Source organism: Sulfurimonas sp. (assembly GCF_041563495.1).
GTDB lineage: Bacteria > Campylobacterota > Campylobacteria > Campylobacterales > Sulfurimonadaceae > Sulfurimonas.
On sequence record NZ_JBFFMZ010000004.1, the window covers coordinates 1 to 57,671 of the forward strand.

54 protein-coding genes and 4 tRNA genes (1 of these 58 running past the window's edge) are annotated in these 57,671 nt (G+C 32.5%); 21 read left to right on the forward strand and 37 right to left on the reverse strand.

The window, feature by feature from the left end:
* Nucleotides 1-120: 120 nt before the first annotated feature.
* From ABYK18_RS04920 to ABYK18_RS04965, 10 genes are all read right to left on the reverse strand, one after another.
* Entirely contained in the window at nt 121-324 is a 204-nt protein-coding gene (locus ABYK18_RS04920; RefSeq protein WP_373035540.1) for a cytochrome c oxidase, cbb3-type, CcoQ subunit, read from the reverse strand.
* Between the two features lie 12 nt (nt 325-336).
* Nucleotides 337-1,029, reverse strand: coding sequence for a cytochrome-c oxidase, cbb3-type subunit II (gene ccoO, locus ABYK18_RS04925; protein WP_373035541.1), 693 nt, complete (start codon nt 1,027-1,029; stop codon nt 337-339).
* Nucleotides 1,030-1,044: 15 nt separating this feature from the next.
* Nucleotides 1,045-2,538 carry a cytochrome-c oxidase, cbb3-type subunit I gene (ccoN, locus tag ABYK18_RS04930; RefSeq protein WP_373035542.1) on the reverse strand — a complete coding sequence of 498 codons (1,494 nt, stop codon included), beginning with the start codon at nt 2,536-2,538 and terminating at the stop codon, nt 1,045-1,047.
* A 275-nt stretch (nt 2,539-2,813) separates the two neighbouring features.
* On the reverse strand, nt 2,814-3,941 hold the full coding sequence (gene carA / locus ABYK18_RS04935; RefSeq protein WP_373035543.1) for a glutamine-hydrolyzing carbamoyl-phosphate synthase small subunit: 1,128 nt from the start codon (nt 3,939-3,941) through the stop codon (nt 2,814-2,816).
* 5 nt (nt 3,942-3,946) lie between these two features.
* A complete protein-coding gene (locus tag ABYK18_RS04940; protein WP_373035544.1) occupies nt 3,947-4,498 on the reverse strand; it encodes a DUF507 family protein in 552 nt (183 codons plus the stop codon).
* Nucleotides 4,499-4,571: 73 nt separating this feature from the next.
* On the reverse strand, nt 4,572-5,081 hold the full coding sequence (locus ABYK18_RS04945; protein ID WP_373035545.1) for a MotE family protein: 510 nt from the start codon (nt 5,079-5,081) through the stop codon (nt 4,572-4,574).
* The gene (locus ABYK18_RS04950; RefSeq protein WP_373035546.1) at nt 5,078-5,500 is read right to left on the reverse strand and encodes a flagellar export protein FliJ; all 423 of its coding nucleotides are present in this window, start codon (nt 5,498-5,500) and stop codon (nt 5,078-5,080) included. Before ABYK18_RS04950 ends, ABYK18_RS04945 begins: the two co-directional genes overlap by 4 nt.
* Nucleotides 5,501-5,643: 143 nt before the next feature.
* A complete protein-coding gene (locus ABYK18_RS04955) occupies nt 5,644-6,891 on the reverse strand; it encodes an adenylosuccinate synthase (RefSeq protein ID WP_373035547.1) in 1,248 nt (415 codons plus the stop codon).
* 25 nt (nt 6,892-6,916) lie between these two features.
* Nucleotides 6,917-7,765, reverse strand: coding sequence for an ATP phosphoribosyltransferase regulatory subunit (locus tag ABYK18_RS04960; protein WP_373035548.1), 849 nt, complete (start codon nt 7,763-7,765; stop codon nt 6,917-6,919).
* Nucleotides 7,766-7,774: 9 nt separating this feature from the next.
* Nucleotides 7,775-8,881, reverse strand: a complete 1,107-nt coding sequence (locus ABYK18_RS04965) for an alanine--glyoxylate aminotransferase family protein (protein ID WP_373035549.1) — start codon at nt 8,879-8,881, stop codon at nt 7,775-7,777.
* A gap of 178 nt (nt 8,882-9,059) precedes the next feature.
* Between ABYK18_RS04965 and ABYK18_RS04970 the strand changes: the two genes are divergently transcribed.
* Nucleotides 9,060-9,830: an undecaprenyl-diphosphate phosphatase gene (locus ABYK18_RS04970; protein ID WP_373035550.1), complete on the forward strand. Its 771-nt coding sequence runs from the start codon at nt 9,060-9,062 to the stop codon at nt 9,828-9,830.
* Between the two features lie 227 nt (nt 9,831-10,057).
* Here ABYK18_RS04970 and rdgB read toward each other — a convergent pair whose 3' ends face one another.
* Nucleotides 10,058-10,645 (reverse strand): RdgB/HAM1 family non-canonical purine NTP pyrophosphatase, encoded by a 588-nt coding sequence (gene rdgB / locus ABYK18_RS04975; RefSeq protein WP_373035551.1) that lies wholly within the window; start codon nt 10,643-10,645, stop codon nt 10,058-10,060.
* A gap of 74 nt (nt 10,646-10,719) precedes the next feature.
* On the opposite strand from rdgB, the gene ABYK18_RS04980 reads away from it, so the two are divergent.
* Both ABYK18_RS04980 and ABYK18_RS04985 read left to right on the forward strand, forming a co-directional pair.
* The gene (locus ABYK18_RS04980) at nt 10,720-12,033 is read left to right on the forward strand and encodes an MFS transporter (protein ID WP_373035552.1); all 1,314 of its coding nucleotides are present in this window, start codon (nt 10,720-10,722) and stop codon (nt 12,031-12,033) included.
* Between the two features lie 77 nt (nt 12,034-12,110).
* Nucleotides 12,111-12,287, forward strand: a complete 177-nt coding sequence (locus tag ABYK18_RS04985) for a hypothetical protein (RefSeq protein ID WP_373035553.1) — start codon at nt 12,111-12,113, stop codon at nt 12,285-12,287.
* Nucleotides 12,288-12,289: 2 nt separating this feature from the next.
* Here ABYK18_RS04985 and infC read toward each other — a convergent pair whose 3' ends face one another.
* The 3 genes from infC to ilvD are packed head-to-tail and all read right to left on the reverse strand — an operon-like array spanning nt 12,290 to nt 16,312.
* On the reverse strand, nt 12,290-12,781 hold the full coding sequence (gene infC / locus ABYK18_RS04990; RefSeq protein WP_373035794.1) for a translation initiation factor IF-3: 492 nt from the start codon (nt 12,779-12,781) through the stop codon (nt 12,290-12,292).
* A gap of 20 nt (nt 12,782-12,801) precedes the next feature.
* Entirely contained in the window at nt 12,802-14,610 is a 1,809-nt protein-coding gene (thrS, locus tag ABYK18_RS04995; protein ID WP_373035554.1) for a threonine--tRNA ligase, read from the reverse strand.
* A 16-nt stretch (nt 14,611-14,626) separates the two neighbouring features.
* On the reverse strand, nt 14,627-16,312 hold the full coding sequence (ilvD, locus tag ABYK18_RS05000) for a dihydroxy-acid dehydratase (protein WP_373035555.1): 1,686 nt from the start codon (nt 16,310-16,312) through the stop codon (nt 14,627-14,629).
* A gap of 154 nt (nt 16,313-16,466) precedes the next feature.
* On the opposite strand from ilvD, the gene ABYK18_RS05005 reads away from it, so the two are divergent.
* The 5 genes from ABYK18_RS05005 (at nt 16,467) to ABYK18_RS05025 (ending at nt 19,020) form a co-directional block, all read left to right on the forward strand.
* Nucleotides 16,467-16,541, forward strand: a tRNA-Gly gene (locus ABYK18_RS05005).
* Between the two features lie 31 nt (nt 16,542-16,572).
* Nucleotides 16,573-16,659 (forward strand) — tRNA-Leu (locus tag ABYK18_RS05010).
* A 19-nt stretch (nt 16,660-16,678) separates the two neighbouring features.
* Nucleotides 16,679-16,752, forward strand: a tRNA-Cys gene (locus tag ABYK18_RS05015).
* 34 nt (nt 16,753-16,786) lie between these two features.
* A tRNA-Ser gene (locus ABYK18_RS05020) sits at nt 16,787-16,875 on the forward strand.
* A 159-nt stretch (nt 16,876-17,034) separates the two neighbouring features.
* Nucleotides 17,035-19,020: a hypothetical protein gene (locus ABYK18_RS05025; protein ID WP_373035556.1), complete on the forward strand. Its 1,986-nt coding sequence runs from the start codon at nt 17,035-17,037 to the stop codon at nt 19,018-19,020.
* 24 nt (nt 19,021-19,044) lie between these two features.
* Here ABYK18_RS05025 and ABYK18_RS05030 read toward each other — a convergent pair whose 3' ends face one another.
* Entirely contained in the window at nt 19,045-19,818 is a 774-nt protein-coding gene (locus ABYK18_RS05030; protein ID WP_373035557.1) for a hypothetical protein, read from the reverse strand.
* 202 nt (nt 19,819-20,020) lie between these two features.
* Here ABYK18_RS05030 and ABYK18_RS05035 point away from each other — a divergent pair, with 202 nt between their 5' ends.
* Genes ABYK18_RS05035 through ABYK18_RS05050 form a run of 4 tightly spaced genes read left to right on the forward strand, consistent with a single transcriptional unit; the run spans nt 20,021 to nt 22,565 of the window.
* Entirely contained in the window at nt 20,021-20,254 is a 234-nt protein-coding gene (locus ABYK18_RS05035) for a helix-turn-helix domain-containing protein (protein WP_373035558.1), read from the forward strand.
* 4 nt (nt 20,255-20,258) lie between these two features.
* The gene (locus tag ABYK18_RS05040; protein ID WP_373035559.1) at nt 20,259-20,681 is read left to right on the forward strand and encodes a hypothetical protein; all 423 of its coding nucleotides are present in this window, start codon (nt 20,259-20,261) and stop codon (nt 20,679-20,681) included.
* An 11-nt stretch (nt 20,682-20,692) separates the two neighbouring features.
* Nucleotides 20,693-21,451, forward strand: a complete 759-nt coding sequence (locus ABYK18_RS05045) for a hypothetical protein (protein ID WP_373035560.1) — start codon at nt 20,693-20,695, stop codon at nt 21,449-21,451.
* On the forward strand, nt 21,444-22,565 hold the full coding sequence (locus tag ABYK18_RS05050) for a primase-helicase family protein (protein WP_373035561.1): 1,122 nt from the start codon (nt 21,444-21,446) through the stop codon (nt 22,563-22,565). The genes ABYK18_RS05045 and ABYK18_RS05050 overlap by 8 nt, the downstream gene beginning before the upstream one ends.
* A gap of 123 nt (nt 22,566-22,688) precedes the next feature.
* Here ABYK18_RS05050 and ABYK18_RS05055 read toward each other — a convergent pair whose 3' ends face one another.
* Nucleotides 22,689-23,573, reverse strand: coding sequence for a hypothetical protein (locus ABYK18_RS05055; RefSeq protein ID WP_373035562.1), 885 nt, complete (start codon nt 23,571-23,573; stop codon nt 22,689-22,691).
* 362 nt (nt 23,574-23,935) lie between these two features.
* Between ABYK18_RS05055 and ABYK18_RS05060 the strand changes: the two genes are divergently transcribed.
* A complete protein-coding gene (locus ABYK18_RS05060; protein ID WP_373035563.1) occupies nt 23,936-25,819 on the forward strand; it encodes a hypothetical protein in 1,884 nt (627 codons plus the stop codon).
* Nucleotides 25,820-26,037: 218 nt separating this feature from the next.
* On the opposite strand, the gene ABYK18_RS05065 is transcribed toward ABYK18_RS05060, so the two are convergent.
* Nucleotides 26,038-26,184: a hypothetical protein gene (locus tag ABYK18_RS05065; RefSeq protein ID WP_373035564.1), complete on the reverse strand. Its 147-nt coding sequence runs from the start codon at nt 26,182-26,184 to the stop codon at nt 26,038-26,040.
* 189 nt (nt 26,185-26,373) lie between these two features.
* Between ABYK18_RS05065 and ABYK18_RS05070 the strand changes: the two genes are divergently transcribed.
* On the forward strand, nt 26,374-26,727 hold the full coding sequence (locus ABYK18_RS05070) for a hypothetical protein (protein ID WP_373035565.1): 354 nt from the start codon (nt 26,374-26,376) through the stop codon (nt 26,725-26,727).
* Between the two features lie 211 nt (nt 26,728-26,938).
* Here the strand turns inward: ABYK18_RS05070 and ABYK18_RS05075 are convergent, their stop codons facing one another.
* The 5 genes from ABYK18_RS05075 to ABYK18_RS05095 form a co-directional block, all read right to left on the reverse strand.
* Nucleotides 26,939-27,157, reverse strand: coding sequence for a hypothetical protein (locus tag ABYK18_RS05075; protein WP_373035566.1), 219 nt, complete (start codon nt 27,155-27,157; stop codon nt 26,939-26,941).
* A 1-nt stretch (nt 27,158) separates the two neighbouring features.
* Nucleotides 27,159-27,863, reverse strand: a complete 705-nt coding sequence (locus tag ABYK18_RS05080; protein WP_373035567.1) for a Rad52/Rad22 family DNA repair protein — start codon at nt 27,861-27,863, stop codon at nt 27,159-27,161.
* 10 nt (nt 27,864-27,873) lie between these two features.
* The gene (locus ABYK18_RS05085) at nt 27,874-28,461 is read right to left on the reverse strand and encodes a hypothetical protein (RefSeq protein ID WP_373035568.1); all 588 of its coding nucleotides are present in this window, start codon (nt 28,459-28,461) and stop codon (nt 27,874-27,876) included.
* A 10-nt stretch (nt 28,462-28,471) separates the two neighbouring features.
* Nucleotides 28,472-29,281, reverse strand: coding sequence for a DUF932 domain-containing protein (locus ABYK18_RS05090; RefSeq protein WP_373035569.1), 810 nt, complete (start codon nt 29,279-29,281; stop codon nt 28,472-28,474).
* A 144-nt stretch (nt 29,282-29,425) separates the two neighbouring features.
* Nucleotides 29,426-29,560, reverse strand: a complete 135-nt coding sequence (locus ABYK18_RS05095) for a hypothetical protein (RefSeq protein WP_373035570.1) — start codon at nt 29,558-29,560, stop codon at nt 29,426-29,428.
* Nucleotides 29,561-29,691: 131 nt separating this feature from the next.
* On the opposite strand from ABYK18_RS05095, the gene ABYK18_RS05100 reads away from it, so the two are divergent.
* The 4 genes from ABYK18_RS05100 to ABYK18_RS05115 all read left to right on the forward strand — a co-directional run bounded on the left by ABYK18_RS05100 (nt 29,692) and on the right by ABYK18_RS05115 (nt 33,581).
* The gene (locus ABYK18_RS05100) at nt 29,692-29,814 is read left to right on the forward strand and encodes a hypothetical protein (protein ID WP_373035571.1); all 123 of its coding nucleotides are present in this window, start codon (nt 29,692-29,694) and stop codon (nt 29,812-29,814) included.
* 106 nt (nt 29,815-29,920) lie between these two features.
* On the forward strand, nt 29,921-31,225 hold the full coding sequence (gene dndC, locus ABYK18_RS05105; RefSeq protein WP_373035572.1) for a DNA phosphorothioation system sulfurtransferase DndC: 1,305 nt from the start codon (nt 29,921-29,923) through the stop codon (nt 31,223-31,225).
* Nucleotides 31,215-33,179: an AAA family ATPase gene (locus ABYK18_RS05110; RefSeq protein WP_373035573.1), complete on the forward strand. Its 1,965-nt coding sequence runs from the start codon at nt 31,215-31,217 to the stop codon at nt 33,177-33,179. Before dndC ends, ABYK18_RS05110 begins: the two co-directional genes overlap by 11 nt.
* The gene (locus tag ABYK18_RS05115; RefSeq protein WP_373035574.1) at nt 33,180-33,581 is read left to right on the forward strand and encodes a DndE family protein; all 402 of its coding nucleotides are present in this window, start codon (nt 33,180-33,182) and stop codon (nt 33,579-33,581) included.
* On the opposite strand, the gene ABYK18_RS05120 is transcribed toward ABYK18_RS05115, so the two are convergent.
* The 10 genes from ABYK18_RS05120 to ABYK18_RS05165 form a co-directional block, all read right to left on the reverse strand.
* Nucleotides 33,582-35,723, reverse strand: coding sequence for a DUF4357 domain-containing protein (locus ABYK18_RS05120; RefSeq protein WP_373035575.1), 2,142 nt, complete (start codon nt 35,721-35,723; stop codon nt 33,582-33,584).
* Nucleotides 35,720-36,820 carry a hypothetical protein gene (locus ABYK18_RS05125; RefSeq protein WP_373035576.1) on the reverse strand — a complete coding sequence of 367 codons (1,101 nt, stop codon included), beginning with the start codon at nt 36,818-36,820 and terminating at the stop codon, nt 35,720-35,722. The genes ABYK18_RS05120 and ABYK18_RS05125 overlap by 4 nt, the downstream gene beginning before the upstream one ends.
* The gene (dptH, locus tag ABYK18_RS05130; RefSeq protein ID WP_373035577.1) at nt 36,810-41,813 is read right to left on the reverse strand and encodes a DNA phosphorothioation-dependent restriction protein DptH; all 5,004 of its coding nucleotides are present in this window, start codon (nt 41,811-41,813) and stop codon (nt 36,810-36,812) included. The genes ABYK18_RS05125 and dptH overlap by 11 nt, the downstream gene beginning before the upstream one ends.
* Nucleotides 41,794-43,110, reverse strand: coding sequence for a DNA phosphorothioation-dependent restriction protein DptG (dptG, locus tag ABYK18_RS05135; RefSeq protein WP_373035578.1), 1,317 nt, complete (start codon nt 43,108-43,110; stop codon nt 41,794-41,796). Before dptG ends, dptH begins: the two co-directional genes overlap by 20 nt.
* Nucleotides 43,100-44,686 (reverse strand): DNA phosphorothioation-dependent restriction protein DptF, encoded by a 1,587-nt coding sequence (gene dptF, locus ABYK18_RS05140; RefSeq protein ID WP_373035579.1) that lies wholly within the window; start codon nt 44,684-44,686, stop codon nt 43,100-43,102. The genes dptG and dptF overlap by 11 nt, the downstream gene beginning before the upstream one ends.
* A complete protein-coding gene (locus ABYK18_RS05145) occupies nt 44,679-44,945 on the reverse strand; it encodes a helix-turn-helix transcriptional regulator (protein WP_373035580.1) in 267 nt (88 codons plus the stop codon). Before ABYK18_RS05145 ends, dptF begins: the two co-directional genes overlap by 8 nt.
* An 84-nt stretch (nt 44,946-45,029) precedes the next feature.
* Nucleotides 45,030-45,932: a hypothetical protein gene (locus ABYK18_RS05150; protein WP_373035581.1), complete on the reverse strand. Its 903-nt coding sequence runs from the start codon at nt 45,930-45,932 to the stop codon at nt 45,030-45,032.
* Nucleotides 45,932-46,954, reverse strand: a complete 1,023-nt coding sequence (locus ABYK18_RS05155) for a nucleotidyl transferase AbiEii/AbiGii toxin family protein (RefSeq protein WP_373035582.1) — start codon at nt 46,952-46,954, stop codon at nt 45,932-45,934. Before ABYK18_RS05155 ends, ABYK18_RS05150 begins: the two co-directional genes overlap by 1 nt.
* Entirely contained in the window at nt 46,954-47,562 is a 609-nt protein-coding gene (locus ABYK18_RS05160; RefSeq protein ID WP_373035583.1) for a DUF6088 family protein, read from the reverse strand. Before ABYK18_RS05160 ends, ABYK18_RS05155 begins: the two co-directional genes overlap by 1 nt.
* Before the next feature lie 98 nt (nt 47,563-47,660).
* Entirely contained in the window at nt 47,661-48,782 is a 1,122-nt protein-coding gene (locus tag ABYK18_RS05165; protein ID WP_373035584.1) for a tyrosine-type recombinase/integrase, read from the reverse strand.
* A 731-nt stretch (nt 48,783-49,513) separates the two neighbouring features.
* On the opposite strand from ABYK18_RS05165, the gene trxA reads away from it, so the two are divergent.
* Nucleotides 49,514-49,873: a thioredoxin gene (gene trxA / locus ABYK18_RS05170; RefSeq protein WP_373035585.1), complete on the forward strand. Its 360-nt coding sequence runs from the start codon at nt 49,514-49,516 to the stop codon at nt 49,871-49,873.
* A gap of 434 nt (nt 49,874-50,307) precedes the next feature.
* Here the strand turns inward: trxA and ABYK18_RS05175 are convergent, their stop codons facing one another.
* Nucleotides 50,308-51,753 carry an ice-binding family protein gene (locus ABYK18_RS05175; protein ID WP_373035586.1) on the reverse strand — a complete coding sequence of 482 codons (1,446 nt, stop codon included), beginning with the start codon at nt 51,751-51,753 and terminating at the stop codon, nt 50,308-50,310.
* A gap of 546 nt (nt 51,754-52,299) precedes the next feature.
* On the opposite strand from ABYK18_RS05175, the gene ABYK18_RS05180 reads away from it, so the two are divergent.
* Nucleotides 52,300-52,494: a hypothetical protein gene (locus tag ABYK18_RS05180; RefSeq protein WP_373035587.1), complete on the forward strand. Its 195-nt coding sequence runs from the start codon at nt 52,300-52,302 to the stop codon at nt 52,492-52,494.
* A gap of 36 nt (nt 52,495-52,530) precedes the next feature.
* Here the strand turns inward: ABYK18_RS05180 and ABYK18_RS05185 are convergent, their stop codons facing one another.
* From ABYK18_RS05185 to ABYK18_RS05195, 3 genes are all read right to left on the reverse strand, one after another.
* Nucleotides 52,531-52,836 carry a cytochrome c gene (locus ABYK18_RS05185; protein ID WP_373035588.1) on the reverse strand — a complete coding sequence of 102 codons (306 nt, stop codon included), beginning with the start codon at nt 52,834-52,836 and terminating at the stop codon, nt 52,531-52,533.
* A gap of 61 nt (nt 52,837-52,897) precedes the next feature.
* Nucleotides 52,898-54,088 carry a sensor histidine kinase gene (locus tag ABYK18_RS05190; RefSeq protein ID WP_373035589.1) on the reverse strand — a complete coding sequence of 397 codons (1,191 nt, stop codon included), beginning with the start codon at nt 54,086-54,088 and terminating at the stop codon, nt 52,898-52,900.
* On the reverse strand, nt 54,045-54,716 hold the full coding sequence (locus ABYK18_RS05195; protein ID WP_373035590.1) for a response regulator transcription factor: 672 nt from the start codon (nt 54,714-54,716) through the stop codon (nt 54,045-54,047). Before ABYK18_RS05195 ends, ABYK18_RS05190 begins: the two co-directional genes overlap by 44 nt.
* Before the next feature lie 106 nt (nt 54,717-54,822).
* Here ABYK18_RS05195 and ABYK18_RS05200 point away from each other — a divergent pair, with 106 nt between their 5' ends.
* Nucleotides 54,823-57,006, forward strand: coding sequence for a CHASE domain-containing protein (locus ABYK18_RS05200; RefSeq protein WP_373035591.1), 2,184 nt, complete (start codon nt 54,823-54,825; stop codon nt 57,004-57,006).
* A 30-nt stretch (nt 57,007-57,036) separates the two neighbouring features.
* On the opposite strand, the gene ABYK18_RS05205 is transcribed toward ABYK18_RS05200, so the two are convergent.
* Nucleotides 57,037-57,671 carry the 3' portion of a TIGR00341 family protein gene (locus ABYK18_RS05205; RefSeq protein WP_373035592.1) on the reverse strand. It continues 349 nt past the right edge of the window, so the window shows 635 of its 984 coding nt (coding positions 350-984); the start codon falls outside the window, past its right edge; its stop codon occupies nt 57,037-57,039.

The following is a 57,671-nucleotide window of genomic DNA, read 5'->3' on the forward strand; positions in this document are numbered from 1 at the left end:
CATATTGACGATATCACCATTTAGACCACCCTCAGAACCAGCTATAGACAAGTAAGTCAATAGTAGCATTAGAGCAGTAAAGATAATTCCCCCAAGATAAAGCTTATTCATATATCTCTCCTATTTCTCTTTATCATCTGATTTAGATAACACCGGAGTGTCATCTACATCATCGTTTAGTGCCATATTGCTATACTGCTCATAATCGACACCATCAGCATCTTTCTTTTTCGTATATAAATGATAAATATAACCATACAATACGATTACAAGTATAAGAACTAATGTAAAATAACCATAAGCCTGTAATTGTGCAATATCCACTATAAACCTTTACTATTTAAGACTGTTTAAGTACGCGATTAAAGCGACGATTTCAGGAATCTCACCTCTAGCTACCGCATCTTTAACATCTTGATCTTTCATGTCCGCCGCAATTACTTTTGCCTCAGCTAAAGCCAGAGCATTTGCATCTGCAACACTTGAACCCATTTTAACAACAGTAGTTGACCCATCTTTCATAGGAACCGGTTTGTTATAAGGTACTGAAAAGAACTGTGCAACTGTTAATTGTTCTGCAAATGCAGTATCAATATCAGCAGCATTAGTAAACATCCAACGGTATGCAGGCATTACTGAACCAGGAACAACACCAGCTGGATCTTTCATATGGTTTTCATGCCAGTCAGTAGTACGGTAGTTACCTACACGCATTAAATCCGGACCAGTTCTTTTTGAACCCCAAAGAAAAGGACGGTCATAAGCATACTCACCACTTAAAGAGTAGTGACCGTAACGGTCAGTTTCCGATTTAAATGGACGAATAAGCTGTGAATGACAAGCATTACAACTATTTTTAATATAAACGTGACGACCCGCTAGCTCTAAAGTAGAGTATGGAGTAGTACCGATTACAGGACGAGACGCTTGCGCAAAGTTTGGAAGAATTTCTACTAATCCTGCAAACGAAATTACTAAAAACACACCTACCGCAAAAAAGAACGGATGTTTTTCTAACCAATGAAACATAATTATATCCTCTCTTTATGCGCCCATAGGCGAAGCATTTTGTAGCTCAGACTCTTCAACAGGGCGAGCAGACATAGTTTTATAAATGTTATATGCAAACATTAAGAAACCAACTAAGTATAATAAACCACCAACACCACGAATAGTGTAGTACGGATGTAAAACAGTAACCGTATCAATGAATGAGTAAGCTAAGTTACCAAATTCATCGTGAGCACGCCACATCATACCTTGTGTAATACCACCGATCCACATTGAAGTAAAGTATAAAACGATACCTAAAGTCTGAATCCAAAACTGTGTAGCCATTAAAGATTTAGAATAAATCTCACGCTTGAACACACGAGGAGCCATATGGAAAAGTGCAGCCATAATCATAAAGCCAACCCAACCGAGTGTACCATCATGTACGTGACCGACAATCCAGTCAGTAAAGTGTGCAATCGCATTAACAGATTTAATTGCTTGAATAGGACCTTCTAATGTTGAGAACATGTAGAATGTTGAACCAAGAACCATAAACTTAATCAATGGAGAAGCTGCAACTTGTTGCCACTCACCCTTCATTGTAAGAAGCATATTGATAGCTGAACCCCATGAAGGAAGAATCAGAATCACTGAGAAAATCGAACCCATTGTCTGCATCCAATCAGGAACAGTTGAGTATAATAAGTGGTGACCACCAGCCCATAAATATACGAACATTAGTCCCCAGAAAGAAAGTAATGATAATTTATATGAATAGATTGCCTGACCAGACTCTTTTGGTAGAAAGTAATAAATCATAGCAACGATAGGAACAGTGAAACCAAATGCAACTGCATTATGACCATACCACCACTCAACTAGAGCATCATTTGTACCTGCATACATAGATACCGAGTGATACCATGCACCTATTCCACTCTCACCAGCAGCACTTTCTCCTAAAATTGTAGGTATCTCCATGTTGTTGAAAAGATAAAGCATAGCTATACCTAAGAAAGTAGCAATATAATACCAAATTGAGATATATAGTGACTTTTCACGACGAATACCGATTAGACCAAAGATACTCATACCAAAGATAACCCATACGATAACAATAGCGATATCGATTGGCCACTCAAACTCAGCATACTCTTTTGAAGTTGTTACACCAGCAAATAGTGAAACAACAACCGCTGCAACACCTACTAAATATAACCAAAAGTGTAATTTACCTAAAAACATCAAAAAGCCTGACTCCGCCATTGACACTTTTAAAACACGCTGACCAACATAATACCAAGTAGAAAAAATACCACTCAATGTAAAACCAAATATTATTGCATCTGTATGCAATGGACGAAGACGACTAAAGTTAGTGTATTCCGCTAGACCTTCACCTAACATCAGGTTTAACCCTGGGTAAGCAAGTTGAAAAGCTAAGATAACACCGATGAGCATACCAACAATTCCTAATACAATTGTTGTAAACATGAACATCTTTGCAACCGTATAGTCGTACTCTAATGGACGATTCTCCATATATAGCCTCCTTAAAGATTCAAAGCAATTATGCCTAGTTAGTTATAACTAGACCAATTAACAGTATTACTATATCCATAGAAAAGTTTAAAGTATCTTAAAAAGTGACTATTTTGTGACAAATTAGACTATTTATTAGTTTTTTGTTTACTTTTGTAATTTTATTTACATTTAAGAAAAGAAATTTGTTTGTAATGTATTTGTTTTGTGATTTAATTATTATTTATTGTATGTTAGATGCAATCCGAGCTATTCAGATTGCATTAGATGTAGTACTATCTTTTTATAAGAGATAAAAATTCTGAAAATATATATCTGCTTTCTTTAGGTCCAGGGCTAGCTTCTGGGTGATGCTGAACTGAAAAAATTGGCGAATCGTTATATCGTAAACCCTCAATCGTATTGTCAAAAAGATTTGTGTGAGTCACTTCTGCGATTTCTACAATATTATCAGGTACATTATAGTTATGATTTTGTGCAGTTATTTCTACTAAACCTGTCTTAACATTTTTCACAGGATGATTTCCGCCATGATGACCGAACTTTAACTTAAACGTATCGTAACCGTGAGAAATTGAGAGAAGTTGATGACCAAGACAGATTCCAAACATAGGAACTTTTGCAGCAATCAGTTTTTTAATCTGCTCTTGTTCTTTTTTAAGAACTAAGGGGTCTCCCGGTCCATTAGACAAGAACACACCGTCTATCGATTTTGCTTTATATTTTTCTATCAGGTCATCAGCACTAAAATCATTAGGCATAACTTCAACACCAATTCCTGCACTAACTATTTCATTTAAAATATTTCTTTTTACACCAAAATCTATGACTGCGATATTTGCTTGTTCTTGCGGTGCACTTTCATAATCAAACTCTTTATTTGAATAAGTTGAGTTTTCATGCTTATATGCTTTTTTTGTACTTACTTGTTCTATATAGTTTACATCTTCAATACGAGGAGAGTTCTCTAAAATCTTTTTTAACTCATCTTTATCACTGATAGTAGTAGATGCTATCATCATCATAGCGCCCTCAGTTCTAATCATCTTAGTCAAAAATCTTGTATCAATATCACATATACCCATAACATTGTGCTTTGCTAAGAAAGCATCCAGTGATTCCTCTGCTCTGAAGTTTGAGTATCTTTTTTGATATTTTCTAACTATCATACCTTTTGCATGAGCCTTTGAGCTTTCCATATCTTGCTCATTAACACCTACATTTCCGATTTCTGGCATTGTAAACGTTACAAACTGACCTGCGTAAGAAGGATCAGACATAATCTCTTGATAGCCGCTCATTGATGTGTTAAAAACTATCTCACCTACAACAGTATCATCTGCACCAAAACTATTTGCTTCTAAAAAAGTTCCGTTTTCTAGATAAACCCAAACCTTCTTCATGTTCACTACTCCATACCTCTTTTTATCAACTCTTCTCTATAAATTTTTTCATATAAAATATCAAATTCATCAGTACCCGGTATATATCTCTTTTTATATGATCTTATTTTTTCCATTACTGCATCATCAAGCTCAGATGCATCTGCAATGAAAGATGTAATCGCATTATAGATTATATTTTTAATTCTGTTTTCTGTAACTTCAAAGTGAATCAGGTCTTCTTCGTAAAGTTCGTCTAATATCTTGTGTGAAAGATCTGAATATCTCTCTTCATAATTTAAAATTACTCCAAATTCAGGAGCAAGTTTTTTCTTTATCATAAAGAAAAGTTGTCTCTCATCAACTAGCTGAAACTCTATCTCTTCTTCATTCTCATCACAGATCTCTCCGGCTTTTTCTTCAAGAGCCATCTCTTGCTTTACGTTGGCAGTGAGTATCTTTTCTGCCTCATGAGCAACAGCTTCAAGGCCTTTTGTCATCGTAACGACACCACTTTTATTTAAATCAATAGCAACTCTGCTAGATATATGTGGTATAGCTTTTAGTGATATTTTCATAGATAGACCCTACTTGTTAAAATAATTTGTGCATCTTACAATAATAATGATTAGAATTTGATTATGCTTAATATTATTTAGCTAAAAGCAGTGTTATTGTAGAAGCTTTTTTTGCATCCATTTTAGTTAAAATCTTACCGACTATTTTTGGTTTTAACGAGCTTAAAATTAAAACAGCATCTTCTGGTTCCATGTCTGAAAGTATTCCTGCTGCAGATGCCGGTTTCATTTTTGAAAACGTTTGAGCAATCTTATCCATCTTAATGCTTTTTGTTTCTTTTAAAACTTCTTCATTTCTTTTAAGCATTTTTTTAATTGATTCTTCTTTTGTCGTGATTGCTGTTAATTTTCTATCAACCACTTCTTCTTTTTGATTCAGTCTAGTCTCTTTCTTTTTCAAAAGTTCTTCAGTTGCGACTTTTAAGGCACTAAGAGCTTGTTTTTGCTCATCTATGCGTTCTAGCTCTACTAAAAGTTCACTCTTTCTCTCTTTAAATATTTCCGTACATTCAAAAAGTTTATCACTTGTTTGAAGCCCCATAAGGGATGTTAAAGTAAAAACTGCCAGTATAATTAGTCTCAATTTTTTCCCTTTTGAGCATGAGTCATTAGAGCTACTTCATCTAAGTCTTTCATCTCTTTTAGTTTTATCTTTTTTATCTCTTTGTTTATTTCTTGGAGTTCTAAATATTTAAATTTTTCATGTTCAATCATATCAAGTTTTAGTTTTTCTTTTGCTTGTTTCACTTGATTTTGTGCAAATCCAAGCCATTCTTTATTATGGTGGATAACGGTTCTACCTGACGAAAGAAGAGTTCTATTTGCTAAAAACTCTTTCATACTTCCACTTTGAGGGGGTGTTATATTTTGAATTGATTGATATGATATTTCAAGCGCTGTTGCAGCGCTATTTAAGTCCGCGTTTGCTTTTTGTACGACTCGTTCGCTTTTTTCCATAGTACTTTTTTTCAGCTTGACTAAAGAGCTAAAACGAGTCTTCATTCATTATCCTTAATTTTATTCCATAAAATGAAGGAAACCCTCATCCATGTTATAACGTCATCGAAAATAATTCCGCTGACTACGCTAACGCTGAGTTTTCTTTGGCAGAAAGCCCATTGCACTAGTGCAATTTTAGATTTATTCTATAATATAATTGTATCATCTCTCTCCGGAGAAGTAGAGATGATTCCTACTTTTGTTTTTGAAATTTCTTCAATAATTTTAACATAATCTTGTGCAGATGCAGGAAGCTCTTCAAAAGTTCTAGCTCCGACAGAGTTATTCCAACCTTTAAAAGTCTTGTAAATCGGTTTAACGTCCTCTAAGTTTGATGGAAGATAATCTATCTCTTTTCCGTCAAGTTCGTAAGCAATACAAACTTTTACTTCATCAAAACCGTCAAGTACATCAAGTTTCATAAGAGCAAGTTCGTCACATCCATTTAAACGGCTTGCATATCTTGTAGCTACTGCATCAAACCAACCACAACGTCTTGCACGTCCTGTTGTTGTTCCAAACTCATGTCCTTGTTCTCCAAGTCTTTTCCCATCTTCACCAAGGTCTTCACTTGGAAACGGTCCGTTACCTACACGAGTACAATAAGCCTTTACGATTCCCGTAACTTTACCGATATCTTTAGGATTAATTCCTAGACCAGTACAAGCGCCGGCACTAACAGTTGCAGAAGATGTTACGTACGGATAAGTTCCATGGTCGATATCAAGCATCGTTCCTTGAGCACCTTCTAAGAGGATTCTTTTATCTGCGTCTAAAGCATTCCAAACCATCTGAGTAGTATCTGTAATAAAAGGAGCCAATTTAGCTTTGTAACCTTCCAATTCTGCAAGAAGTTCAGACTCCTCAGGCGTTGCAATTTCATAGATATCAAAGATAGCTCTGTTTTGCTCAAAATAGTCTAAGATAGAAGCACAAAGTTTTGCAGGATTTAAAAGTTCACCGACTCTATAACCGGTACGGTTTATCTTATCAGAATAAGCAGGCCCGATTCCTTTACCTGTCGTACCGATAGCTTTATCACCTTTTAGTCTCTCTTTAGCTTGGTCTATCAAAGCGTGATAAGGCAGATTTAGATGTGCTTTATCTGAAATATAAAGACGACCCTCCAAACCTTCAAACTGTACCATTTCTTTGATAATTGACTCTGGAGATAAAACTACACCGTTACCTACAACATTTATGGCATCTGGATTTAATACGCCTGAAGGGATTAGGTGAAGTGCATATTTTACACCGTCTACCCAAATAGTATGACCGGCATTATGACCACCTTGACTTCTACAAACCATGTCATACTCTTTTGCCAATCTATCAACTATTTTACCTTTTCCTTCATCACCCCACTGGATACCTACAATCAAATCTGCTTGCATAAATTTTCCTCTTTTCTCTCTTATGTTATTTCGTTAATTTTTCACAAAGTGCATCTGTATAAATAGCAAACCCGACCGATGTCAAATCCTCATTTTTATATCTTCCGCCTCTGGCATATACTTCATTTTTTTCTATTACTCTGAAAAACAGCTCATCATAATAAAGCATTTTTGCATAGTACATAGGCGCTAAAACAGTATTATTGTATTCCGCTTCCAGACATAACTCTTTCATTTTAAGCAGTTCATCTTTTATAGACTCCGGCACTATTTCCAAAAGCTCGTCAATCTGCTCTACATGCTGAAGATAAACAAGTTTTTCAAACCATTCAACCTTTAGATTTAAAAATTTATCTATGTTTATATGTCTAAAATCATTAAGTGTCAACTCATCAAACATCTCCACTAAAAGCTTAGGGATTCTGATATTTGATATTTGTACTAAAGGTTTAACTTCCAGTTTATTGAAGATATCAATAGCAATGCTCATCACTGAAGATAGTTTCTTCTCATCCATAAGCTCTACGCCTATTTGATTTTGCTCTGTTGTCGGGTAGGTGAAAACAGGCTGTATATAAAACCATTTTCTCTGTTTAGTATTTCTGCCGAGTCTTTTTTCGATAATACGAACAACATCTATCGTTGAATCCGCACGAAGAGAAATAGAGTTGTTTTTAGCGTCATTGACTTTTATAAGCTCTTTTTCATCTGCAATGCTCAGATGCTGATGGTAAGAAAAAACAGGCGTGACAATCTCTTCAAAACCGTTAGCATCCAGTATGTTGCTCGCAATGTTTTCTATCTCTCTTTTAGCCTTAGCGCTTTTACCGAAATAAAGTTTAGAACCGTTTGGGATTTCGTGCTCAAGTATCATTATTTATCTTTATTTTTGAAATAGTATTTCATTGAATACTCTGTTTGCAGTTCCGTCATAGTTTCTTCTGCCAAGCTTATCCATTGATAACTCAATTGCGTTTACTACCCAAGCCATCTCATAATCAGGAATCAAACCCATCTGGTTTATACGGAAAATTTTACCTTTTAAGTGGTCTTGTCCGCCAGCTACATTTACGGAAAATTCTTCTTTTAAAAGTTTTCTAATTTCATTGGCATCTTTATCATCTATAGTTGTCATAGATTTAGCAGGGGCTTTAGGATAGACATGCAAACCGATAGCTTTTAGCGAAGCTTCCACTGCATCTGAGCGAGAAGCGGTTCTTTCATATAGTTTATCAAGCCCACCGTCTTTTTCAATGGTCTCTAAAACTTCCAAAAGACCGATGATCAAAGTAGTGGCTGCCGTATAAGCCGTAGTATTTTTTCTTTGAGATTTTATCTCAGATGCAAGGTTTAGATAGTAACCTTTTCCAGCACCAAGTTTTTCAATTGCAGCGTTACTGATTCCAAGAATAGACAGACCGGGAGGGAGCATAAGCGCTTTTTGACTCCCTGCGATTAAACAGTCGATGTTTGTCACATCGATCTTCTCAACACCTACAGCAGTAATACCGTCAGCGATAATCATAATCTCAGGATTAATATTTTTAACAGCTGCTGCGATTTCTTCTACAGGATGACGAAGTCCGCCTGCTGATTCACTGATTTGAATTGCGATGGCATCTATGTCACTGTTTGCTTTTACAGCCTCGACAACAGCTTCTACGCTAACCGGTGTATCCCATTCATTCTGTATCTCTATATTTCCCAAACCGTGAGCTTTAGCAATCTTACCGAATCTTTCCCCGAATTTTCCGGAGTTTACATTTAAAAGTGTATTGTGGCAAAGATTTATAACTGCCGCTTCCATCGCCCCTGTTCCACTTGATGAGAGCATTATTACTTCATCAGTCTTAAAAAGATCAAAAAGATATTTTCTTGTTTTTTCAAAAATTGCTTCAAATTCCGGAGTACGGTGATGCATAGTCTCATCACTCATTGCATTACGAACATTTTGAGGTACTGGAGTCGGTCCAGGCGTAAAAAGTAACATGTAAAAGTTCCTACGAGGTAATATTTATAATTTAAAACCTCGTATTATATCGAAATAACTTAAAATTTTGGTTATTTAGGCATCTGTGTATCTATACATACTCTTTATATGTTAAGATTTCACGCTGATATATACATGTAGGGTAAAATAAAAAATTTATATTTTTAAAGGTATTTTTGTGACTATTTTCGATTCAATAATTCTAGGCGTAATTGAGGGATTTACGGAATTTCTACCCATCTCTTCAACAGGACATTTAATAGTTGCAAGCAAGTTCTTAGGCATAGACCAAACCAACATAACCAAGGCATATGAAGTAATTATACAATTTGCGGCTATTTTAGCCGTCATCTTCAATTACAAAGACAAATTTAGTTTTAAAAAGATTGATTTATGGACTAAAATTTTTCTTGCTTTTATACCGATTGGCGCTGTGGGATTTTTATTTTCATCTCAAATAAAAGCACTTTTCTCTATAGAAATTGTCGCGATTATGTTTATAATCGGCGGTGTTATATTCTTACTTGTAGAGAAATTTTTTATACCAAACGAAGTAAACCTTATTGATGATGTAGAACAAGTAACTCTCAAGCAATCACTCATTATCGGTTTTGCACAAGTCTTTGCACTCATCCCGGGAACAAGCAGAGCAGGTTCTACAATCATCGGAGCATTACTGGTCGGTCTAAGCAGAAAAGCCAGTGCTGAATTTAGTTTTTTACTTGCATTTCCTGTTATGAGCGCTGTAACTGCATACGATTTGTTAAAACATTATCATGAGTTCAGCGATACAAACCTTATGACTTTGGCTGTTGGTTTTATTGTCTCGTTTTTTGTGGCATATTTGACTATAAAGCTATTTTTGACTTTTTTGGAAAGATTTACGTTTGTTGCATTCGGAGTTTATAGAATAATATTTGGTGTGATATTATTAATATTATTTAACTAAGATTGGAATAGTATTTGCTCTGTCGCCTTTGACAATGTTAAAGGAGGTATTATGCAAATCATAAGCAGATACAACGACCACTTACATAGTTTTATGGACAGACTGGAGATTTCTTTTTACAATTTAAGTCAAAAGTTTTTGTAAAACTAAGTTGCAAACCGTTCCTAAATCAACAAAGATGATAAGGATGTATCATTGATTTATGTTCTTAGATCCATGGATGGGCCTTAAAAACTCTTCAAAATTATTTTAGCAAGACTCAATGCTTTTGCACGATGAGAAAGCTTTTTCTTAACATCATCATCCAACTCACCAAGTGTTTTATCATATCCCAGCGGAATAAACATAGGATCATAACCAAAGCCGCCATCGCCGATTGCCTCTGCCAATGCAGTTCCATGCATCCAACCATGAACACAATACTCAGCGTTTTTTGTAACTATAGCTATTGCCGCAGTATAGTGTGCGGGTGAAGATTTAACACCTTTAGCTTTTATATCATCTATCAATTTGTACAAGTTGTCCTTATCGTCAGCTTCCGGACCTGCATATCTTGCACTGTAGATGCCTGGTTCTCCATCAAGTACGTCAACGCTTATTCCACTGTCATCAGCCAAAACAACTATATCTTCATCGTTAATTGCATTGAAAACTGCTCTTGCTTTTATAAGAGCATTCTCTTTAAAAGTATCTCCGTCTTCTATGATTTCAAATTCTTCTATGAGTTCACTATATGGGATAACTTCGTAATCTTCGCATAAAGCTTTTATCTCTCTAACTTTACCTTTATTAGATGTAGCTAAAACTAATTTCAAATTTTATTCCTTATAGTGTATGTAATAATTTTTTATATATAATCTCAAAATTATACTCAATATTAAGGCAATTCATGTTTAAAAAAGTTTTTCCTCTCTCTGCAATACTCTCTCTTAGGTTTTTAGGTCTTTTTTTAGTTTTACCTGTTATTTCCATTTATGCCGCTTCCATGACCGACAACCTGCTTTTAGTCGGTATTATTGTTGGTGGATATGCTCTGACTCAAGCAATTTTTCAAGTTCCCTTTGGAGTGATGAGTGATAAGATAGGAAGAAAACCGACTCTTCTTGTTGGCTTGATTATCTTTTTAATAGGTTCACTAATAGCTGCTTTTGCGACTGATATATACACCCTGATGCTCGGACGTTTTCTCCAAGGTGCAGGAGCTATCGGTTCAGTTATCACTGCAATGATCTCTGACTTGGTTGAAGAAGAAGTCAGAGGTAAAGCTATGGCAATAATGGGTGCTACTATCGCTCTAAGCTTTGCTATTGCTATGGGTCTTGGACCTGTAATTGGCGCTAAATTCGGTGTTGATACTCTTTTTATTATAACAGCCGGACTTGCTGTGTTTGCTATGATTTTACTCTTTACAAAAGTACCGACTCCTCCAAGAATCAAACATACCTATCATAAAAGTGCAAAGACTTCTGATATCTTAAAAGATCCAAATCTTTTAAATATGATTATAATCAATGCGATGCAAAAAGGTCTGATGACCGTTGCTTTTGTTCTTATTCCTATTATCTTAACAAGCGATGCTTTTGCTTGGCAAAAAAGTGATCTTTATATGGCTTATCTGCCGGCTATGCTTCTAGGACTTATAGCTATGGGACCTGCAGCAGTATTTGGCGAAAAACACAACAAGCCTAAACAAATCTTTTTAATTTCTATAGTCCTTTTCATAGGATCATTTTTAATGATGGGCTTAACTACATCAAGTACACTTTTCATTGTTGCTGTTTCTATGTTCTTTGTAGCGTTTAACATGATGGAACCTCTAGTTCAATCTATGATTACAAAGTTTGCAAAAGTTCATCAAAAAGGTGCGGCTCTTGGCATCTCTAACTCTGTTGCATACTTCGCTACATTTATAGGCGGTACTTTAGCGGGTCTCATGCTTGATATTAGTGACAGAGAAACTATCGGTATATCTGTAGCTGTTCTTGCAACTGCTTGGTTACTTTGGACTCTCAAACTGCAAAATCCTACCAAATACTCTCACCTATTTGTCTCTCAAGACCTTGTAGAAGCAGATAAACTGAATGAACTTGAACATGAGCATATTGCCGAATGGTATGTCAATGAAACGGAAAATCTGGTAGTTGTAAAGTATGTGACAGATGCGATAGACGAAGAAGAATTAAAAGCTAAAATCTCTAAATAAGATTTTGGCTCCCTAACTAACACCCTACATTATTTTCACATTTTATTTACATAGAATCCTTTCCTAGGATGGAAAAAATGAATGACTTATATATAGAAAATCTATTAAGTTATGAAGAGATCGACACTCAAAAAGAGAGAAAGATTGAGCTTAGCTTTTTGGATGAATTTGGAGAAGGAAAGACAGGCGAAGACGAGATTATAAAAAATCTCATCTTTACGTGTGAAGAGGGAATTGACTACAGAAAAGTATAATGCTATTTCTGAGGAGTTACATACATATTGAAGTAACGTCCCTCAAATTTAGGTGGTTTTTCCATAACGCCTATATCCTCGACCATTGGCCAAACTCTTAGTAGAACTTCTTTACCTGCTTCAGGATGAGCCATTTCACGACCTCTTAAGAATACGCGAAATTTTACATGATATCCTTTTTCTAAGAATTCTCTAGCATGCTTAACTTTGTAAGCTATATCGTTTTCCGCAATTTTAACAGATAACTTAATCTCTTTTACAACGATTTTTACCTGATTTTTTCTTTGCTCTTTTTGTTTTTTCTCTTCTTGGTATTTGTATTTACCATAATCCATGATCTTAGCAACTGGCGGTTTTGCAGTTGGAGCGATTAGAACTAAATCTAGACCTAATTCGTTTGCTTTACTCATAGCTTCATCAGTAGAAATAATTCCTAACGACTCCCCTCCATCTACATTACATCTTACTTCTGCTACACGGATATCGTCATTCATTATGACACGGTCTTTTTTACTCAAAAATTTACCTCATTTATTTTAGTTTGTATAAGCTTCAAGAATTCCTCTTCACTTAAGTTATATTGTTCTCTAGTTCTTCTGTCGCGGATTGCAACAGTTTTACCTTCAACCTCTTCATCACCTATGATTACAAGCATAGGAACTCTCGTTTTTTCTGCTGTTCTGATTCTTTTGTTTAAAGAATCATTTTTAGAGTATATTTCACTATCGGCATTTATGTCGATAAGTTTATCTGCTAATTCCTTCGCATAATCCTGATGTGTTTCAGCGATTGGTACGATGGCAACTTGCGTTGGAGCGATAAACATCGGGAACTCTCCAGCATAATGTTCTGTTAATATACCAATAAAACGCTCAAACGAACCTAAAATTGCTCTATGAATCATTACTGGCTGTATTTTATCATTATTTTCGCCATTATATTCAAGTTCAAAGCGTTCAGGAAGATTAAAATCAAGTTGAACCGTTCCACATTGCCACTCACGACCGATTGCATCTGTGATTTTGATATCTATCTTAGGACCGTAAAACGCTCCTCCTCCCTCGTCTATTTCATAAGGAAGGTTGTTTTTATCCATCGCATTTTTAAGTGCCTGTGTAGAAACTTCCCACACTTCATCACTTCCGACAGCTTTTTCAGGTCTAGTCGAGATCATCATCTTATAATCAAACTCAAAAGTTGACATGATCTTATCAACAAAATCAACGACTTCGATAATCTGCTCTTCTATCTGGTCTGATGTACAAAAGATATGCGCATCATCTTGAGTAAACTCACGAACACGGAAAAGCCCGTGAAGAGCACCTGTAAACTCATGGCGGTGAACAACACCGTACTCAAAATATTTAATCGGTAAATCTCTGTAAGAGTGAAGTTCATCTTCATATACTTTAATATGACCGACACAGTTCATAGGTTTTACACCAAACTCTACCTCATCAATATTTGTGAAATACATGTTTTCACCATAGTTTTGGTAGTGACCTGATGTTTTCCAGAGGTCTGAGCGTAGCATCTCAGGACCGCGAACAGGCTCATATCCACGTTTACGGTGAGCTTTGAAAAGAAGGCTTTCAAGTCTTGCACGAAGACGTCCTCCGGCAGGAAGCCAGATAGGAAAACCTGCACCTACTTCTTCACGGAAAGTAAACAGTTTCATCTCGCCACCGACTTTTCTGTGGTCGCGTTTTTCAGCTTCTGCCAACATATCCATATGTGCTTTTAAAGACTCTTTATCTGCAAATGCTATACCATATATACGAGTTAGCATCTCGTTTTTAGAATCTCCGCCAAGATAAGCACCGGATATTTTAGTAAGTTTAAAAAATCTGATAAGACCGATGTTTGGCAGGTGAGGTCCGCGACAAAGGTCTTCAAACTCACCTTGCTTGTAGATGCTAACACTATCACCTGGAATTTTTTCCATTACGGCAAGTTTAAGATGGTCGTCTTTGAACTTCTCTTTTGCTTCATCCATAGAGATCTCATATTTTTCAATCTCATATTTTTTCTTAGCAAAAGATAGCATCTGTTTTTCAATCTTTTTTAAATCAGCCTCACCTACTTCAGACTCAGTTTTAAAGTCATAGTAAAAACCCTCTTTAACAGTCGGTCCTACATAGAACTCTGCATCCGGATAGAGTGACTTTATAGCTTGCGCCATTAAGTGTGCTGTTGAGTGACGAAGAACCTCTAAAGAGTCTGCAGAGTTATCAAGGTGAATCTGTTCACCTTCAAACCCAAGCTCTTTAGCAGTCTGTAAATCAATAATCTCTCCATTGTGTTTTATTGCAATTGCGTTCACTTAAAATTTTCCTTTATTATAATTCAGTTTTTAAAACAGCACCGTTTGAAGCGTTAGAAACTAATATTTGGTATCTTTTTAGCCATTTAGATTTGACTTCATTTTTATGAGGTCTCCATGCAGCTCTTCTTTTTGCTAAAACGTCTTCACATACATTTAGTTGCAGTAAATGTTTGTCTGTATCTAGTTCTATCTCATCGCCGTCTTCTATCAAGGCGATCATTCCGCCTTCTGCAGCTTCTGGAGAAACATGCCCTATAGATGCACCTTTTGTAGCACCGCTGAAACGGCCATCTGTTATTAGTGCAACACTCTCTCCAAGTCCCATTCCTTGAATCAGAGCAGTCGGAGCAAGCATCTCTTGCATACCAGGACCGCCTTTTGGACCCTCGTAACGGATAACTACGACATCGCCTGCTTTAACTTTGTGACTCATGATGCCGGCTATAGCTTTTGGCTGAGAGTCAAAACAGATAGCAGTTCCTTTGAACTGTCTCATTGAAGGATCGATTCCGGCAGTTTTTACAACAGCACCTTCTTCTGCAAGGTTTCCAAAAAGAATCGATAGACCGCCAACTTGAGAGTAAGCATTTTCATTTGTATGGATAATGTTTTCATCCAAGATTTTCGCATCTTTGATTCTCTCACCTAAGGTCTCCCCGGTAACGGTCGGGTTATCAAGGTGAAGAAGCCCGCCTCTTTTTGCAACCTCGCTCATTACAGCGTTAACACCGCCCGCTTTGTTGATATCATCCATATGAACAGTTGTTAATGACGGAGAAATCTTAGCGATATGTGCAACATTGTCAGCGATTTCATTGATTTTCTCGATTGGGAAATCAACTTCTGCTTCTTTTGCAATAGCTAACATATGAAGTACGGTATTTGAACTTCCGCCCATTGCCATATCTACAACAAATGCATTATGAACGGCTTTTTCATTAAGTACGTTTCTGATGTTGTATTTGCTATCGTCTGCTTTAGCCATCTCAACTACACGCTTAGCAGCTTTTTTAACAAGCGCTATTCTCTCAGGAGTCATTGCCAAGATAGTTCCGTTTCCAGGAAGTGCTATACCCATAGCTTCACAAAGCGTGTTCATAGAGTTTGCGGTAAACATACCTGAACAACTTCCACCTGAAGGACAGGCTTCACACTCTATCTCATAAAGTTCTTCATCGGTCATCTTACCTTCAGCATGTTGACCAACAGCTTCAAACGCAGTAGCAAGGTCAATCGGTGTACCGTCTTTTTTATGTCCGGCCGCCATTGGACCACCTGAAACAAATACAGTAGGAACATTAACACGAAGCGCACCCATAATCATACCCGGAACAATTTTGTCACAGTTAGGGATACAAATCATCGCATCTAACTGGTGAGCATTCATAACCGTTTCTATAGAATCAGCAATGATTTCACGAGAAGGAAGAGAGTAAAGCATACCTTCATGACCCATAGCGATACCGTCATCAACACCGATAGTGTTAAAAACAAATGGTACTCCGCCGGCTTCACGGATAGCCTCTTTGACAATTTCGCCATACTCGTGTAAGAAAAAGTGTCCAGGGATAATGTCTATATAACTATTTGCTATCCCGATGAACGGTTTATCGAAATCTTCGTCTTTAAGTCCTGTTGCTCTTAGTAGTGATCTGTGAGGAGCCTTGTCAAACCCCTTTTTTATAATGTCACTTCTCATAATAATCCTTCTGTATAATTGTTAGCTTAATGATACTACTTATAATATAAATGCGATTATACCATTTTTTTTTATATTTCCTAGAAAAACTCTTTACAAATGAAAATAAAATGGCTATAATTCCGCTCACTTAAAAATAAGTGATGAAAAAATTGCGGGAATAGCTCAGTGGTAGAGCACAACCTTGCCAAGGTTGGGGTCGCGAGTTCGAACCTCGTTTCCCGCTCCATTTAAATTATAAACTGTTGAAAACACCCAATGCCCGGGTGGCGAAATTGGTAGACGCAGGGGACTTAAAATCCCCCGGTAGCAATACTGTGCCGGTTCAAGTCCGGCCCCGGGCACCATTGGTAATTTGTTTAAACTGGTGCCATCGCCAAGTGGTAAGGCCGCAGCCTGCAAAGCTGCTATCCCCAGTTCAAATCTGGGTGGCACCTCCAGTTTTATATTTTAAAACTTACTAATACAACACGTGGATCTTTGGCAGAGTTGGTCGAATGCACCGGTCTTGAAAACCGGCGAGGGTCACACCTCCCAGAGTTCGAATCTCTGAGGGTCCACCACTTCAACTCCCTATATTGCACACTTTCAAGCTTTAAGAATTCATTAGGTCTCATCTTGGGTCTCACTTTTACCTACAAAGATTCAATCTATCGATGTAATTAAACTAAATCAGAGTAAAATAACACCATTAATTTATTAGGTTAGAGAGATATGATATTATGACTTTTAATTTAGATCAACTTATACATAAAAATTATGAGCAAACTCTCAAAGATTATCTAAATGTCAATTCTTTAGAAAACTATGATATAAAGATTGAGGAACTGCTGCCACAAAACAAAAGTCAATTTTTTAATATTTATTTTAATTTTACATATAATCTCTCTTTACTTAAAAATAATCTACTCGCTATAACAGCAACATCAAAAACTTACAATAATCAAATATTTTCACTAACCAATCAAAATCATGTTAAAAAACTTTATAGCTCTAACTCTATAGATTTCTCGACTATAAACTCCCTTGAAACAACTAACCAAGAAATTGAGTCTAAAAGATATTCTTTAAGTATTACAGAAAAAAATAAAAGATTTAATATTTTACTTCAAATAAAAAAAATCAGTACACATATATTAACTACACCATTTACAGAAAAATATCTTATTGAATATACACTAAACAAAGACATTGGAACATCGCACAACGAACTTAAAAATCATTTGTTAAATAGCTATCAAGAGGATAAAGCAATACCCTATAGAGAAGACTCAGAATACAAGAAAATCGAAAGTTTTCAACCACATGAACTTACATATAACGTGTTTTATGAAATGGCTATCAGGAATGATCAAGTTAAAAAAGTAATGCATGCTTTAAATTACCTGTACGACATCAATAGCTTACATAAAAATAAAATAAATATTGATGTAATCGATTGTTTTATTAAGAATGAGGAAAAGATATATACAATTAGTGGTACTGTAAATCTAAACGATACAACTAATTATAAAATCTTTATAGATGTCAACGGAAACAGATTACAATGTGTTGAATCCATCCATGATAATATATTTGAAGTAGAAATTTTCGTAGATAAAAAAATAGATAGCTTAGATTTATATGTTGCTATAGGATCAAAAACATACCAAGACGATAAAATAAATTTAGGATTACCAGTAGCAAATTCGACACTGATGATACGAAGCACAACAACTGGAGTTTTAGAAAAAAATAAAGAGACGACTATCTCTGTTAAAATTGATAAAGTAAAGTCCTCTATATCCCCTAATAAAGATGGAAGTTGGCTATTGGATTTAAATAGTTCACAAAAGGCTCTTACTGCGGAAATTATTCTACAAAAATATCATAGCTTTTTAAAATCAGAAGAGCATCAAATCTATTTTTCAACAGGAATTTATGTTATAAATGAACTCATAGAGGAGCTTGAAACTCAGCTTATTGAGGAATATTTAATATATCCCGATAATTATGATGTCAATCACCCTGAAAAAAGTGATATTTTATTACAAAGAGCCTCCAAAAATGCATATGATGTTCAAAAGCTACAAAACGATGCGTCATATATACATGAAAATAAGTATTTTTTTAAGGAAGATGAATACGATGGATATAGTGTCCATCAAGGTATATCAAAAGGTTCAGATAGTAGATATAATTTAAGCACCATAAAACAAGGTTCCACCAAGCAAGTAGTAGACTATAATGTATCAAATTTCCAAATAAATTTAAACCTACCAAAACATGAGCTGATATCTTATCTTACAAAATTAAAAGACAACTATGACAATGACAACTCTATTTTAATGTCACCTATGGAGCTTTGTGGAAAAGAGCTAGATATTGAACCTGAAGATATTAGAAACATGGATTCGATAAAGTGGGCGGATACTTTTTATATCTATGATTGTTATAATAATATAGATGAAAATATTACTGGTAAAAAAAGTGCTATTAGGACAGACCTTACTGAATATCACAAAGACTTAGAAGATGAGTATAATGAAGATGATGTATATATATCAAAAGAACTAGGTACTGAAAGCATGGAAGATATCAGAAATAGCTTTTTGAGTGAAGAAAAATCAAATACTAAAAAGCATTATATGGAAATAGATACCATCGGAAGTAGATATAAACTTATGAAAGCACTTATTGAAGAGGAAAAATATAAAAGTCTTATTTAGGAAAAAAGTAAACAATAGGGACTATTAATGAATAAGCAAGTTCACAGGTATAAGTCTTAATATCTGTTTTTTGTAAGCTTGTTGTATGTATGTGTGCACCTCGTTATATTGACTTTCATTTAGACCATCAACGATTAAAAAAAACCTTTTTTTGGTTGATGAAGTAGATTTTGACAAAAAGTTTTTAAAGTTTTCTACAACGTCTAAAGAGTTATATAAATCAAGCATGAGTAAACCAGTATTATTATTTATAATAAAATGATGATGCTCTGTATATTTTTCTTTCTCAGGCATATGAGGAACTTTAATCCATAAAATATTTACATAATCTTTTTTTGCTTTATATTTCATGCCTTCATAGGCTTTATCCCCCATATCTTCTATAAACTTTAATTTAAATTTTTGAACTTCATCTGAATTTAAATTCCAACTTTTTAAATAGTCTCCTAAAGTAGATGACGGAATATCTCTTCTAAACTTTTTTTTAATCATTTTTATAATTAATTTTTTTGTCCAAAATGCTGAAGATGGGTCTAACTCAAATGGACTTAGGTCAAATAATTTATGATATATTTTTTGCTCCATACTTCTACTTAGTAGTTTTTTCTCTCCAACTTTTCTTCCTTTAGGCTCAATCTTCAACCCCTTCCTCTTCCAATTAGATACCGTTACCTCATGTACACCAAGCTCCTGTGCTATCTTTTTATTAGAAACACCATAATCCATTAATTTAAATGCTCGTTCCCTAAATTCTAATAGTTTATGCTCATGCAATTTTCTTCCATCTATTTTTTCCATAATCAATTGTAGCATGAGATTTCTAACTTATTAATTAATTTATTTAATCGGTAGGTTATACAGGAAAATTAGTATGTAGTTTTTCTATGTGAAAAATTTTTATAGCTGGAATAATTACACTAATCGGAAGCAAAAAGATCTAAAGTACTAGCTTTCGGGATTAATAGGAATCGATTTCTAAATTTACTTTTAAGGAGACATTATGTCTATAGGTTTAGAAGAAGTTGATTATGCACAAAAGTATGCAAAATTAGCTAAACGATGGTTAAGTCCATCAGAGTTATTCGAAGAATATGGGTTTAGTAAAAGTACTCAAAGTAAGATGCGCCAAAGAAATTCAGCATCTACCTTACCCTTTTCAAAGGTCGGTAAATACGTAAGATACGACAGAATTGCCATTGATAAATGGCTAGAAGAACACAAAATACAAGGATAAAGAAATGAATTTAGTAGAACAAATAAAAGTAATGAGAAAGATGGAAAAGTCACAGTATGTATTAAACCGCATAGGCTTTATTCAAGAGATTTTAAAAGGGGAGTCATACAAAGAGGTTATTGGACTAGATAATGACTACGAGTCTTACGAAAAGCTTTTAACAATAGCATTTAAGGTAGCTGTTTCAAAAGCTAAAACAGTTGAGGAAATTGAAATGTGTGCTGTTGCAGTAGAGGAATGTAGTTATGGAAAATACGATCCAGATGAGTGGGCTGAACAGATTAGAATTAAAGCCTACGGTCTTGAGTGGTATTTGAAGAGACAATTTAATTCTCCTGCATATCAAGGCTTTATTGATTTTACAAATGAAATGGGGATTAAAAATCCACTTGAAGAGCTTGAACAAGCAGTAGCTCATGAACTTTAAAGGATTTAGCGATGACATATTATAAAAGTAAAAGTGCTCATACTCTCTATCCAAATGCAGGACAATTCTCTAGATGGGGGAATACACCGGATGCAACAACAGTTAGTGATAATTCTGCTCCATTGGCAAATGATTATCTAAACTATCTTCAAGAAGAAAACTTAGAAGAGAGTAAATATTTTAGTTTACTCAAAGAATTTGAAGCGACAAAAGTTGATTTAAACGAAGCAAAGTATGTTGACTTTTTACAATACTTAGCAGATTATGAAAAGATACAACATGACAGGGAACTTTATTCTCATCTAGTAAGAACTTTGGACTATTTTGTAGCTAACAACATGCTTCCTATAGATACAAGAGATGACTATGTTAAAAGTCTTAATAAGATTTTGTATTCAAGCAACCAAGAATATGAACCTGAAGCTATTAAAAGTAGGCACACCAAAGTAGATTATACATTGTATAAAAATAGTGATGTTGATTTTAGGGATGTTTATAATAACCAAATTCTAAATGAGCTAGCTCAGAAAGGTGGTGAAATTTATTTTAATAGTAATAATAAGTTCTATTTCAAATTATCAGAGGCAGATGAACTTGACGAATACCCTAAAAGGACACTTGAAGCAATACTAACTAAGGAGTTTAAATTTAAAGTAAAAATTACAGATGATGTATTGGAATATAAAGATATAGATATGGAAGATTTTATATTTGATTCTCCATCATATGAAGTAATTAGTACGAAAATGATTGGAGGTTATGATGCCTAAGAGTAAAAAGTTTCCTATATCTATCCAAGAGTTCAAATATATCCGTGGAAAAAAATATAAACCTAATATACCCAAAAAGATTATTGAGGAAGATGGCTTATTCTACTTAAATACAGCGATACCAACAAGCCTTATGATGCTTGAAGGTAAACCTGAAAATGAGCCAAAAGCAATCTTAGATCTTTTCTTTAATCTTCTTGGCGAGAAGTATGAATATTTACAATATTTTCTTCATTGGTTAGCTTTTAATTTTGCGTATGGTAAAAAACCTCTAAATGCTGTTATTCTATTTGGATTAGAGGGTGTAGGTAAAAATATTTTGTACTATATTATGACCAAATTATATGGTGAAGATAGTTGTAGCCAAATTAATGCAGAAAGCTTAAAAAGTAACTATAAACTAGCTCCTTATCTTATCTGTAAACGGTTTGTTAATTTTGATGAAGTGACAATAAGTGTAAGTAAAAAGCACGAAAGCTTCTTCAAAGCAGTCATAGCCAACCCTCATATTGAGCTTGGTACAAAAGTTGAACTACATGCTCAATGTTTATTTACAGCAAATTATTCTACTGTTTTTAATATCAAAGAGGGAGATAGACGATATAGTGCATTCCAAACAGGATCAAAATTAACGGATAACAATTTTTTAGGTTTTGGTAGCTATGAAGTATTAGAAACTAAGATTGATGTAGAACTGCCAGATTTTGCAAAATATCTTAAATCATTAGATGTTGATTTTAAGTTACTAGAAGAACCTCTTGAAACTCCTGAAAAAATAAGAATCATTGGATTATCAAAAAGCTATCTACAAGATTTTCATGATGCACTTGCTGATATGAAGATAGAATACTTCCATAAGTTACGCAACAGAGACTTATTGTTTAATATGGACAGGGATATTAAATTAAAAGCTAGAATTAATAGAGCTAATGTAGCACCAGCATTTAATGATTTATTTGGAGAGAATGTAACCACTGATGATATAATGGATCAACTAAGAGCAATAAGTACTGAAGATATTTTTAAAGTTGAAAATATTAAACACAGTGGAAGCACTTGGTATATCTATCCTAGAAGAAAAGATGGTGCATATTTTCCTCAACCGGTCTTTTAAACACTACCTTCTTATTTGGAGAATTGATCATTTTCTCCAAAAAATATCAAAAAGCCCTATAATAAACCGGCTTTTTGGTGGGCTTTTTGTAATATTTTCCAAAAAATAAGATTTATAACCTCTTCAAAGCATAAATTGCTCTAATACTCCATCATCCACTAGATATAGCTTTGTAGCAAAATCTACAAGCACATTAACATCTATATGTAATCTATACTTTTCTAGCTTTAAATCTTTTATATCTTTCTTTCTTAACACCTCTAAACTGTCGTATTTATCCATTATCTCTTGCTTCTTCTTTTGGTTAGGAATATACATGACATGGTAACGATGAAACTCGTTGTACATAGTTCCTACATTAAATCCATTGTTTTTAAAAAACTTTTTTTGGAAGCTAACCTCAAGTCTCGTAAGCTTGTATTCTAGCCCCTCTTTTTGAGATTTACCATAAAGACAACAATGGGATACTGCCTCTGCTTTATGTTTAGCATTTCTAAACTTCTCCATATATCTTGTAGTAGGAAACAATTGCTCTTCATTTGCTTTCCAGTACTGTGTCGTAGCATATCTTCTAGTGCATAGTGCTAAGACATTTTCTAACTTTGTAAATATATTTAACGCTACATCAAACTGTGTAACTTTAAAGGCTATTTTATGGGTGTTTAAATAGCTTACAAGCAACATTAAAGCATTGTGAGACACTTTATCCCTATCTGGTATATATCTCTTTAAACCAGCTAGTTTAATCGATAGGTACCACTCTGGTCTAGCTTTCTTCTTATCTTTCTTTACATAAGAGTATGAACCGCTATCTATTGTCACTACTGTTTTAAATTTATACTCAAATGTAATGCCATCATCACTGTAGAGTTTATACTCTTCACCACCACTGTATAGTCTATATGCTTTTAACCTCTCTATAATCTCATACCTAGCTGTATCACATTTCTCTTCATCATAAAAGTTACACTGTAGTGCAATCGTATCAATAGCTGTTTCTGTTCTCATCTTGTATCCCTACTAATTCATTAGATAAGAAGATAAGTAGTAACACCTGATACTGCTATATAAAATATTATAATAATTAATACCCTATACATATTATAGGAGGTCTATTGTTATATCTATTGAATTATCTTTAAGTATGAGTATGCAGGGGTGTTTTATTGTTTTTATCTTCTCTCATATAAATACAAATAAGTGAACCTAGAAATACCCCTATGTAAAATATAAATATAGAAATATTTCCTTTCCACTTATGTTACAATCTTATATCCCTATTTTATGCATGAGCTAACTGAAGCTATAAAATGAAATGGGTAGTATTTTGAGTGAAATGTACATTCTAGTTTCATTGATAATGAGAGCATATGTTAAATACTGAACAAACACTAATAAAAGTAGCACAATATTTTGATTTAGATCTCATCAGACTAGGGATAAAACAAAGTGCTGAAAAATCTAGACTTTATAAACGTCAATTAACAAAAGAGACTATAGAACATATTATTAACAGTATTGATAAAGAAATAGAATCACTTGATATAAATTCTTTTATAAAAGAAACAATTAAGGAGTTTATGGGACATTACAATTATATAACTAAAGAAATATATAGTGCTTATGATGAAAAGAGAGAAAAAGAAATTGATTGGTTTTTGTTAAAACATTTTATAGTTCCATTTTTTGCGATACGCTTAAGTCACAATACTTCTTTATACGACGATAGAATAGACAAGGGGCTCCCTGGAGGAGATTTCTGGTACTTACCGACATTTGAGTCTAGCAAATCAAAAATACTTTTCCCAGTAAATAAAGCAATGAAATGGCTAATAGATTTACATGGTGGTTCTAATCATAAATTTTATAGTATGGATAAATATCCTTCTAGTGAAAATACATATCTAAATATTTCCAGTAGTACTTTAAAAAAATGGCATGATGAGCTTGTATTACCTGATGACAAAAACATTAAAGAACTCGCATCATTCAAGTTTATATATGAAGGTGTATTTACCAAGGATAAAGAGGACTCTCTGGAGAAACAATTTAATTCTGCACTAGAATTTATTAAATCAAAATCACTATCATTAGATGAACTAAAATTAGAAGTACCAAACTTGGATAATCTCTTAGATAGATTATACTCTGAAAGTTTATCAGATGAAGAAAAAACAAGGTTTATTTTATACATAGAGCAAAGATGGGCAAAACCTACCGCAAAGCAAATTGAATATTTACTGAGGATATCACGAGTGTCACAGGCATGCTATAAAGACCTTTGTAAGTATTTTAATATAGATGAAAAAGCTACAACAATAGATGACAACAAGGCGATGCAACTAGTTGGACTATTTTCATCTATTCATAATACGGAAATTGCTTTAAGAGTCAATGGAAGCTCAGAAATATCAGAGCTATTTGAATCATATATTTATAAGATAAATAAAATACAAGAGCATGAAAAAGAAGGATTAGATCAGATTATTGCCTCTATATATGATGATATGAGTTTAAAAACAAATAGTTATAATATAGAAGAAATACTTATATTGTTTAGTCCTAATAAAGAAAATAGAAAACAAGCTATTATGAATTTTGAAATAAAAAAAGCATATGAAAGTAAAAAAGAAAAAGTAAACACGCAAGTATATCAAGCAATTAAGTATATTGAAGATACAGCTGATGAAGAGAATATACTGAATTATATTTATTCAATAACAGATAATGAAGTTTTACATAATATTGGGGATTATTTTGAAGGGAATAACTATTTAACTAATGAACAGGTTAAGCCAAATTTAGCAGTCGCTTTAACAATTCACGTGAGATATTCTTTAGTAGCAAAAGATCTATTACATAAACAAAATGCTTATAGTAAAGTTTTAAATATTTTAACATTTTCATATTATCCTAGAATGTTGGATAAAGAGGATGTTGATGAGTGGCTATTGAAGTTAGAAAAAATTTCAAATGTAAATGATTTTAGAAGTAATCTAATTAACTTATCCTATAGAGGATATCATCTCATAAATCAAAAAAATGAAATAGAAATTATTCCACTTATTGAAGAGTATATAAAATTAGTAAAAGAAATGAAGCCCCAAGAGTATAACCCGCAATTTTTATTCGTGGCTCAAGACTATATGCTCAAAATAAAAAATAAAAAAACATATAATAAGCTTACAAAAATAAATGAAAAGCACCCTTTATATAGAACACATAATAGTAATAAATTCCATTTCTATAGATAAAGTTGTACGACTTAGTATCTAGCTTCCATCTACTCTTTTTTATAAACTGTTGGTATCGGTTTTAATTAGTCGAAATTAATATGTAAAGGAACTATTATGGCAAAGTCAAGCGGATGTACTCCTCCAAACGGACCAAGTACTACTGGTAACCCATCAGGTGGTGGCAGAGGAAACTGTCCATCAAAATAAATATGAAAAGAGCATTTAAACGCTCCTTTCTATTCAAAAAATTTAGATATGTTTACTTCTAATACTTTAGCTATTTTAGCAAGGTGCTTGATATTGAAATGATGATTATCTTTTCGAAGTTCTGCACGACCTAGATAAGCTCCACCACTCATTCCGATCTCTAAAGCTAATTTCATTTGGCTATATCCTTTTTCAGTACGATACTTTATGACATTTTTAGAAATGGTATCCAGTACGGTTTCACTGTACTTTTCTAAGTCATTGTTATCCAAGAATATTTCTCCATATAATTTGACTTATAATAGGATTTTAGTTAACATTCATCAACGATATATATATCGTTATATTAAAAAATGGATTGAATAATGGCTAAAGTAGATATAGAAAACTATACATCAGATGATTTGACGAGTGAAAAATTAAGCAATTTAGTAGATAATAGAAAATCTTTTAAAGTAGTGGCGGTTAAAGATATTGGATTTATGGTTAATAAAATTGAGGGTGCTATAGAAAAACAAGATTTAAGTTGTCGTGTATATTCTGAGTTTCGTAGTGCAGCTATGGGAGCAGTAGCTATTCCTACTCCAGTAACTATATTTGGAGGTTTAGCAGCAATGGTTGGAACAGCCGCACATAATATAGCTACATTTAATCCTGATTATGAAATAGGAAAAAATAAAATAAAAAATACATTGACAGTTGTATATAAAAAAGTTTAATATCTACTTATAGGTAGTCTTTGTGATATAGCTAGTTGCTATTAAAAAAACAAAATTTATTTATAAGAATAAGAGCAAGATAGTGGCTTTACAACATAAAGCTTATTGCCTCAAATGCTGTACCACTACATAGCCCTCCATCAAGAAGATAAGCTTCTATATATTCATTGTTTATCTTTTCATTACGTCTAATTTACTCATCTTTCCTTCCTTATAGCTCTAAGGGACGTATAAAGTCGCCAATATATTCTAAAGCGATAACCTCTTTAAATGAAAACTTTGAAAGATACGATTGATTGTGCTTGAAGTTTTTAAATGCTTCTAGTATGTTATTTCCATCTCCAGATCCAAGTATCTGCATATTTGGTATCTCTTTGTGGTTTGGATCTTGTGTAAAACCTTCATTTGTGAAGAATAGAAAGCTTTTCATACTACGCTGCTTGTTGCTGTATGGGCTTCCACCATAGCTTGCTAGAAGCATCAAACTTAAAGCCACAAGCCTTAATTGAATCACGCTTCTCATAGATTCCATCTCCTATAACTACAAGATTTTGACCTTGTTCCATAACAGTAAGTCCTAAGTTGTATAGTGATGAATAGTCTTGTGGAGCATTATTCACTGTTTGTTGTTGGTTCGGTGTCTGGCTATATTGTTGTTGTGGCTGTTGTAATTGTGCAGGTTGTTGATAGTTTTGTTGTTGACTTTGGCTTATATTTGGCGTCTTCGCATACAAATTATTCCCAAATTGAGCACCCAGCGATCGTAAAGCACGTTTGAGTGAATCACTTACAGCACTCTTACTTGCATTATCTATTGCATCACCTACTGTACGAGCTGTTCCAATACCTACACCGGTATCTTCACGTTCTATACAATTACGCTGATTATCATAAATCTTTACCTTTACAATGGCACTAAATGTTATCACGTGGTTTGAGTTTTGATTAACTTCACGGTTAACTTCTTGAAGGCTTGTAATGGTGTAATCCCACATATAATTAAAGATAGTGTTGGCAACATTTATACAGTCATATGTTTCAAGATAACTAAACTTCATACCTGCCTTATCTATGGTCTTTACACGACTATCATCCAAATTGTACGATAGTGCTTTTATCTGATTTTCCGATAACATTTCATCTCCTTTATGCTGCTTCTTGTTTATCTACTAAATTCAGTAGTTCTGTAGCTTGATTGTTGGTACTGCTACGACGAGAATTTACTTTGATCTTTGCTGGTACATCCTCTTCAACAACACCAACTGTCACATACTGATCTATCTTACTCATTCCTTCAAATGTAAGCATTTCTGCTTTTACCGCTTCTTCATCTACAATCACCGAATAAAATCCCATTTTTATTAGTTCCTCAGGGTTTGTAATTTCAAATGTTTCTTTCAGCTTCGTCTTTTTTGGCGTGATAGTGAGAGAGCTTATGATTGTTCCATCCAAACGGTCTATCCCATATTCTGCTAAAACTGAAGCTATGGAAGCCATGGCTGTAATTTTTGAAGCGGTTAGAGCCTTTTTAAGAGCACTCATCTCGCTTATATCATTACTGAGGTAATCTATCTTGTTTTGGATTTCTTGGATAGATAAGCCTAAATAATCACATTTAGCGTGATAAGGCTTATCAGATTCAAGAACCTGACGTACATAGTCTTTAAGCCACTCTGGATTGTCTGGTTTGATGTTTTGAATTTCCTTTTGTAGGCGATAATCTGTAGTTTTCATTAACTCTCCTTTATGCTGCTAATGCCATTGATGGTTCTTTAATCGAACTAATTCGTTCTGCGATATCCCAGAGTCCTTGGTTGATGTCTTTATCTTTATTTATGGAGGAAATAGCACGAGAAGTGAATCTACGACCTGTCTCTTTATTAACACCAGATACATTTCCTGAGAGTAAGTTCTCTTGAATTACATTAAGCGTTGTGTAGAGGTCATCTTTCTCATCTTCATCTCTATGTGGGATGAGTAAGTCTTTGTGGTCAATTTCTAGGTGTTTTGAGAACCTCAGTGATAAGCAAGATTTTGCGAACGCCTCTTTTTCTCCAGTTGTTAATTTTAAAGCCCCAAAAGTGTTGATTTTATGCTCAAGCTGTGGCTTAAATGATGTTATCTTATCTATTGCTGTATGGATGTCGTTTGTTCTGTCTCCGATATGCTTTATTTTATAAGATTCAAACACGCTGTCTGCAATGACTAAGCCGTTTGAACATACAAATCTAAAGATGCCTGCTGATATGCTAAAAGCTGTACTTCTGTCATGGCTGTTAAAGAGTAAAAGCTCAACTGCGTTCTCTTTTGGACTGAGTAAATCATCGAAGTGACGGAAGCGTACAACGTGGCGCTGGTAACCCTCTTTATCCTCGTCTTTTACGGATGATTGTTGAACTGACACTGGGTGCCAATTATGGGACTTTATTTCATTCACTACATCTATACTAGAAACAAAGTGGTACATATTACTAGTTTGTGAGTGTTTTTCTTGTGTAAATATTGCTGGTGCTTGTTCTTGTAGTTCTTCTATTGTTAGTGGTAATTTTGACATAATATATCCTTTTTATTTATATGTTTTTATGGTTAAAAGTCTTTAAGACTAAAACTTGTTTTCTTTATTACAGTCCATAGCTTTAGCTGCTATAACGCAGGCTGTTACAAAAATAGTTATGAGTTGTGGTATTGGTGGTAACATTCAGGCTCCTTGAAGCGGGTAATAATCTGGATTATTTATAGGAGTATGAATATCATTACCCATCCCCTGCAATATTTGGTGTAGTATCTCTTTTGGTTTAATGGATACAGTGACTAATTGAAGTGTTTTTAGCAATTGTTCTCCTTAGAATTGAACTAAGGTTATAATATGTGGTTATATAAATTTGGAAATCACTTTTTATATGGAGTTGACCTATATTAGGTAGAATAAGGGTAGTGTGTCTGCTGTGTGATTAGAGAATGGTTATGATTGGAATTAAGCTTGATGAAGTATTATCGGAGAGTGAAGTAGATGTACTTATGCTATGTGGCATTAAGATATATGATTTATTGTCTCTTTGTATTCCCGTATTTCACTATTTAACTTAAACTTTGGATTCTTATAAGCTGACTAAACATATCCAAATATAGATTTAGATATTATTATTAAAATAATTAAATATATACAAATAGCAAACGAGATATAAAGAGATAAATGAATAAAATTGAAGAGACAAAGCAACTACTAAAGGAGCAATACCTACAAGATGATAGACCATGGGTTGTTACCTTTTCTGGTGGTAAAGACTCATCTACTGTTTTACATCTAACAGTAGAAGTACTACAAGATTTAAAAAAAGAAAATAAAGATACTAAAACTATATACATTGTATCGTCTGATACAAGAGTTGAAATGCCTCTGATTGATAAGTATTTTTTTGAAAAAATTGAAAAAATAAAATCATTTATAAACAAAGAACAGCTCAATATGCAGGTTGCAGTAGTATCACCTGAGTCAAAAGATTCATTTTGGCCATTGCTTCTTGGTAAGGGATATCCATCGCCAAATCAAAATTTTAGATGGTGTACCGATAGATTAAAAATCAAACCTGCTACAAAGTTTTTAACTAGCTTATCTAGTGAAAACAAATCTATTATCATGCTACTTGGTGTTAGAAGTGATGAATCACAAACAAGAGCTATCTCTATAGAAAAAAGAGACAGAAACCATAGAGGTTTAGTAAAGCATGATACGGTTCCAAATACTTTTGTAATGTCACCAATAAAAGATTGGACCAACCCAGAAGTTTGGACATTTTTAAGTAAAAATGACGCTCCTTGGGGTAAACATGATGACATGATGAAGCTATATGATAAAGGTTCAGGTGAAGGCGATTGTAATATTGCTTTAAACCCAGAGTCTCCTTCGTGTGGCAAGACAAGGTTTGGATGTTGGGTCTGCACCGTTGTCTCAAAAGACAAGTCAATGGAGAATATGCTTAAAAATGAAGAAGATCAATGGATGAAGCCACTTCATGACTTTAGAAATGATCTTGAAGAATATAGATATAATCATGAGACAAGACAAACTAGAAGAAGAAATGGGCAAAAAGCAATAGGGCCATTTAAAATGAGCACAAGGAAAGAGCTATTTACTAAGCTCTTAGAAATTGAACAAGGCTTATTGGAAAAACTAGAGGGTAAGTACTTAATTAGTGATGAAGATATTATCCAAATTCAAAAAGAGTGGCTTCATGATGGGGACTTTTTTGAAACAGCAATCACAATAGCAAATGATTATGACAGAAATATTAGACATGAATCTAAAAAAGCATTTTCAAATGATGAAAAAGAGTACTTTTCTAGTTTATGCACAAACAACAATATAGAAATCGAACTAATGGATAAACTCTTACAAACAGAACATAAGTATAGACACCAGCTAAAAAGATCAGGTATCTTTACTGATATTGAAGAAGTGGTTGAGGCATATTCATCAGGGAAAATAAATGAAATTTAATTCAGTAATTATAGAAAATTTATTTTCGTATAAAGGTCAAATAAAATTTGATTTCAATGACTCCGACAAGCCTATATCTCTAATTATTGGTGAAAATGGATTTGGAAAAACATCGTTTATAAATTCAATTAAGATTGCTCTTCATGGCATTACAAAAGATTTGCTTTCTATTGGAGAATTAGTTCTAACTAAACAAGACTATATACTAGGAAATAAAGATAAAAACTTTAGTGGTATCCTTAATAGAATCGCAAAACAAAACAATGAAAACAAAGCTGCGATAATAATTGAAGTAAATGATGGTGACACTTTTTATGTACAAAGAGAATATACTTTAAAAAACACTACCTACAGTGAATCTCTGAATATATTAGATAATGAAAAAAACGTACTTTATACAGATATTGAAGCACAAGATTTTATAAACTATAAAGTGTCACCAACGCTTGCAAAATTTTTCTTTTTTGACGGGGAGAAGGTTCAGACGATAGCAGATTTTAGTAAAGATGAATTTAGACAAATGCTAGAAGATGTGTTAGAGCTAGATATCTATGACCAACTCATTTATGATTCAAGAAATGTAATCAAAAAAATCAACAAAAATGAGTTGGACTCTGAACTTCAAAAGTTAGTTACAAAAAAAGAAGCAGAACTTGTTGAAGTACAAAATGATTTGTTATCAGCAAATCTAAAACTTGAAGCAAAATCTTTAGACTTAAAAGAACTACTTCACGATCAAAGTGAGTTAGATAAAAAGCTTTCTAAATTAAGAAGCAAATACAAAAAGCCTCTAGAAGAGGAAAAAAGTAAATTAGCTCAGTATATAGAACAAAAAAGTTTATCCTTATCTAGGTTCAGAGAGTTGTCATATATACAGCTCCCATTACTATTAAATAAAAAACTCACAGACTCTATAGATAATGACATAGAGAAAAACTATAAAGGTAATATAACTATTTCTCAGGATATTGTTGCCATAAAAAAGAAAGAATTTTTAAAACAGATTGACACTGAGCAGCGGACTAATATAGAAAAAATATTTGATAAGGTTTTTAATTCTGATGAAAACTCTCAAAGTGTCCCATTCGCAGATTCTATAAAGCTTGAATCACAATTTAATTCTTTAAAAGAAAAAGAACTAGATTTTAAAGAACTGCTAAATGATCTAATATTACTAAAAGAACAAATAAAATATAGCGAAGATGAGATATACTCACTGGAATTAAAGATCCAAGAAGACAAAGTAGAATACGAGAAGGATTTTAAACAGGTTAAAGTTATAGCGGAAAATATTGGTATAAAAAAATCTGAAGTAGAAAACTTAGAGAACCAAATAAATAGTTTGTTATCTATGGAAAATGAGATAAATAAAGAGATAAGTAGAACCAGTGTAAAAGAGCATAAGAATAGTTTATCAAAGTTAAAAATACAATCATTAGAATCAGCTATAAAAGTTGCATCCCAAATGAAAATAAAGATTAAAGAAGATAAAAAAGAGATACTTGAAACATCTATAAATATAAAGTTTAATCTCCTTAAAAAGCAAGGGTACGAAGCAGACTGCATTAAACTAGATTCAGATTTTAATATCAATATTTTTGACAAAGATATGAACCCTATGGATATACTATCTAGCTCTTCAGGACAAAAACAGATTATAGCTACAGCATTAATTTGGGGAATATCTGAATATATATCAGAAGAGATTCCAATGATTATAGATACACCACTTGGAAGACTTGATGAAAAGAACCAATCTTTAATACTAAACCAATTTTATCCAAACGCTTCAAGTCAAGTTCTTATACTACCAACACCGAGTGAACTCAAGAATGAAGGATTTAAAGGTCTTAGAGATAATGTATCGCAAGTGTTTACATTGTCCAATAAAGGCTCTGCTACAACTATACAAGAGCAAAATAAGTCTGACTTTTTTGATAATAGGTACAACTAGATGAGAACAACACAATTTTCAGAACAACAACTGCCAAGAATAGCTAAACTACTGGGATTTGATAAAGAACCTAAATGGTTAACTATACGATTTGCTATTTTTATATCATTATCTGTTGATGAAAAAATAGATACAAGTGATAAAATAGATTTCTCAGATGGTAAAACATATAGCTTAGATGTTATAACTGGTAAAGGAAAAGTTGACTTACAAGGTGAACAAGCTGATTATACTGACTTAATAGCACTTATGATAGCTAATAATGAGAAGTCTAAGGTTAACACTCAAAGAGGGCTTGAGCTAAAGCTAGAGCAGCATTGCGAAAGAGGCTTTTCTATCTTAGCCTCTTCTTTTAATGAAAATAGTGATGTATTTGAGTGGATTAAGCAAGAATTTTTATAATTATTTATCTCTTAGTGGGATACCATCGCTATCTTTCCAGTCAAGTGGTCCAGGAGCTTGTTTTCCTAACACAATAGAAGCTGACTCACTTGGTGTTTTAAAAATATAATCTTTTGTAAATTCTAAATATTTTTCTTTTTTTACTAGAATACCATCTCTTAATAACATATCTTTCAGTTCTCCATATGACCAACTTTCATGATGTTCTATATTACACCTTGATCTAGAAAGTACTTTATACTGATTTTCATCAATCTTTATCATTACAGCGTTTTTATATTCTGATCTTTCAATAAAATAATAATTTAAATCAGAATTAATGAAGTATTGAATTGAAAGCTTGTTTTGATAAAATAACTCATATGAAATTTTATAAAACTCTAAAGATCTCTTTTCAATATCCTCTTTTGACTTTATTAATAAGTTATGATGAGGAATACTAGGTAAAATAAATAATTCTTTGTTTTCTGCTAATTGTTCTAATCGTATTCTTATTGAATTTTCATTTAGAATAGGGTTAAATTTTACCAGTGTTAAATTTCCAAATAGCTTTGAATATTTACTTATATTATCAACATTTATGTTATTAATTTCTGACATATCAAATTTACTTAGCTCTTTAGGTCTAGGCATGATTTGAACTAATTTTAGAGAAGTATAATTGTAATATTTAGTACCATTTGTATAAAAATTTAAAATATTAAATAATTCAAGGGTTAAACTTTTTCTTCTATCAAATAAATTAGAGTTAGTTAATGCATCTGTAAATTCTTCTTCTACAGTTTTTATAGATTGGTTAATTAGTTTTTTTGTATATTCTAATATGCTAGAAACGTCATCTTCTTCAAACTCATTAATTAATTTACAAATTTCAGGAATTTTTTGACTTAATAACTTGCTATTATCTGTTAAAATATAACAAAAACCAAGTCTAAAAATATCTATAAAAATATTATATTTGTATTTTTTGTAATTTGCGTTGTTAAGTTTTTTGTATAGTGATAAGAATATTACATACCCTAATTTAAATCCTAGTAATTTTAAATATTTTGAAATAACTTCATCTCTTTTTAGAGTAGCATATTCTGAAACTGTTTTTTTTAAATCATCTAAAAATTCTAAAGATGTATATTGTTTTTCATCATATATTTCTTCTTTAAAAATTTTAAAAATTTTGCTTTTATCACTAGTGACCTTTTTTCCTTTTATAATTAAATAGCTTTCCAAAAATTCTTTAGGAGATATTTTACTTCCTCTTTCATTTATATTATAAATTTCTTCTAAGAATATTTTCCAATCATCATCCAGTGTATTATATTCATCTCTTGAAGCTTTACTAAATAAATAATTTTTCAGTAAGTCATCTGGATTAAGCTTTTTACCATTATCGTTTAATTTTTCAAAAACCAAATAACCAGTATCAATATCTTTCGTTTTTGTTACAACTACTTTAGTATATTCAAGCATTTGTATAGAAAAACCGACTAATTGATCTTCGTTATATACTGAAAATAATTTATTTATATATTCCATCAAACTAATAAACTCTTTTTTGCGAGTTTTAACTAAAGGACTATCTTCATTTACTAATTGGTTTAAAAAGGAAAAATCTTCAACGACTGTAGTTGAAAGTTTACTAAGTGCTTCTTGGTATATACCTGCTATATCATCAGACCTTTCTACTCTAAACATATTTATTACATTTTGAGTTATATTATCCATTTTTTTATACTTAATTAAATTTAAAATATTTTCTTTAATTGTATTTACATACTCATCTTTACTTCCAAAGTTTTTATTCCGAAAATTTAGATACTGATAAAGAAAAGATAATATAATTGATATGGTTGTAAGTCTTTGCTGTCCATCAATTACTTCCAAAGAAATATTAGACCTCTTTTCACCAAGAACAGATTCTTTACACAGAACTATACCACCAATAAAATATTCATTATATATAGCAGAGTTTCTATCCTCCATCATATTAAAAATATCACTTATAAATTTTTCAATATCAATTTTATTCCAAACAAAATCCCTTTGATAAATTGGAATAAAATAGTTTTTTCCTTTATCTTCTGAACCATCATTGTTTAAAAATAACTGCTCAATTGTAATTAATTCTGAACTAAATTGACTCATTCTATTTCCTTGTGATTTAATAAAAATAAATAGTCCTTAAAGTTTTTGTTAAACTCTATAAAAGCTGGATCTATTTTTTTACTAAACAAGCTTTCGCCTTCTATGTTTTCAATGATTTCTAAAATTTTATCTTTTTTTTCTTGTGTTAACCAATTATCTAATATATTAAAAGATTCATAAGGCTTAAGATGTTTAATTTCTTTATCTGAAATTGTTATTAAAAAACAATATTTTAAAAGTATTTTATAAATTATTTCAATATCTTCTGCATAAATAATTTTATACTGTTCTTCTAATACTTTCAATGAGTCAACTGATTTTTGTTTAGAATTATGTCTTTTAAGTAGTTTCTCAATATTTTCATTTAGTAAAAATATTTTTTTAGTATTTGTAGCAACTTTTAAATAATCAGTTGGGTTAGATAATGTAAATTTTTCATTAACTTCCCTTAGTGACAGTGTATTCATCTGTGCGTTTATGTTATCAATTAATGAATCTATTTTGTTGATTTGTTGTTCATAGCTCGTATAGCTTTTTTCCATCTCTAATTCTAGAACCTGTTCCTTTAATGAACCATGCACATTTTCGAACTCTTTTTTTTGGTAATAAATACTATAAGCCAGCCATCCAAGGGCAAGAGGTGCCATAAAGCCAGCAAAAAAATCTCCCCATTCATTTAGCTTTAAACCTTTAGAAAAATTATCTGTATTTAAATACTTAAGCAAATCATGTCCAGAATGGTATGAAGTAATTAAAAAAACTATAATTGAAATCCATACTATAGAAAAAACAATCATGCCTGTTAAAGATTTGTTTTCCCATGCCATTGTTAATAATTTCAAAATTAAATAGAAGATAGATATAATGGTATTAATTATTAAGTTGGAAATCCATTCTATTGAGTTTATAATTTCTACTCGAAAAATATCAATATGGTTAATTATTATAATAGTAATAATCATATACTTAGTAAAACTGTGTACATTATTCCAGTCTTCTAAACTAATTGTCATTTCCATTAAAAGATAAACAACTAATAGATATGTCGAGATAAGAGGAAAACCTAAAATAGAAAAGTATTTAGACTTATTTATCACGAGTTTCTTCCTTTAATAATTCCCAAAACGCCAAATCACGCATCTTTGAAATCTCTTTATTGCCATCAACATAGAAACTGAAATGTTTCTGTAGCTCCCTTACTTGGCTCATTAAGTTTTCTGCTTCGCTTTTACCATTTATATTAAAAACAGATTGTATATCTTGTGTTTTTATATTTGATACCTTATGAATTATCCATGTGAAAATGTAGTTAGCGTAATTATCTTCTGCTGTTTTAAAGTGAGTCAGTTCTTGTGTAGAGAGAATGGTTCCGACACCAAACTCTCTACCTTCTTTTAAAATCTTTTTTAAACTATCAAAATCTTGGGACATAAAGTTATCTGCTTCATCAACTAAAATCATCTTAGCTATTTGTCTAAAATCTCCATCGACTACAGATGAACCATGATTGTGCATTTGAACATAAAATAAGTCTAGTATGATTGCTACTACTAAATTTTGTATATTTGAGTCATATCCAGAAAGATTTATAACTGTAACTCCATCTATAACGTCATAAAGCGATTTAGTTAGACTTGTATCACTCTCAAATATTTCAAAATCTATTAAGTCATCTAAAGCAGCATAAAGAGAGTCTTGTTTTGTGTCTTCTCTTTGAGAGTATAACTCCCATATATCATCTAAAGTTGGAGCTGGTAAACTCCATGTATTTTTATCTGAAGCAACAATTCCATTTTCTCTATATGCATCTTGGATAACATTTTTCAAGATTGACTTTTGAACATTTCCTAAACTAAAAGCTTTTGAAAGAGTAGTTGTAAGTGTACGACCTGTATGTGTAGGAAGTTTTGGTTTTCCCCCAAATAATGCCAGCGGATTAAAAGGTAATTTTTCAAGCTCATATACTGTTGCATCAGTGGCTTTTACAAATTCTTTACCGATATAATCACCCTTGTAATCAAAAATAATTATGTCTATTTTTGAGCTAGTTACATTGTTATTGGATTGATGTACTAATTGAGTAACTAGTGACTTTGTGAACTGTGTTTTACCGGTCCCCATAGTTCCAATAATACCCGTGTTAGTATTTTGATTTTCAATTGTATTTGTTGGATGCCAAAGTATGTCATTCTTAGTTAAATGATTCTCGCCAAACTTTATCTCTAAGGGTTGCGTAGGCTTTGTTTCAACTTGTATAACTTCTACCACTTCTTCTGATTCATCAGGCTCATCTTTTTCAATCTTAATTACAGTAGTAGTTTTCTCAATTTCAACTGCTACTTTCTTAGATAATAAAAAGTTTGGATTTGTATCAAACTCTCCTTTGTGTAGAGCTTCTTTTAAATCAGTATAGGAAAGAGGAAGCATATTATTTTGATGTTCATAAGGTAGTTTTATTTCAAGTATCTCTTCTTGCTTATCAAACTTACCACTATATCTATCTTTTAGAAAAGCAACTACAGCACCTTGAGAATGATTTTCAAGTTCTGCTAATTCATATCTACCTTCAAGTAGTCTCTCTCTATCTTGATGGAGTGATTCAAAATAGTTCGGCTCAAAGGTATCGTACAGTTCATACTTTTCTATTTGCATAAAAACTTGACGAATAAATAGACCTTTCAATAATCTAGTTTTAAAGCTATCTTCCTTAAATAAGCGTTCATAGAAGAATCCTCTAAGTGCCTTTGCTTGTTTTTTTGCTTTTTCCATATCGCCACTATGAGACTTTACTTCGACAGGATAAAGGATTACTTTATCATCTCTAAACCCTACTAAAAGAATATCATCAGAGATAGCACCTTTTGTAAGGTTTTCATTGTATCTACTAAAATCACTGCCAGACATAGGTAAACCAACATTACCGGAGACACGAATCATCTCTGCTACCGAAAGTGGTACCCAAGTAGTGTTTTCTTCGGTAAGTAAAGCAGCCATATACTTGTAAGTAGAAATAATACTGACACGCTCTTTTTTGATTTTTTCATTCTCACTTATCATCTTTATAAGCCATTCACCGTTAAAAGCGTTAAACTGCTTAATGATATTCTCTTTATCTATTTCGCTACCTACATGAGCAACTACGTTAGAATACAACTCTTTTTGAGCCGTTACCGTAACAGCATCATAGTTTGCAGAAGAGCTGTATTGATCTGAAAAGTGTATAAGTATTAAATCTTCAGCATTGTTAAAAAACTCTAGCGTAACCTTTGGATCAATGATAACAGTCCAAAGTGCTTTTTCATAAGACTGTTTTAGCAAAGTTTTGAAATTTTCACTTATCATTAATGCGATAGTCTTTTTAGATTCATAGTTTGTACCTGTTTCATATACAGGTCGTTGCATAGCGTTATAGACTTGTGCTAATTCTAAGTGTTTAAAACCAGTAGTCTCAACGTTACTTAAACCAAATCCACTAAAGTAATTACCTTTTTCTTGTTGAGAACTTTCACCTGATACAAGTCCTTTTGAAACTAGTCCTGATTTTGTTTGCTCTATAGTTCTATCTTTAATAACTACTTTCTCATCATTCTTGAAAAATGAAAGATGACAATAAGTCTGTTCATCATCAAGTGTATGTTTACTATAGTTTATATGTGTACGTATGGTATCTATAATAGTTTCAGCATCTACATTTAATGTGTATCTTTTTTTGATTTCATCATAGTTATCCATGTCAGCAAAAACATCAAACTCTGTTTGTGTAAAAGAAGCATCATAAAGATTTATTACCATCTTTTTAGGCTTGCTAGCAAAGTTCTTTTTGTAATATGCAACTATCCCCTCAAACAGTTCCTTATTTGTGTGGTTATTAACACTGTTAATTATTAATGGAGCATTTGTTGTAAACAACTCTTGAAATGAGTCTATGAACTCTTCAATCTTATCTAGACTTAGATCTTTAACAAAGGAAAACTCACTATCCTCTTTTGGTACAAACTCTAACCATAAAGCATCATGCTTAGAAACTTGACTAAAAGCATATTGATCTTTGTTTACAAAAAGATAAGGGAAAAGTCCTTTAATATTTAATCTACTTAATGTGACGTTTGAAATATCTTGAAAGCTTTTATCTTCTTTTGCCTCTTTAACCAGATATAGTATGTAGGCAAGAACCAAAGGGGTAAAAGGAGACATCATACGACGACTTTTTTTTGTAATAAACCCAAATTCAAAAAGTGTTTTAGTATCTTCATCTAATGTAGAATCTTCTTCTACATTCTTCATATAGTTTAAGTAGGTTTCTATTACACCTTCAGCAAGTGAACAGGCTATATCATTCCAAGCACATAACGAAGGTGTCGTTTTATGTTGAGTAAAGTAATTTAATAAGGCTGTATATGCTTCATATAGAGGTTCATCAATCACTTTTAAAATAGAAATTGAAAGTTCTTTGTGTGTAGATGAAAAAAGTTTATTGTCTATAAACTCATGTTCCCATTTTATATGTTCTAAACGTTCAAAGTTTAGGGGAAACTCTCTATTTTCTATAATAGCTTTGTTTTTTGTACTGTTAAACTCTATATCTTTATGATTATGGAAAAGCTTATTTAGCATTTGTGGATTTAGTAAAAACGGTATAGAGATAGAGTTTTCTTCTTTACTTCCTTCTACTTCAAAGTGTAACTCATCTAACCCATTTTTTATATCAAAAGCCACATCATCATTTTTATTATAGTAATCTGTAAAATCTATCGTATGAAAAGTACCAATATCTATTTGCTTAGTTTTATCTGTCAAGATGGTACTAGTAGTATTTTCAACGGCATTAAATCTAAGTTTAAATGTATCTAACTGTAGAAGAACGAGTTCTTTTCTTGGATTAATAATATAATTGGTTTTTATATCTTCGAAATAGAAGCTATTTTTTCTTAGAACAAGTACTTTAAAAGTATGCTTATCTGATGATTTTGCGCCATTACAGACTAATGTAAAATAAGTAGGTGAGAAGTCATACTTGAACGTAACTGAGGCTATGCTTTGTCTTTTATTATACTGTGGTTCACACTCTTTTTCTATAGTTTTATTATTAGACAAAACAAAGTTACTTTTAGACAGATTTGGACCATCAACTTTAAGGCTAAGAGTTACATCTTCTCTATCTGAGAAAATAACAATATTTTGCGTTCTTTTTCCAGCTTTACTATCAGTGTTACTTCGTTTTAAATCATCAGAATCGAAAATAGTATATTCATCATCAAAAGATATGCTTTGATTTTTCACATTATCTATATCCAACTTAATATTGCTATAGGTGTTGTCTTCCCATTTTTCAACAGTTACATTTTTACGTATAAACTCTGGAGACAAGTCAGTAAGTTTTGTACTAAGTTCATTTGGAAAATCTGTCACTGTAGTTTTAATTTTTCTAAAAAGTGCTTCATTTTCTTTTAATCGTTTAGCGATACTATCAGGAGAAGCTTCTAGCTTATATATCTCCGTATCTTCAAACAGATTAAACTTATTAAAATCGACAGCATCATCTATTATGGAATTGTATAAATCAGCATATCCAAATGCAGACTGATCATCTTCCTCAATAATAATCGATACAGAAGATAGTAAGTACTTAAAAATATTTTTCTTAGTAGAACTCTTACTTATTAACTGTTGCATATCAGACTTAACTATAGTCGCACTAAAAGGATAGCCTGGAAGTGATAAATCTTTTGAAGCAGTGTCTAAGGTATCCAAAACACCTGATTGATATTTGTATATTATTAACATCGCACAGTTTTTAAAGTCATCACTCTCAGAAAGACTGTCTCTGAGTGTTGCTATGTTATTATCGTTTAATAAACCATCGAAGTTATTAACAAAGATAAGCTTTGTACCTTGTATATTTATATAAGGAACTTCAACATCCAAGAAAGGAAGTTTATTTATATCTTTATCCCTTAGGCTATCCATAATCGAGTTAAGTTGCTGTTCATCATCAGAGTCGAACTTATACTTTTCACCTATTTTTATATTAGATTCAAACCATGTTAAAAGTTTATCAACTAAAAAGTTATTAAATTGTTGCTTTGACATATACTGAATCTCCACTATCACTTTTTCTTTCAATATTTCCTACACGTTCAAACAAGACAATAAGCTCATTTCTTGTTTTCGCATCAAAATAAATTCCTCTTTCGTTAAACTCTTCAATTAGGTGTTGAAATCTAATTTTTCCTCCACTTCCAAGTATTAGATTAGTTATAAATAAAATAGTATCTTGATCAAGAACTAAAACGTTCCCTGCTCGTTTTCTATTAACTATGAATTGTTTTGCTATCTGCCGTTTGAATGCACTTTCATACTGATTAAATGCACGTTTTCTATCAACTACACAGCCTTCTTTAAATTGGTCAAAAGATAAGTCAAGTAAAGTAAACAAAGCTTCTTCTAAAGATGTTGATGGTTTTATCTCTTCCATCGATAATTTTTTTGCCTCTCTAAACGTTAGTGCAAAACTATCTACGGCTTCTACTGATGACTGAGTATCATCCAACTTATCTAATAGTTCATATAGTCTTAAGTTATCTGCCTCTACGCTATTAGAAATTGAAGTTAATAAAGACATGTATGGGAAAATATACTTTACTGAATCAAAGAGATGCGCATATCCTTTTTCAACAATTTTTGTGCGTTCTGTACTTGCTTTTTCATGTGTGAGTATAAAATAAAGTTCTCTAGATTCTGGAGAAGAAAGAGCATTTCGGTTTGGAATAAGATTTAATGCTAATTGTGACGCATATATAAAAAAATATGTTTCAAAAAACTTTTCTATGTTTTGTTTAAAGTAGTGTTTATTGGAGGATAATGACTGTAAGTCTTTATTAAATAACTTATCTATAAACGGAAGATATGAAGATGTGCCTTCAGTAGTTTTTGTAGATTTAAGATGCTTTTGTAATTCTTCTATAACTATTTTATCCATGAAATTACTATCAGAAGTAAAATCAATATTTATACTATTTATATCTAAGAGTTGTTCAAATAGTTTAAATACATTTTTTGAATTTGTACTAGCTTTTATAGTCTGGTATACCAAAAGAGAGTCTATAGTGAACTGATCTTCTTTAAAATAAATTTTCTCAATCATATCAATAAATGTAGTATCATCCATACTTTCACTGAAGGCGTTTAAACATTGTTCTTTAAAAGATTCTAAGTCAAAATCTTTTGCGACAGTGTTGGATATTTTTGATACAAAAAGACCTGTTACTTCAGCAAATGAAAATACCTTTTCTGACTTATCAAACTTAGTAGTCAATGGATAAAAATTCTCAATTTGAGTTTTAGCACCAATACTATCAACGGTAGCTTCTAATAACTTATGCTTCATCTTCAACTACCTCAATTTCATCTTCATTATTCTTAAAGTGTACTTTTTTCTTATCCGATAATAAAACAATTTCCTTTGAATGTACTGCTTTAGCAAGTATATTTTGAACCAATTCATCAAATATAACTATAGTATTTCTATCATGCTTGTTTGGACGGTATCCATTAAGTATTTGTTCTATCATATTTTGAATACTTAACGTTATGTCTATTGTTGAAATCTCTTCTGAATTTATTTTTAGAAAAAGAGGAAAACTAGTTCCTGACTTTGAAGTTACATTTTTTATCTTTGACATATTTGCTTCTATTTCAACTGGTACTGCCACAGTTATACCATTTGTTGTCGATATGGAGACTAAGTTATGTTTAGAAAGTGTTGGTGCATTTTTATTTACATAAAAAAGGACTGCCTCTTTTAGTTGCTTGTAAAAGTGTTTTATAGCTTTTTTATTTTCATCTTTATACTCATGATGAGAAGCAACTAAATGAATAAAACTGTGTACCTTACTATCATCAAAATTTATTGTAAATTCTTTGTGATAGTCGTTAGATATAGAACTATTTCTAAATAAATAGAATGTACGTATAAGTAAAAATGCATCTTTATCATTTAGAATCTCTTTTTTACATAAACTGTTAAAGCCTCTTATGAATTCAATTAATTTTTCATCTTCTTTACCACTTGCTCTATCAAGAATAAACTTATCTAATTGATAAGAACGATTTTGAAGTGGATCCTCTTTGGATAAATTTTTCATCATACTAGTACTAGTATCTTCAAACAGTTTATTAATAAGAGAATCTTTAGCTGTAAGAAGCACATATACTAAATCCAATAAGCTTCTAGTAGTTAAAAACTGATCATATTTTAAATTTATAGTTATCAATAACTCAATAATGGATTCTTGGATACTTTCAACAGAGAGTAGTTTAAAATTTTGATGCAATGCTGAAATGCTATTCTCTTCTGTATCCTTTAAAAATGCACGATAAAAAGGATTGTTATCCGAATGTAATGTTATTTTTTTAAATATACTTTGTATAAACGGTGATGAAACTTTTGAACTATTAAACTCAAATTTTGAGTAATCATCAAAGTTTATAAAAAAAGTATTTTCAGTATTTTCTTTTGATTCTAAGAAGGTTTTAATATTCTCTTTTATTTCTGAGAACTCTGTTTCACCCTCTTCTACATAATTCATCAGTATACCTATATTGATACCAACAACTAAAGATTTATTACCTTTAAAATATTTATGGAAACTACTATCTAATGCCTCGGTTGCAGTTTGGTTTGATTTAAAGCTATGTGTAGCATCTACATGAAAATCATAATCCGATTCAAAAGCATCTTTATTTTTTGCAATAATAGCTGACTTTCCATCACCACTACTACCAGATAAAAATATAAGAGACTTTTTACCTTTTTGTTGTGTGAGGATTTCAATATATTTCTCTTCAACAGGTGTTATAGTATGTAGATACTCAAAAATACTACTGTTTTCTTTACTAAATGTATGAACTGCTTCTGCTGATGATTTTGATAGTTTTGAAACAATATTATGTAAGTTATTCATTTTCATGCTGACCTTTGATTAGGTCACAAATATCGACTTCTAAAGCATGAGCAATTAAGTATAAATGTTCTAAGTTAAAGTGTTCACTGTATTTATAGTTTTCGCAGTTTGATAAAAAAGAAGTACTTTTATGTCCAATACTAATAGCAAGTTCTAATTGACTGACATTTTTTTTATTTCGATAATATCTTACATTATTACCAATGTTAATATAAAAATCATCTAGTTTACTTTTATCAATATCTGGAAATATGTTCATTAAACACCTTTTTAGTAATAATAGGTGTTTTAATATTTTTTGTAAATCATGTATACATGAAACTTAGACCATGTAGTTTGTATTTTAAAAATCTATATCTATCTCTGGAATCATTTCTATAGGTTCTTCATCTATCCGATCATGATAGTTTATATCCGATACTATAGAAACTATAGTACTTATACACCAATCTATAGCACTTTCATCTACTGGAACCTTCTCCCCAGTTTTATTTTTACCATTTCTGTGCATAATATTATTTCTTATTTCAGCTATTTTCTGAAGTTCTTTTAGATTAGTATCTAGAACTTCTATTTTAAGGATACTGACAAAATGTTTTTTTAACTTTTTAGGATTAGAAAAAGTAATAGAATATATTAACTCAACAATCTCAGTCCAATATTTTTCATATTCTCTTATCAATCGTTCTTTGTTATCCTTCTTAATGTTTAATGATTCTAAAAAAAGATTTCTAGACACGTCATCTTCATGAAGTATCTGAATAAGTGAGTCTGCTATAAAAGTTTCAAAAGTTGTAACTGCATTTGAGAATAATAAACTTAAGTACTTTTGGTGTAATTGTAAATCACTGTTATGTACTGACATTAATTTTGCTATATCTTGGATATGTTCATTAAAAATACAAGCTGGATCATTTGCAGTATAATCTGACCAGCTAATATCTGGTATTAAAGAAAAATCATCATACCTATTAGGTATTTGCTCAAAAACTTCTTCTAATAAGTCTTCATCAACTATTTCTAAATCCCAAAACTCTTCTCTTATTACATCATCGGCCGTAATCGGACCTCCATATATATAAATATATTCACCTTCATCATATGGACAATGTTCAGCTGGATCTTCATGGTTTTCATTGAACCAATGCAAAATCATTTCAATTATGTCATCTTTTGTATATATATGAAATTGTTCAATCCTAACATAAGACTCCGCTTGTGGCATGTAGTATTGGCTGCTTGACATTAGTTGTTAATCTTATCTTCTAATATCCGTAGCTCTTCGATAATCACATCAAACTCAATAACCTCTCCAGCAAACATACTTCTCATTTTTTCATAATCAATTCTAAAAGCTTCCAGTATTTCACCTTTAGGTACAATTTTCAATGTACCAACTTTTGCTTCATCATATTTCGCAGCATTCGAACGATAGTAAAATGCTTTATGTTTAGCCACAGTGTCTAACAGAGCTAAATCTTTCATAGCTTCTACACCAATAGAACTTCTACTTAACATTACAATATCATAAAGATGTCTGCTCAGTCTTTCTTTCACTCTTTCAACACGATTAATGTTATTCTCGGCATGTAGAAGGGTTGCTTTCTCCCAAAAAGTTCTTTTTGGACTCAATACTTTAACTACTGCTTTTGAGTGTATCTCAGCTATAGCATCCTCTAAAAGTGAATTAACTTCAATATCTTCACTTGGTATATGCTCAGACTTTGTTCCAGTCTCTATAAGTACAACAGGCTTTACATACTTATTTCCATATTCATCGTCTTCTAGTGATTTTGGATAGTGAAAAAGTAAATTTTCAGCATTTGTGTCGTCTAGCAATAAACTCCATTTTTCTCCTACTCCTAAATCCTCTATTATTTTCTCTTTAAGTAACACTAATATCGTATTTTCTAAAAACACTTCTCCAGCAACTTTTAAATCTTCAACTGCTCTTTTAGATGCACTTTTTGACTCTTTTGTTGCCACTATATGAGGTGCCTTATCTCCCTCAAACCCTAAGTCAGCCATATGAAGTGATAAATCTATATCTTCTGAAAATCTATCTATAAGTTTATAACATTTAGAGAGTGAAGTACCACCTTTAAATAAAACTCTATGCTTATGATTGATTCTATTAAAAAGTGTATCAAGTATATAAGTTACCCAAAAATCTTTCTCAATGACATAAGCTGGATAACCTAGCTTTTCTGATGCGATTCTAAAAGCTTGTGAGCGTTCTTTTCTTTCTAATTTTACAAATTCATACATTATGAAACTCTTCTTGTAATATCTTTAACAACTTCACGAACCCAAACTGCTCTAGACTCTGATGCCTCTTCTAGTTTACCAAGCATACTTTTCTTAATAGTATTAGCAACTCTTGACTTTACACTCTCTTGGAAAGCTTCCTCTTTACCAAGGTATTCAAGAGCACTCAAATACACACTAACACCACTTTTAGCACCTGAGAGTTTTTTGGATGATACTTTTTTAAATTCTATATCTGTTTTACCGATTGAGATAGTAGAAATTTGTTTATCTGTAAGATAGACCTGTTTCATAGGTACTTGCTGTGTTAGTCCTAGTTGATAAAGAGCATTAGCACCATCAGGAATAAAATCTGTGTTCATAGCTCTTGAAAGTGCTTTAATAATATTTGATTGTGACGGTGGAACTTCTCCCCAACGACTATTTTCAGGAATATAATAAATTCCTCTTCTTATACGCTTTATCTCTCCAGACAGCACCATTCTTGATAGTACTCTTTCAACAGTTGCCATATTACCTAAACTATTAAAATCCATATGAGTAAATACCCAGCCAGAGTTATGATTAAAAATAATTTCTTTAACTTTATTTGTATAGTTATTTATCATAAATATCTCCTTTTGTCTGTAAATAATTAATTAATTATAGACATTATAGCATAAAAGTATGGATTATTTCATTTAACTATCTAATGTAAAGAATTAGTTTATTCTCTATTAGTACCTAATAATTTTGCTGAAATATCGTTTGTATTCCTTGTTGCTGTCTCTCTTTGTAATGATAAATACTTTTTAAGTGTTGAACTATCATTGTGTCCAAGTAATGCCGTTAAATCTCCAAGACTAGCACCCATCACACTTAATGCACTGACAGATAGATTTCTCATCCAGTGAAAAGTAAACTCTTCTATTCCAGATACTAATCTTATTTTAGGGTAATGCTCTTTAGTATGCTTAATCATAAAGACATTACCTCTAGTATCCACAAACTCAAGTAATGCATCTCTAACATCACTTGCTAATGCGAATGTCATATCTGTATTAACTTTTGAGTTACTTCCTCGAACTATATACTCATTAGTTTCAAAGTTTATATCTTCCCACTGTAAAGTTAAAACTTCTTGTAATCTACGACCATAAAACCCAAATAAAAAGAGTGCTCTATGATGTGGATTTTCACTACATTGAATACTCTTCGTATCACTAATAACTACTAAGTCTTCTGATCCAAATAGTTGATGTATTGTCTCATGTATTTTCTTATATTTGGTTACTGCATCTGTAATAATCTTTTTCTCTTCAAGTTGTTTACGAACAGGTATATGACTTTTTTTAATAGGACTCTTAACGATTAAGTCATCTTCAACTGCCAAGTCGAAAAGTGGTTTTAAAATTTCATATGCTTTTTTTCTTGTTGCTGGTGCGAAATCTTTTAAGGATACATTTAAAGAAGTGAACTGGGAAGCTTTAACATCTCGTATTTTTAATTTTGCTAATTTTGACAAGTGCTTTTCAAAATAGTAATCATAATTGCGGATAAGCACATCACTCCACCCTTTTACAATTTTCAATTTCTCCCAATAATCTCTTACTGTTGCATTAACATCTGAAGAGAGCGCATTATCATGAATAATTTCATCTTTTATTCTATCAAGTTCTCTTCTAGCTGTTTTTAACCGGTCTTTAGGAGAGTGAGATTTTTGACTGCTCCACAATCTACTATATCGTTTTCCCTCTACAACAAAATCAAACCAAAACTTAACTCCATCTTTATGGATTTTAATACCAGCATCATTAGTTTTACTATATGATTTTTTATCTATTGCCATATACTAACCTTTTTAAGTTTTCATTGGGTCTCGTCTTGGGTCTCATTAGGTCTCATGTCTAGGTCTCTTTTTTGAAGATATCGAGAGGAATAAAAAAGAACAAATAAGTATGCTATTATACCTATTATAGGGGCTAAAAGCAATCAACAGGAATCATTAAGATATTTATAGTTTTAGAGTTCGAATCTCTGAGGGTCCACCACTTTTTTTTACAATCCCCTTATTTACGATACTTACAGAGATTTTTTGACAACACGAACTTATGCCTATATTTTTGTTACTCGACGGTCAGTAAACCGGAGTATTTATGATTTTTGTGTTAAATTGGTCGCAGATTTATAGAGTTAACCCACTTAATACTTGTATAAATAAAAAAAGGCTGAAGATACATCAAGAAGATTAGCAGATAAATTTGACAAAAAAATCAATAAGACTATCCAATTACCAGCTAGTTTATAAGCAACTACAAAAGCATTGATAAAGTCAATCTCAATAGTATTATCTTTAAAAAATTTATATTCATACAATCAACCTTAAGAAATAAAAAAACTCACCGAATACTATAATCAGCGAGCTACATTCTATTAAACAAATGCCTGACTATATTTTTAGCAATTGAAAAAGTTATGTAAGACTCATTTCGTTTCTTTTGAGTCAAAGCAGTCACCTTTTATTAACTTCTAGCTAATTTCATTATGTTATAGTTTCCCTTGCTAAATGAAAGGATTAAAATGGCATATATAGACTTAACAGAAAGCAACTTTAATGACACAGTTGAACAAAACAATATCGTGATTATAGATTTTTGGGCTGAGTGGTGTGGACCTTGTATACAATTTGGACCTGTATTTGAAAAGGTAGCTGGAGAAAACACAGATGTTGCTTTTGCAAAAGTAAACACAGAGATAGAACAAGCACTAGCAGGTCACTTTCAAGTTCAATCTATACCGACACTTATGGTAATTAAAGAGCGAGTTGTAATATTCAACCAAGCTGGTGCTTTAGATGAAGTAAGTTTAAACGGTCTAATTCAACAAGTAAAAGAGCTTGATATGAATAAAGTTCGTGCAGAGATGAATACAGAAAATTAAGACTATTAACCTTAAACAATAAGTTCACAACTCTCAGAGTTTGAAGCTCTGAGGGTCCACCATTTTTTAACCATATGACTACATACCCATGCACAAGGAGAAATACTTTTTCCAAAATGCATTTTTGATTTTGAATAATTGTAACTTAAGAGAATCAATACTTATATGTGATTCAACACCAGCTTGTTTACATCGTTCTTTAGTTGGTAAGATCTTTTTTTAAGGGTAGCCAGTTGTTTTACCTTTTATCTTTATAAATATTTATAGACTGTCCGTCATTATGACTCTAAGATAAAAAGTATCTCTACTGATAACAGAGATAGAGAGATAAGCAGAGTCTATAAAGATGTTAATGGCCGATTTATACATCAGCACACTCTGAAGGCTTTCCTTCAGAGCAAATCTGCTGTTTTATAGACTATATATAGTTTTAATTAAGGCTGTGTAACAGCGTTGGCATCTAAAGTAACTGCTGTCTGTGCTAAAAGTCTGCCATTAACTGTTGCACCAGTACTTACAACAATACCTTTTTGTGCCAATACAACACCTTTGAACTGCGACGTTGTTCCAAGAGTCACACCTGTGCCTCCTGCAACTTGCCAGAAGATATTTTCAGGTAATGCACCGCCGGTTAAAGTTATGATGGCACCATTGTTCACAGTGAGGTTTCCTGCTATTTGGAAGATCCAGACATCAGTTGCGCCACCAGAGATAGTTACACCTGCACTTGTTACTAAAACACCTGTCCCCCATTTGTATAGACCTGGAGTAAGAATCTTACCACTCACATCACCTGCATACAGTTCAGTATAATCAGGTATTGTTCGCCCTGCTGCATCTGTATATGCAGTTTCCATGTCGCTCACTGCCGTAGTCATATTAGATGGAGTTGGAGGTGTCATATCGGCTGCATAAATCTTTCCTGTAACTAAAGGTGATGTTGCATATGTGCCGACAAGAGTATCAGAAAATCCGGTTATATAACTTCGAGCAGCCGGACTAAGACCTATATCCCCTGTAATCGCTGTGGTACCAGTTGTTGATATTCCAGTCTTGGCAAGTATTACAAAATTTTCCGCTGTACCGAGATTTACAGAAAGTGGACCTGATGTTGCAGAAGGAACTGCACTAGGTACAGCAGTTGCCGATGTTGTAAAGCTCCAAACTTTAGCAACTGCTAAAGCATTACCAGCCAAGTCTTGAACGGCTGTTGTAATTGTTGCAGTATATTGAGTACTTACAGCAAGATTTGCAGTAGATTTAAAAGTCATAGTATTACCGGAATAACTCACTGTACCAGCAACAGGTGCAGCACCAGATGTAGTAGCTAATTTAAAGGTAGCTGTATTCACTGTTGAAGGTTTAAGTGCTTCACTCATAAGGGCACTAATACTCCTGTCAATCGTCACGTCTGTGCCATTAGTAATAGGATGTATTGATTTCACTGTAGGTGCAACAGAGTCGGTAAACACACCTGTTGTAAAACTCCAAACCAAGTCAGACTTCAAAAGAGCAATACCATTTGTATCAAGAACACCTGTAGTGATTGTCGCAGTATATTTAGTATTTGCAAAAATAAAAGCAGTTGGAGTAAAAACCATAGTGTTATGGTCCTCATATGTCACAACCCCTGCAACTGCTGTAGTACCATCAGTTACTGTAAAAGTGGTATCATTTACCGTGGAAGCATCAAGTGCTTTGTTAGAGTAAGCAACAAAACTTGTATTTAGAGCTACATCGGTCTCACCATCAACAGGAGTGGTAGGGATAGATGTTGCTGTAACAGAACTTTCACCGCTACCGCATCCAACTGCAAAAATTGTGAGTACAAAGAACATAGATAGGAGTATGTGACTTGAATATTGTTTAAAAGCTTTCATTTGCTTTATCCTTATTTTTTGTTTAAAAAACAACTCATATGATTGATATACATGAAACGAATGAATATGAATGATATAGACGAGATTGGAGTAAATTCCATTAGTGGACAAGTACAGATTCTGCAAGTATGTAAGGCTTACTTCAACGAGTAAATCACAATCAGATACTATTTTTGGAAATAGCATTTAGTAGAGTATCTTGCTTCTAATAAAACAAAACTTCTCTAGATTTATGACCAGTATATCTCAATACAGATTACATTGTCAATGATTATAAATACTTATAATCAGAAATTAATAAAATATAAAGGAAAATTAGGGGAATTAAAATCTAAATAAACAGGAATTGAGGATTATATGAATAAAGAATGCGTGAGAGATAAATTATTAAGTTAAGTATGGTGCGCACGATCAGTGAGTTTGAGTTTTCAGGTGGAAATGTACTTCTTGTATCAGCAGGTCTTGGTTATAAATTTTAATTACTATTTATAATAATTGGATAATATGTTGAGTAAAAAATATAAGTAAAATAAATAAGGAACATATGTGATTCACTCAGGCGAAAAGTATAAAATAGAAGAAAAAGAAGTTGACGGTGTATTAAAATTTCATGTAAAACTTGGTGAAGAGATTAAAATATTTGAGACTCTTTTAGAGGCTAAGATGGCTATAAAAACATTTAAACTTGGCAAAGAGTTTCTAAACCATACCGGCATGGAACTCTTTATTGAAAAAGAGTAAGAAAAGCTTTTAAAAGCTTTTCTCGATATTTTGACATTATTTTTGTGCTTGAATAAATTTTGCTAAAGCTTCAATCTGTGCATTATCTAAAGATTTAACTTGACCTTTCATTAAGCCTTTCATTGCTCCGCCGTAAGTTCCATCTTGATATCCTTTTAAAGCTGCTACTGTTTTTTGAACTTCCCAACCTTTAATAACCGCTGATTTGCCTAAAGCTTTTTTCTCACCTGTTGCGCCATGACATGCCGTACATTTTTTATATAAAGCTGCGCCGTCTGCCATTGCTGCTGTTAATGAACCTACTACTGCTAAACCCAATAAAACTTTATTAATCGTTTTCATCTTATTCTCCTTAGTTGTTATAGAAGAAGTATATGAAATAATCGTGGAGTGATTGTGGAATCTACCAAGAGATAGAGACTTCTGTCCAATTATCCAGTTCAGATTTTATATCTATGGTTAAGTTGTACTCTATGCAAATCATTTTTACGATATTTAGACCAATACCAAACCCGCCGACAACTTTATCAAATCTGGCATATCTATCTAACATTAGAGAGATACTCTCTTGTTTAATACCTTTACCTGTGTCTTTTATGCTCAGTTTGTTTGTTTCTAGGGTAATGTATATTGAACCATCTATTTTATTGTACTTAATCGCATTTGATAAGATGTTATCGACGAGCTTTGAGACCTTCTTTTGGTCAATGTGAAGTGTAGCTTCTGGATTTAAATCCGTTGTGATTTTTATTTTTTTTATATTTGCCAGGATTGAGAAGTATTCAACCCTTTGTTCTATTAGTTCTTTTAAATTTATATCTTGATTGTTTGATATGATTTTGTTGTTTAGCATAAGAAAAGTCAAGTCATCGTATATATTTGAGATTGTTTTTGCACCTATGTCGATTCGGTTGATTGATTTTATTAGATGCTCATCTTCTATTTTATTTTTATCTATGAGTTCAATATTTGTCATAATAGTACTTACAGGAGTGTTTAACTCATGCGTTGTATCTTTTATAAATGTATCTAGCAGATGCATGGCATCTTTCATTGGTTTTAAAAACAGATTGAGTAAAAAGTATCCGATGACTAACATAAAGATAAAAAATATTGAACTGTATATTACTATGGTTTTAACGGTCTCATTGAGCCACTCTTTATTGTCCCCAGTCTCAACTATAATATACTGAGCATTAAGATAAAACTTTTCCGGTTCCGTAGTATATCTGACTATTTTATTATTGGTATATGTCACTTCTGTAAGTAGGTTCTTTGGTTTTGAGAGAGTTGAATATATAAGCTTATAATCCGCACCATACAAAGAGGTTTTAAACTTTTTATCTCTTGGATATAAGAGGGTATCTGTTTTATCATTATTTAAATCTTCGAGTGAGATTAAAAAATTATCTGCGTATTGATTCAGTGCTATTGTTCTTTGGCTACTTGCCAACTCTTTTTGAAGGGTATAGTATAGCGATATGGTTAAACTTAAAATTACAACGGTGAAAAAAACATATAGAGATAAAAACCTGTATAGTGTCTTTTTTTCACTTTGTGGTAAATCTATATCCAAGTTTTTTAATACTGACAATTTTTTCCTTTCCCAAATATTTTCGCAAATTTTTTATATAAGTTCTCAAAGCACTCTCGCTTATCTCCTCACCATACTCCCATAGAGTTGCATATATCGCCTCGTGGGTGACTAGCTTGTCTTTGTTTTGTAAAAAGAGTTTTAGCAGTTTTGCTTCTTTGTTTTTGAGCTGTATATCATCACCGCCAACACTTAGCAAATCATTTGCAGTGTCGTAGTAGATGCTAGCATCTATCTCTATTTTATTTGAATCGTTATGAAAGAACTCTCTTTTTAATATTGTTTCAACTCTTAATTTTAACTCTTTAAGTGCAAACGGTTTTCGTATGTAATCATCGCAACCGCTCTCGTAACCGTTTTCTAAGTCAATCATAGAGTTTAATGAAGTTATGAAGATTGCGGGAGTAGTAACATCTTGTTCTCTTATGCTTTTTAATATCTCAAAGCCGTTTATATCCGGAACATTAACATCTAGCAGAAGTAAATCAAAGTTGTTTTCATAGATTGCATCTAAAGCACTGTTGCCATCATATACACTAAGAACACTGTAGTCTAAGTTTTCAAAATAATCAACAACAGTCTCATTTAAAGCAATATCATCTTCAAGGAGTAGAAGTTTCTTTTTCATAAATTATTATATCCTAGAATTTATGCAGATTGTACTTTTTAAGTAACCTAAAACCAATTTGCTGTAAGATTAACCCTTCAATATATATTTATTAAGGCCTAGCAATATGTACAGATTTATTTTAGATAGTAAATTAGCCATTAATACACTTTTTATAATCTTATTAATAATTTCTTATTTTGTATGGTCTTTTACAAAAAATTATTACGATCTACGTAATAAAAATTATTTTAAATCTAATGTAAATAAAATCACTGACAATATTGAAAAACGTATGCTTGTTTATGAAAATGCTCTAAGAAGCGGTATCGCTTTTTATCAAGCAAGCGAACACGTCAGCAGAGAAGAGTGGCATATATTTGTAAAAAATCTACAAATCAAAAACTTTTATCCCGGCATCCAGGGTCTTGGTATTGCCTTAATGCTTAAGGAAAATGAGATCAAACCACTTGAGTCTTTAATGCAAAAAGAAGGCTATACCAGTTTTGAACTAAAACCAAAGGGAAAGCGAGACCAATACAGCACTATTATTTACTTGGAACCGTTAGATGCACGCAATAGAGAAGCCATAGGTTATGATATGTTTTCTCAATCAACACGTAGAGAAGCTATGGAAGCAGCACGGGACACAGGATACCCGACTATCTCAGGTCGCGTAACACTTGTACAAGAGATTGACTCGGATGTGCAAGCCGGTGTTTTGATGTATCTTCCATTATATAAGAAATCTCTGCCAACAAATAGCGTAGAAGAGCGTCGCAAAGCATTACTAGGTTATGTCTACAGTCCATTTCGTATGAGAGATTTGATGCAACCTTCTTTAGATAAAGAACCTTCACTATATTTAGAACTCTATGATGGTGAAAAATCAGACAAAAACCTTCTATTTAAATCAAGCAAAGAATTTTCAAACATAGGTAAACAATCTGTGCTTGATGTCTTACATATTGGGGGTCGTGCATGGAATGTTTATGTCTACAGTACACAAAATCTAGATAAACAAATGGAAAATTATATTCCTAAAATACTTACTTCTTTATGGACTATATTTTCTTTAATTGTTTACCTTGTTCTAATCATTTTATATAACGGTCGTAAAAATCTGACACGACAAGTATATCAACGTACAAAAGAGCTTGAAGAGTCTAAACAGATTGCCGAAGAGGCTGTTGTTTCAAAATCACTATTTTTAGCAAATATGAGTCATGAAATAAGAACCCCGATGAATGCAATACTTGGATTTGTTGAACAACTCTCAAAGAATGAAAAAGAGCCGGATCGTCAAAAGATGTTTGACACAATTACTCATTCCGGACATGCCTTATTGACTATAATCAATGATATTTTAGATATTACAAAAATAGAGAGCGGAAAAATGCTCTTAGATGCTCAAAATTGTCAATTGCATAGACTTTTTGAAGAAGTTAGTTCACTTTTTACCGTATCTCTTAAGAGCAAAAATATAGAGTATAAACTTGCTATTGATGACAATATCCCTGAATGTTCTGTAGTAGATGAAGTGAGAGTCAAGCAGTGTTTAATAAATATCATAGCTAACGCTATTAAGTTTACTGATGAAAGCGGAAAAATAGAGTGTAATGTACATTTTAACAATGATGGACAAGAGATATGCATTGATATTAAAGATAACGGTATAGGAATAGCAAAAGAAAATATTGAAAAGATTTTCAATATTTTTGAACAAGAAGATGCTTCAAAAACAAGACGTTTCGGCGGAACAGGCTTGGGTCTTTCTATTACGAAAAAACTTATAGAGATCATGGATGGAAACATAAAGGTAGAAAGTAGCTTAGGGAAAGGAAGTCTGTTTAAAATATCATTGCCGTATATAGCCTGTAAAGATCAAAAAAATTTGAGTATAAACGACAAACAACTCAATGATATGAAGTTGTCAGACGGTGTTGTGTTGATCGTGGAAGACAACAAGACCAATCAACTGTTACTTTGTATAATTTTAGATGAACTTGGTGTAGACTACAAGATCGCGAACAATGGACAAGAAGCGGTAGATATGTTTGGTAATGATAGCTTCAGCATTATATTAATGGACGAAAATATGCCAATTATGAATGGAATAGAAGCAGTAAAAAAGATTAGAGAGATAGAAATCAAAGGCTCACTCCTGCCAACACCTATTATAGCAGTAACTGCAAATGCTATAAATGGCGATAAAAAACGTTTTATTGAAGCAGGAATGAATGACTACATAGCAAAACCTTATAGCGAAACGGACATTAAAAAAGTACTTTTTAGATATATGTCATATTGACAATCATCAATAAGCTTTCTTTTTTAAAAACTAAGATGTTAATGAACGGCGAACATAAATGAGAGCTATGAGCAAAAACAAAGTCACTAGCCAGCCCAAAATATATACGACCTTCGTGCGTTTGGCTTTCTCTTCTTCACGCCAGCCAGGTGGACGAATGCCCTTGACATCAAAAACAATCTTGCTTGCAAGGTTGACACACACAATATTTACGACGAGCAGTAATCCTGCACCTGTAGCAAGAACCGTGTTTCCAGACCCTAGCATAAGGCCAAGTGCTGCTGCAGGTGGAAGTAGTGCTACGGCGACCATAACTCCAACCAGCACGCTTGATAGACCAGTTGTAAGAGATAATGCAGCTGCCGCACCAGAAGCCAGTGCTAAAGTGGCAGAATCGATGCCCACGACAGTGCGCAACATAAGTTCATGATTTTCTACGTCAAAAGGCCAAAACATTCCCAAAATGCCAGACACAGCGACGGCCAGCAATATTCCCGCAACGAGAGTTTGAACCGATTTCTTAATCAATGAGAAGTCACCCATAGCCGTAGCAAAACTTAGTGCAAGATTTGGTCCGAGCAACGGAGCAATCACCATTGCACCGATTACTACAGCGACATTGTTTGTAATAAGACCTATCGCAGCTACAAGCGACGACAATATAA

Coding starts and splice junctions, on each gene's coding strand:
- ABYK18_RS05050 (WP_373035561.1), top strand. CDS start 21,444: ATGCCTAAGAGTAAAAAGTTTCCTATATCTATCCAAGAGTTCAAATAT.
- ABYK18_RS05160 (WP_373035583.1), bottom strand. CDS start 47,562: ATGATAAATAACTATACAAATAAAGTTAAAGAAATTATTTTTAATCAT.
- ABYK18_RS05060 (WP_373035563.1), top strand. CDS start 23,936: ATGTTAAATACTGAACAAACACTAATAAAAGTAGCACAATATTTTGAT.
- ABYK18_RS05200 (WP_373035591.1), top strand. CDS start 54,823: ATGTACAGATTTATTTTAGATAGTAAATTAGCCATTAATACACTTTTT.
- dptG (WP_373035578.1), bottom strand. CDS start 43,110: ATGAAGCATAAGTTATTAGAAGCTACCGTTGATAGTATTGGTGCTAAA.
- ABYK18_RS05040 (WP_373035559.1), top strand. CDS start 20,259: ATGAATTTAGTAGAACAAATAAAAGTAATGAGAAAGATGGAAAAGTCA.
- ABYK18_RS04965 (WP_373035549.1), bottom strand. CDS start 8,881: ATGTTACTTTTTACGCCTGGACCGACTCCAGTACCTCAAAATGTTCGT.
- ABYK18_RS05065 (WP_373035564.1), bottom strand. CDS start 26,184: ATGAAATTAGCTTTAGAGATCGGAATGAGTGGTGGAGCTTATCTAGGT.
- ABYK18_RS05055 (WP_373035562.1), bottom strand. CDS start 23,573: ATGAGAACAGAAACAGCTATTGATACGATTGCACTACAGTGTAACTTT.
- ccoN (WP_373035542.1), bottom strand. CDS start 2,538: ATGGAGAATCGTCCATTAGAGTACGACTATACGGTTGCAAAGATGTTC.
- dptF (WP_373035579.1), bottom strand. CDS start 44,686: ATGAATAACTTACATAATATTGTTTCAAAACTATCAAAATCATCAGCA.
- ABYK18_RS05110 (WP_373035573.1), top strand. CDS start 31,215: ATGAAATTTAATTCAGTAATTATAGAAAATTTATTTTCGTATAAAGGT.
- carA (WP_373035543.1), bottom strand. CDS start 3,941: ATGAAGAAGGTTTGGGTTTATCTAGAAAACGGAACTTTTTTAGAAGCA.
- ABYK18_RS05115 (WP_373035574.1), top strand. CDS start 33,180: ATGAGAACAACACAATTTTCAGAACAACAACTGCCAAGAATAGCTAAA.
- ABYK18_RS05070 (WP_373035565.1), top strand. CDS start 26,374: ATGGCTAAAGTAGATATAGAAAACTATACATCAGATGATTTGACGAGT.
- ABYK18_RS04980 (WP_373035552.1), top strand. CDS start 10,720: ATGTTTAAAAAAGTTTTTCCTCTCTCTGCAATACTCTCTCTTAGGTTT.
- ABYK18_RS05195 (WP_373035590.1), bottom strand. CDS start 54,716: ATGAAAAAGAAACTTCTACTCCTTGAAGATGATATTGCTTTAAATGAG.
- trxA (WP_373035585.1), top strand. CDS start 49,514: ATGGCATATATAGACTTAACAGAAAGCAACTTTAATGACACAGTTGAA.
- ABYK18_RS05185 (WP_373035588.1), bottom strand. CDS start 52,836: ATGAAAACGATTAATAAAGTTTTATTGGGTTTAGCAGTAGTAGGTTCA.
- ABYK18_RS04985 (WP_373035553.1), top strand. CDS start 12,111: ATGAATGACTTATATATAGAAAATCTATTAAGTTATGAAGAGATCGAC.
- ABYK18_RS05165 (WP_373035584.1), bottom strand. CDS start 48,782: ATGGCAATAGATAAAAAATCATATAGTAAAACTAATGATGCTGGTATT.
- dndC (WP_373035572.1), top strand. CDS start 29,921: ATGAATAAAATTGAAGAGACAAAGCAACTACTAAAGGAGCAATACCTA.
- ABYK18_RS05090 (WP_373035569.1), bottom strand. CDS start 29,281: ATGTCAAAATTACCACTAACAATAGAAGAACTACAAGAACAAGCACCA.
- ABYK18_RS05155 (WP_373035582.1), bottom strand. CDS start 46,954: ATGTATGAATTTGTAAAATTAGAAAGAAAAGAACGCTCACAAGCTTTT.
- ABYK18_RS05085 (WP_373035568.1), bottom strand. CDS start 28,461: ATGAAAACTACAGATTATCGCCTACAAAAGGAAATTCAAAACATCAAA.
- ABYK18_RS05175 (WP_373035586.1), bottom strand. CDS start 51,753: ATGAAAGCTTTTAAACAATATTCAAGTCACATACTCCTATCTATGTTC.
- ABYK18_RS04955 (WP_373035547.1), bottom strand. CDS start 6,891: ATGCAAGCAGATTTGATTGTAGGTATCCAGTGGGGTGATGAAGGAAAA.
- ABYK18_RS05100 (WP_373035571.1), top strand. CDS start 29,692: ATGATTGGAATTAAGCTTGATGAAGTATTATCGGAGAGTGAAGTAGAT.
- ABYK18_RS04960 (WP_373035548.1), bottom strand. CDS start 7,765: ATGATACTTGAGCACGAAATCCCAAACGGTTCTAAACTTTATTTCGGT.
- ccoO (WP_373035541.1), bottom strand. CDS start 1,029: ATGTTTCATTGGTTAGAAAAACATCCGTTCTTTTTTGCGGTAGGTGTG.
- ABYK18_RS04950 (WP_373035546.1), bottom strand. CDS start 5,500: ATGAAGACTCGTTTTAGCTCTTTAGTCAAGCTGAAAAAAAGTACTATG.
- ABYK18_RS05150 (WP_373035581.1), bottom strand. CDS start 45,932: ATGTCAAGCAGCCAATACTACATGCCACAAGCGGAGTCTTATGTTAGG.
- ABYK18_RS05035 (WP_373035558.1), top strand. CDS start 20,021: ATGTCTATAGGTTTAGAAGAAGTTGATTATGCACAAAAGTATGCAAAA.
- dptH (WP_373035577.1), bottom strand. CDS start 41,813: ATGTCAAAGCAACAATTTAATAACTTTTTAGTTGATAAACTTTTAACA.
- ilvD (WP_373035555.1), bottom strand. CDS start 16,312: ATGAGAAGTGACATTATAAAAAAGGGGTTTGACAAGGCTCCTCACAGA.
- ABYK18_RS05080 (WP_373035567.1), bottom strand. CDS start 27,863: ATGTTATCGGAAAATCAGATAAAAGCACTATCGTACAATTTGGATGAT.
- ABYK18_RS04940 (WP_373035544.1), bottom strand. CDS start 4,498: ATGAAAATATCACTAAAAGCTATACCACATATATCTAGCAGAGTTGCT.
- ABYK18_RS05075 (WP_373035566.1), bottom strand. CDS start 27,157: ATGAAAAGCTTTCTATTCTTCACAAATGAAGGTTTTACACAAGATCCA.
- ABYK18_RS05030 (WP_373035557.1), bottom strand. CDS start 19,818: ATGGAAAAAATAGATGGAAGAAAATTGCATGAGCATAAACTATTAGAA.
- ABYK18_RS05120 (WP_373035575.1), bottom strand. CDS start 35,723: ATGAGTCAATTTAGTTCAGAATTAATTACAATTGAGCAGTTATTTTTA.
- ABYK18_RS05145 (WP_373035580.1), bottom strand. CDS start 44,945: ATGAACATATTTCCAGATATTGATAAAAGTAAACTAGATGATTTTTAT.
- ABYK18_RS05045 (WP_373035560.1), top strand. CDS start 20,693: ATGACATATTATAAAAGTAAAAGTGCTCATACTCTCTATCCAAATGCA.
- ABYK18_RS05025 (WP_373035556.1), top strand. CDS start 17,035: ATGACTTTTAATTTAGATCAACTTATACATAAAAATTATGAGCAAACT.
- infC (WP_373035794.1), bottom strand. CDS start 12,781: ATGAATGACGATATCCGTGTAGCAGAAGTAAGATGTAATGTAGATGGA.